This is a genomic window from Secundilactobacillus paracollinoides DSM 15502 = JCM 11969, from assembly GCF_001311135.1.
Taxonomy (GTDB): Bacteria; Bacillota; Bacilli; order Lactobacillales; family Lactobacillaceae; genus Secundilactobacillus; species Secundilactobacillus paracollinoides.
Map to the genome: position 1 here is coordinate 54,800 of NZ_BBAG01000005.1, position 47,620 is coordinate 102,419.

General features: G+C 46.2%; 39 protein-coding genes, 9 pseudogenes and 1 riboswitch (1 of these 49 only partly in view). Of the genes and pseudogenes, 19 read left to right on the forward strand and 29 right to left on the reverse strand.

The annotated features are described in order from the left end of the window. Positions 1 to 194: the final stretch of an FAD synthetase family protein gene (locus JCM11969_RS03525; protein WP_054708314.1), read on the forward strand. It extends 679 nt beyond the left edge of the window; the window shows 194 of its 873 coding nt (coding positions 680–873); its start codon lies beyond the left edge, outside the window; it ends in the stop codon at positions 192 to 194. Positions 195 to 257: 63 nt separating this feature from the next. Here JCM11969_RS03525 and JCM11969_RS03530 read toward each other — a convergent pair whose 3' ends face one another. Further along, positions 258 to 698 carry a nuclear transport factor 2 family protein gene (locus JCM11969_RS03530; protein WP_054708316.1) on the reverse strand — a complete coding sequence of 147 codons (441 nt, stop codon included), beginning with the start codon at positions 696 to 698 and terminating at the stop codon, positions 258 to 260. Between the two features lie 121 nt (positions 699 to 819). Here JCM11969_RS03530 and JCM11969_RS03535 point away from each other — a divergent pair, with 121 nt between their 5' ends. Next, on the forward strand, positions 820 to 1,485 hold the full coding sequence (locus JCM11969_RS03535) for a TetR/AcrR family transcriptional regulator (protein WP_054708318.1): 666 nt from the start codon (positions 820 to 822) through the stop codon (positions 1,483 to 1,485). A 736-nt stretch (positions 1,486 to 2,221) separates the two neighbouring features. Continuing rightward, positions 2,222 to 4,181: pseudogene (gene asnB / locus JCM11969_RS03540) on the forward strand (asparagine synthase (glutamine-hydrolyzing)). A gap of 399 nt (positions 4,182 to 4,580) precedes the next feature. Here the strand turns inward: asnB and JCM11969_RS03545 are convergent. After that, positions 4,581 to 5,684: a TcaA second domain-containing protein gene (locus JCM11969_RS03545; protein WP_054708321.1), complete on the reverse strand. Its 1,104-nt coding sequence runs from the start codon at positions 5,682 to 5,684 to the stop codon at positions 4,581 to 4,583. Positions 5,685 to 5,707: 23 nt separating this feature from the next. Further along, positions 5,708 to 6,688 (reverse strand): alpha/beta hydrolase, encoded by a 981-nt coding sequence (locus JCM11969_RS03550; RefSeq protein WP_054708324.1) that lies wholly within the window; start codon positions 6,686 to 6,688, stop codon positions 5,708 to 5,710. A gap of 670 nt (positions 6,689 to 7,358) precedes the next feature. Between JCM11969_RS03550 and JCM11969_RS03555 the strand changes: the two genes are divergently transcribed. The 4 genes from JCM11969_RS03555 (at position 7,359) to JCM11969_RS03565 (ending at position 9,483) form a co-directional block, all read left to right on the forward strand. After that, positions 7,359 to 7,790, forward strand: a complete 432-nt coding sequence (locus tag JCM11969_RS03555) for a KxYKxGKxW signal peptide domain-containing protein (RefSeq protein WP_054708327.1) — start codon at positions 7,359 to 7,361, stop codon at positions 7,788 to 7,790. 142 nt (positions 7,791 to 7,932) lie between these two features. Next, positions 7,933 to 8,457, forward strand: coding sequence for a hypothetical protein (locus tag JCM11969_RS03560; RefSeq protein WP_054708330.1), 525 nt, complete (start codon positions 7,933 to 7,935; stop codon positions 8,455 to 8,457). Positions 8,458 to 8,480: 23 nt separating this feature from the next. Continuing rightward, entirely contained in the window at positions 8,481 to 8,963 is a 483-nt protein-coding gene (locus JCM11969_RS17550; protein WP_156319243.1) for a hypothetical protein, read from the forward strand. Continuing rightward, complete coding sequence (locus JCM11969_RS03565; protein WP_056986996.1) at positions 8,917 to 9,483, forward strand: LPXTG cell wall anchor domain-containing protein; 567 nt, start codon at positions 8,917 to 8,919, stop codon at positions 9,481 to 9,483. Before JCM11969_RS17550 ends, JCM11969_RS03565 begins: the two co-directional genes overlap by 47 nt. Positions 9,484 to 9,589: 106 nt before the next feature. Here the strand turns inward: JCM11969_RS03565 and JCM11969_RS03570 are convergent, their stop codons facing one another. From JCM11969_RS03570 to JCM11969_RS03580, 3 genes are all read right to left on the reverse strand, one after another. Continuing rightward, positions 9,590 to 10,393 (reverse strand): putative ABC transporter permease, encoded by an 804-nt coding sequence (locus JCM11969_RS03570; protein WP_054708337.1) that lies wholly within the window; start codon positions 10,391 to 10,393, stop codon positions 9,590 to 9,592. A gap of 167 nt (positions 10,394 to 10,560) precedes the next feature. Further along, on the reverse strand, positions 10,561 to 10,992 hold the full coding sequence (locus tag JCM11969_RS03575) for an MFS transporter (RefSeq protein WP_156319244.1): 432 nt from the start codon (positions 10,990 to 10,992) through the stop codon (positions 10,561 to 10,563). Continuing rightward, complete coding sequence (locus JCM11969_RS03580) at positions 10,917 to 11,630, reverse strand: MFS transporter (RefSeq protein ID WP_054708342.1); 714 nt, start codon at positions 11,628 to 11,630, stop codon at positions 10,917 to 10,919. Before JCM11969_RS03580 ends, JCM11969_RS03575 begins: the two co-directional genes overlap by 76 nt. A gap of 354 nt (positions 11,631 to 11,984) precedes the next feature. On the opposite strand from JCM11969_RS03580, the gene JCM11969_RS03585 reads away from it, so the two are divergent. After that, positions 11,985 to 13,109, forward strand: a complete 1,125-nt coding sequence (locus JCM11969_RS03585) for a GGDEF domain-containing protein (RefSeq protein ID WP_054708345.1) — start codon at positions 11,985 to 11,987, stop codon at positions 13,107 to 13,109. 524 nt (positions 13,110 to 13,633) lie between these two features. Beyond that, positions 13,634 to 14,416, forward strand: a complete 783-nt coding sequence (gene murI, locus JCM11969_RS03590) for a glutamate racemase (RefSeq protein WP_054708354.1) — start codon at positions 13,634 to 13,636, stop codon at positions 14,414 to 14,416. 54 nt (positions 14,417 to 14,470) lie between these two features. On the opposite strand, the gene JCM11969_RS03595 is transcribed toward murI, so the two are convergent. The 16 genes and pseudogenes from JCM11969_RS03595 to JCM11969_RS03660 form a co-directional block, all read right to left on the reverse strand. Next, positions 14,471 to 16,402, reverse strand: a complete 1,932-nt coding sequence (locus tag JCM11969_RS03595; protein WP_054708359.1) for a copper-translocating P-type ATPase — start codon at positions 16,400 to 16,402, stop codon at positions 14,471 to 14,473. Continuing rightward, positions 16,399 to 16,674 (reverse strand): cupredoxin domain-containing protein, encoded by a 276-nt coding sequence (locus JCM11969_RS03600; protein WP_054708362.1) that lies wholly within the window; start codon positions 16,672 to 16,674, stop codon positions 16,399 to 16,401. The genes JCM11969_RS03595 and JCM11969_RS03600 overlap by 4 nt, the downstream gene beginning before the upstream one ends. Positions 16,675 to 16,689: 15 nt before the next feature. Further along, positions 16,690 to 17,061, reverse strand: coding sequence for a cupredoxin domain-containing protein (locus JCM11969_RS03605; protein WP_054708365.1), 372 nt, complete (start codon positions 17,059 to 17,061; stop codon positions 16,690 to 16,692). Between the two features lie 361 nt (positions 17,062 to 17,422). Then, a pseudogene (phnW, locus tag JCM11969_RS03610) lies at positions 17,423 to 18,564 on the reverse strand (2-aminoethylphosphonate--pyruvate transaminase). 195 nt (positions 18,565 to 18,759) lie between these two features. After that, positions 18,760 to 18,834: pseudogene (locus JCM11969_RS19630) on the reverse strand (hypothetical protein); the annotation flags it as partial. Beyond that, positions 18,812 to 19,315, reverse strand: a complete 504-nt coding sequence (locus JCM11969_RS03615) for a hypothetical protein (protein WP_054708368.1) — start codon at positions 19,313 to 19,315, stop codon at positions 18,812 to 18,814. The gene JCM11969_RS03615 and the pseudogene JCM11969_RS19630, both read right to left, overlap by 23 nt. A 26-nt stretch (positions 19,316 to 19,341) precedes the next feature. Continuing rightward, positions 19,342 to 20,202, reverse strand: coding sequence for a PhnE/PtxC family ABC transporter permease (locus JCM11969_RS03620; protein ID WP_054708371.1), 861 nt, complete (start codon positions 20,200 to 20,202; stop codon positions 19,342 to 19,344). Between the two features lie 61 nt (positions 20,203 to 20,263). After that, positions 20,264 to 20,848 (reverse strand): ABC transporter permease subunit, encoded by a 585-nt coding sequence (locus JCM11969_RS03625; protein ID WP_225353113.1) that lies wholly within the window; start codon positions 20,846 to 20,848, stop codon positions 20,264 to 20,266. Continuing rightward, entirely contained in the window at positions 20,845 to 20,997 is a 153-nt protein-coding gene (locus JCM11969_RS18635; RefSeq protein ID WP_225353114.1) for a hypothetical protein, read from the reverse strand. The genes JCM11969_RS03625 and JCM11969_RS18635 overlap by 4 nt, the downstream gene beginning before the upstream one ends. Continuing rightward, positions 20,994 to 21,758 (reverse strand): phosphonate ABC transporter ATP-binding protein, encoded by a 765-nt coding sequence (phnC, locus tag JCM11969_RS03630; RefSeq protein WP_082409162.1) that lies wholly within the window; start codon positions 21,756 to 21,758, stop codon positions 20,994 to 20,996. Before phnC ends, JCM11969_RS18635 begins: the two co-directional genes overlap by 4 nt. 27 nt (positions 21,759 to 21,785) lie before the next feature. Continuing rightward, positions 21,786 to 22,813, reverse strand: a pseudogene (locus JCM11969_RS03635) (phosphate/phosphite/phosphonate ABC transporter substrate-binding protein). Positions 22,814 to 23,120: 307 nt separating this feature from the next. Then, positions 23,121 to 23,567: pseudogene (ribH, locus tag JCM11969_RS03640) on the reverse strand (6,7-dimethyl-8-ribityllumazine synthase); the annotation flags it as partial. 2 nt (positions 23,568 to 23,569) lie between these two features. Continuing rightward, positions 23,570 to 24,792: pseudogene (ribA, locus tag JCM11969_RS03645) on the reverse strand (GTP cyclohydrolase II). Then, the gene (locus JCM11969_RS03650) at positions 24,785 to 25,387 is read right to left on the reverse strand and encodes a riboflavin synthase (protein WP_054708374.1); all 603 of its coding nucleotides are present in this window, start codon (positions 25,385 to 25,387) and stop codon (positions 24,785 to 24,787) included. Before JCM11969_RS03650 ends, ribA begins: the two are co-directional and overlap by 8 nt. Before the next feature lies 1 nt (position 25,388). Further along, on the reverse strand, positions 25,389 to 26,444 hold the full coding sequence (gene ribD, locus JCM11969_RS03655; protein WP_369523187.1) for a bifunctional diaminohydroxyphosphoribosylaminopyrimidine deaminase/5-amino-6-(5-phosphoribosylamino)uracil reductase RibD: 1,056 nt from the start codon (positions 26,442 to 26,444) through the stop codon (positions 25,389 to 25,391). 121 nt (positions 26,445 to 26,565) lie between these two features. Then, positions 26,566 to 26,711: riboswitch (FMN riboswitch) on the reverse strand. A 269-nt stretch (positions 26,712 to 26,980) separates the two neighbouring features. Further along, positions 26,981 to 27,355 carry a winged helix-turn-helix transcriptional regulator gene (locus JCM11969_RS03660; RefSeq protein ID WP_054708381.1) on the reverse strand — a complete coding sequence of 125 codons (375 nt, stop codon included), beginning with the start codon at positions 27,353 to 27,355 and terminating at the stop codon, positions 26,981 to 26,983. Positions 27,356 to 27,482: 127 nt separating this feature from the next. On the opposite strand from JCM11969_RS03660, the gene JCM11969_RS03665 reads away from it, so the two are divergent. Together JCM11969_RS03665 and JCM11969_RS03670 are read left to right on the forward strand one after the other, a co-directional pair. After that, positions 27,483 to 28,058, forward strand: coding sequence for an NAD(P)H-dependent oxidoreductase (locus JCM11969_RS03665; RefSeq protein ID WP_054708384.1), 576 nt, complete (start codon positions 27,483 to 27,485; stop codon positions 28,056 to 28,058). A 135-nt stretch (positions 28,059 to 28,193) separates the two neighbouring features. Next, on the forward strand, positions 28,194 to 29,000 hold the full coding sequence (locus JCM11969_RS03670) for an HAD family hydrolase (RefSeq protein ID WP_054708387.1): 807 nt from the start codon (positions 28,194 to 28,196) through the stop codon (positions 28,998 to 29,000). Between the two features lie 108 nt (positions 29,001 to 29,108). Here the strand turns inward: JCM11969_RS03670 and JCM11969_RS03675 are convergent. Then, positions 29,109 to 30,732 (reverse strand): annotated as a pseudogene (locus JCM11969_RS03675) (ABC-F family ATP-binding cassette domain-containing protein). Between the two features lie 803 nt (positions 30,733 to 31,535). Here JCM11969_RS03675 and JCM11969_RS03680 point away from each other — a divergent pair. Beyond that, entirely contained in the window at positions 31,536 to 32,933 is a 1,398-nt protein-coding gene (locus JCM11969_RS03680; RefSeq protein WP_082409164.1) for a sugar porter family MFS transporter, read from the forward strand. A 231-nt stretch (positions 32,934 to 33,164) separates the two neighbouring features. Here the strand turns inward: JCM11969_RS03680 and JCM11969_RS03685 are convergent. Continuing rightward, a pseudogene (locus JCM11969_RS03685) lies at positions 33,165 to 35,473 on the reverse strand (glycoside hydrolase family 31 protein). A gap of 245 nt (positions 35,474 to 35,718) precedes the next feature. On the opposite strand from JCM11969_RS03685, the gene JCM11969_RS16975 reads away from it, so the two are divergent. Together JCM11969_RS16975 and JCM11969_RS03695 are read left to right on the forward strand one after the other, a co-directional pair. Further along, positions 35,719 to 36,396 (forward strand): helix-turn-helix domain-containing protein, encoded by a 678-nt coding sequence (locus JCM11969_RS16975; RefSeq protein ID WP_082409165.1) that lies wholly within the window; start codon positions 35,719 to 35,721, stop codon positions 36,394 to 36,396. Then, positions 36,377 to 37,222, forward strand: coding sequence for a hypothetical protein (locus tag JCM11969_RS03695; protein ID WP_083215468.1), 846 nt, complete (start codon positions 36,377 to 36,379; stop codon positions 37,220 to 37,222). Before JCM11969_RS16975 ends, JCM11969_RS03695 begins: the two co-directional genes overlap by 20 nt. Before the next feature lie 65 nt (positions 37,223 to 37,287). Here the strand turns inward: JCM11969_RS03695 and JCM11969_RS03700 are convergent, their stop codons facing one another. Further along, positions 37,288 to 38,064: an acetoin reductase gene (locus tag JCM11969_RS03700; RefSeq protein WP_054708393.1), complete on the reverse strand. Its 777-nt coding sequence runs from the start codon at positions 38,062 to 38,064 to the stop codon at positions 37,288 to 37,290. Between the two features lie 370 nt (positions 38,065 to 38,434). Here JCM11969_RS03700 and JCM11969_RS03705 point away from each other — a divergent pair. Beyond that, positions 38,435 to 39,423, forward strand: a pseudogene (locus JCM11969_RS03705) (glycoside hydrolase family 3 N-terminal domain-containing protein). A gap of 226 nt (positions 39,424 to 39,649) precedes the next feature. On the opposite strand, the gene JCM11969_RS03710 reads toward JCM11969_RS03705, so the two are convergent. Then, entirely contained in the window at positions 39,650 to 40,675 is a 1,026-nt protein-coding gene (locus JCM11969_RS03710; RefSeq protein ID WP_054708396.1) for an SDR family oxidoreductase, read from the reverse strand. Positions 40,676 to 40,788: 113 nt separating this feature from the next. Here JCM11969_RS03710 and JCM11969_RS03715 point away from each other — a divergent pair, with 113 nt between their 5' ends. Next, positions 40,789 to 41,241, forward strand: a complete 453-nt coding sequence (locus tag JCM11969_RS03715) for a MerR family transcriptional regulator (protein WP_054708398.1) — start codon at positions 40,789 to 40,791, stop codon at positions 41,239 to 41,241. Between the two features lie 195 nt (positions 41,242 to 41,436). Here JCM11969_RS03715 and JCM11969_RS03720 read toward each other — a convergent pair whose 3' ends face one another. Further along, positions 41,437 to 41,772, reverse strand: a complete 336-nt coding sequence (locus tag JCM11969_RS03720) for a winged helix-turn-helix transcriptional regulator (RefSeq protein WP_225353115.1) — start codon at positions 41,770 to 41,772, stop codon at positions 41,437 to 41,439. 191 nt (positions 41,773 to 41,963) lie between these two features. On the opposite strand from JCM11969_RS03720, the gene JCM11969_RS03725 reads away from it, so the two are divergent. From JCM11969_RS03725 to JCM11969_RS03735, 3 genes are all read left to right on the forward strand, one after another. After that, complete coding sequence (locus JCM11969_RS03725) at positions 41,964 to 43,130, forward strand: NADH-dependent flavin oxidoreductase (protein ID WP_054708404.1); 1,167 nt, start codon at positions 41,964 to 41,966, stop codon at positions 43,128 to 43,130. Between the two features lie 210 nt (positions 43,131 to 43,340). After that, positions 43,341 to 44,669, forward strand: a complete 1,329-nt coding sequence (locus JCM11969_RS03730) for an MFS transporter (RefSeq protein WP_225353116.1) — start codon at positions 43,341 to 43,343, stop codon at positions 44,667 to 44,669. Positions 44,670 to 44,684: 15 nt separating this feature from the next. Beyond that, positions 44,685 to 44,990 (forward strand): MarR family winged helix-turn-helix transcriptional regulator, encoded by a 306-nt coding sequence (locus JCM11969_RS03735; protein WP_054708409.1) that lies wholly within the window; start codon positions 44,685 to 44,687, stop codon positions 44,988 to 44,990. A gap of 219 nt (positions 44,991 to 45,209) precedes the next feature. On the opposite strand, the gene JCM11969_RS20265 is transcribed toward JCM11969_RS03735, so the two are convergent. Both JCM11969_RS20265 and JCM11969_RS20270 read right to left on the reverse strand, forming a co-directional pair. Further along, entirely contained in the window at positions 45,210 to 46,004 is a 795-nt protein-coding gene (locus JCM11969_RS20265) for a hypothetical protein (RefSeq protein ID WP_369523184.1), read from the reverse strand. Further along, entirely contained in the window at positions 45,989 to 47,335 is a 1,347-nt protein-coding gene (locus tag JCM11969_RS20270; RefSeq protein ID WP_369523185.1) for a DNA topoisomerase, read from the reverse strand. Before JCM11969_RS20270 ends, JCM11969_RS20265 begins: the two co-directional genes overlap by 16 nt. Between the last annotated feature and the right edge of the window lie 285 nt (positions 47,336 to 47,620).

The window sequence follows — 47,620 nt, forward strand, 5'->3', positions numbered from 1 at the left end:
AATTGCGGGAACCGGCAGTGGTGACGGTTGAGGAAAATGGCCGGCTCACCGTGATGTTATCCGGCATTGAGCCACAGCAAAACGCGCCAGTTGCAGTGACCATCACTTGGACGCAGCAACTTAGCGTGGATACTGCTGAGTTGGTATTACCTGGTCAGTCTTTTAAAAACGAATCATTGTCCTCATGTTTATAATAAAAATGACATCACGCGCAGTCCTAAACTTGCGCGTGATGTCATTTTATATATAGTAGAAAATTAGGCAATTGTTGCTAAATTAAGCGTTAAACCAGCAATCTTCCAGCCATCCTCAGTTCGTTGGTAACTGACATCTTCACTTTGGTAGACAACGTTGGTATTGTCGTCGGATTTTACGAGCACCCAAAGCAGCCATTCACCAGTTGCTGTATCACCGTCGATCTTGAATTGGGGACTCGTGAAATTATGCATGTTAATGGTGTCCGGCGTCCCCATTTGTGATTGCAGCATGTTGACGATGTTGTCCCGGCCAGTCATGTCAACGTTCATCATGGCGCTCTTCCAGTAGGCGTCCGCCGTGAAAACGTCGCTGAACTGGTCAAGGTCGGTTTGCTTACCGTTCCAGCCGGTATTCACTAAGTCAGCGTAGTGGGCTTGCAGGGCGCGTAGGGCTTCTAAATCTTCGAGGTGTTGTAACCGTGCTTCGATTGTTTGTGTCATTTGTTAAGCTCCTCCAGTTATATTTACTTTTTTGCTGTTAAAAGTTAATATAAAAGAAGATAGCACAGTTAAATTAACTTTTCAACTAAAAATAGTTAACTTTTAGAAAGAAGGAGCTTAAATGCCAATTGCAAAGAGTAAGGCGTATCATCGCGAACAGATGGTCCACCGGCTATTGCCAGTCATTCGCGTGACCGGCTTTCACGACATGACGTTACAAAAAATCGTAACCCGCGCGCACGTCAGCAAGGTGACCTTCTATAAATACTTTGAGTCTTTTGATGACCTCGTCGCGCAAATTGTGTCTGATTTGGTCGACTATTTACAGGAAGAGGAATTTCCAACTCAGGTCACTCAGGAGAATTATTTGAGCGCGTTTCAACATATCAGTCTCAAGACGTTTGAACTATCAGCGTTTATCTCATTGCGGTTTCAAACCGACCTGGCTGCGGACTATCCTGAACTAGCCAACCAACTGGAGCGGGCAATTTTGACGCGTGAACAGGCGCTGACGGCGTTCTATGAGCAGGGTCGCACATTAGGTATTGTTGCCGATGTCGATATTGCGATGGTTGTTTACCGTGACCGACAAATGGTACCTGCGCTTGTAGACCGGCATATTGGCGATACTGCGGATCAGGTTGCAGAAATGATGCGAGATTATATGGTTTTGACGGCACGGGAATTGTTGGCAACTAAATATTTGGAGCAGTTTCCGTTGACAGATTTTGAAACGCAGGTGGCGGCATTGAGTGAGAAGATTCAAGATAGTTATCAAGCGCTTTAGATGGTCAAGTCCGTTGCATTCCGCAATTTGGCACGGCATCGAAGTGGCTCACGATGAAGCTAATTCGATTTCTGCTGCGCAGCTCTCGAATGGATCTTCATCGACTCGCACATCAGTAACCGACCCAAGAACGGTCGCTAACTGATGTCGACACCACGATGCCGTGCCAAATTGCTGCATTCCACTGACATTGAGCTTACTTTTACCACTGGTTAAGCTTCACAATGGCATTAAATCGAGTTCGCAGAGAATCCGCCCTCGACTGCCAGTAAGCCTATTGACAGCAATGCTTCTTAAAATGTACGAATCATTGGTAACGTTCAATTAGCAGGTTTCATTGCACCGCTTATGCAGTCTTTCCATCTATGATGACGACTACAAGTATCGTAACGAAGCGGCATGTCAGTGCTATTTTACTCAATCAACAATGAAAAGACACATACATGGTCGTACTGAACACCGTGTTTCACGCTCTTTCTTAAGGAACTCTTACGCCAAAGTAAGTTACTGGACTTTCAGTGATGAAATCGAGTACAGTATCACTGTTTAGAAACGTTCGGCCATTAATGAGGGGAACGTTGGGTTAAGACCTGTCTAAATGGTGTGATTTAGAGTATAATGGAGTCTTAATTTGATTGATACGAAGCGTTGGCTGTAGGAAGTAGCGAGTACCGGAAGAGAGTTTCCAGAACTCGCATTGCGCAACGCAAGATAAGTTACAGGGAGGAACAACAGTATGTGTGGCATTATTGCTTTAGTGATCCGCAAGTAGAAGACAAACCAGCCGTTCTTGATTCGATGCTTAAGATGATTCAACATCGTGGCCCCAACGTGAGCGGTGGGGGGAAGTATACGAATGATAAGGTGGCCATGGGCTTTGTTCGCCTGAGTATTATTGACCTGAAGTCTGGGGCGCAACCCATCTATAATGAAGATGGCTCGATTCTTGTGACCTTTAATGGTGAAATTTACAACTACCAGTCACTGCGTAAGGAACTGATCGAAAAGGGGCATACCTTTAAGACAAAGTCCGATACAGAAGTGTTACTGCATGGTTACGAAGAATGGGGCATGGCGGGCACACTTAAACGTGTTCGCGGGATGTTTGCCTACCTGATCTATGATATGAATAAGAAGACCATGTACGGTGCCCGTGACTTCTTTGGTATCAAGCCGCTGTACTACTATCAAAACGGCGATACATTCATTGTGGGCTCAGAAATTAAGTCCTTCATGAAGCACCCGAACTTCAAGCTGGAACTCAACAAGAAGGCTGTGAAGCCATACTTGATGAACCAGTATAACGATTTGAAGGAAACCTTCTTCAAGGGTGTCTATCGTTTTCCAGCTGGTCACTGGTTTGAATATTCAGACGACGGCCAGTTAGACATTCATGAATACTGGGATGCCAAGTACAACATTGAAAACGATCGCAGCGTTGACCAAGTTGTTGACGAGATCGATGACGTGGTCACTGATTCGATCGACCGTCACGATAACGCTGATGTGCCGGTTGGGAGCTTTCTTTCCGAAGGGGTCGATTCCTCATACGTGACGACGGTGTTGAAGCCGCAGGAAGTTTTCAGTGTGAACTTCAACGATGGCCCATTTGATGAAGCCAGCGTTGCCAAGGAGTTAGCCGACGAAAATGGATTTAACTTCAACGTTGAAACGGTGAACCCACGTGAAGCCTTTGAGGACTTCCCAGAGATGCAGTATCATTTGGACGAACCAGACGCTAACCCTTCTGTAATGCCGTTGTGGTACCTCTGTCGGTTAGCTCGGCGGAAGGTTACCGTTGCGTTGTCAGGTGAAGGTGCCGATGAGCTGTTTGCCGGCTATGTCAACTACGGCGAGCATTCAACCAATGGCACGGTCAAGGCAGTGGCGAACGGTATTCGTCATTTACCAAAGGGCCTGCGCTACCGGATCGGTCACAGCATCAAGAAGATGAAGAACTTTCCAGGCAAAACGCAATTGTACACCTGGGCCGCTAAGCCAGCTGACTACTACGTTGGTGAGTCGCTCATCTATGACCCAGACCAACCAACGATCTTCACTGCAAACCAAGCCAACGGGGTCTTAACCGATGACTACAAGAATGATTTGACGGTCAACGGCATCTACCAAGAGGACTTTGCGAAGGTTAAGGATACCGAAGAGATCAAGCAGATGCAGTACATCGACCTGCATCACTTCATGCTAAACGATATCCTGCAAAAAGCCGATAAGATCTCAATGGCGCACTCTCTTGAATTGCGGGTGCCATTCTTGGATAAGGACGTTGCAGAATTTGCTAACAACGTGCCATCTAAGATGCTCTTGAACAGTAAGGACTCCAAGTGGGCCTTCCGGAAAGCCGCAGGTAAGCATTTGCCAGCCGACTTTGCCAACCGGCCAAAGCTTGGGTTCCCAGTGCCAATCAAGACCTGGTTACGTGAAGAGGACTACTGTGATGTTGTTCGCAGCCTCTTCAAGGAAGATTGGGTATCTGACATCTTCGACCAGGACAAGATCTTGCAATTGCTGCAGGATAACTTCGATGGTAAGACGGATGCCCGGCGCAGATCTGGACGGTTTACACGTTCTTGGTATGGTACAAGATGTTCTTTATCGACTTTGATGGCACCGTTAAGAAATACGGCCACGTTCAGCCTGAGGTTAAGGCGTTGATGGATAGTGGGAAGCTAGTGTAGAGTGTGGAAGAAGGCGGTTAGAGGGCGGAGCGTAAGCAACTCTGGCAGAAATGCCTGAACTTGGCATTTTTGCCAGAGTTGCTTACGCAGGAGCCTCTGCCTTCTGGAACACGTTTCGGCAATGAGGCCCGACCCCACGTCACCCAATCCAACATAAAAAAATCAAAAATCGAAAAAAAGCGAGTCCAAACCGGACCCGCTTTTTTGATGTCTCCAATCTGCAAAAACTAAAGCAACGCAATGTTACATCACCCATTCAGCACTTAACCAACAAATAAAACGAATATGACGTTATATTAACGACCAAACAAATATAACGTCATAAAAGAGCGAAATCCCGCAATACAACAGGACCTCGCTCTTTTACGATAGCTAATACTAAAACGTTAAATATACCCACTAATCACCAGTTTCGAACTTTCCAGTATCTTCATCTAATTCACTGGCAATATCATGAATTTGGTCGTACCGATAAGTGCCGTCATAATCGTGTGAATCCTTATCGTAGGCTTCGACCTGCAACACATCGGTGTGCGGCCAGCTGAGTTTGTAAGTATAGTCATCGTAATCAAACCCGTACTGGAAAGAAACAGCATCGATGCCGGCTTGTTCGTCACCCTTGTACTCTTCTTCAAATAAACCGTAATCGCTGGTGTCACCACTATTGTTATGATTGCCATCGTTTGGTTCCGGAGCAGTTGTTGTGTCGGATGAGTCGGAGGTATTTGCTGTAGCGGTAGTGCCGTCATCGGTAGTCGCATCGTCTTCTACTGAAAGATCGACCTTCGCGTTTTTAACCTGCGTCGAAACAAGGTTTGCGACAACGGAGCGTTTGTTTTCGTCGTCCTTCATTTTAAAGGTGTAACGACCTGGAAAGAGCGGGCCAGCCTTATAGGTGTAATCGTCATTTTTAGCAGTCGCAACGTTAACGCCGTTCAGACTGATCGAGGCACCATCCTCATTGGTTGAAACAGTGGGGTACATGGCGGTGACTTCTAGCTTGTAGCGTGGGAAGAACAGCAGGTGATGGCCGTCCTTTACCAGTTTGAAAGTACCATCATTCGTTTGGTCGTTTTTATTGAGCGCCGATTTCATTTGAGCTAAATAGGACTTGTTCTGGGTAATATAAGTTATAAACGGCTTAAGCGCTGAGGCATTAATGTCCAGACTCGGATCCTTGGTCGTCATGAATTTAGCGGCTGACCCGCCATTATGTGATTCTAGCGTTGAGACCATGCTGTCGACTTGTTTGGTTTTGCTATAGGCTGAGGTGCCGTAGAAGTAAAAGACCGCAACCGCCGCAAGGACGATGATAGCGCTGATCCATCGCAGTTTTCGGTGCGGATGTCTTTTGCGAACGGTGCGCGTTGCTGCACTTGTAGTCGTTGGTGTAACTGGTTGTGGCTGTGTAGACGTTGTTGCCTGGGTTAATTTGTAGCCGCAGTTTTGACAGAAGGTGTCAGATGGCTTAACGGCGGCACCGCAATTTGGACAAGTGTTCATGAAAATCCCCCCAATAAATGAACTTAGTTTTTGAGATGTTGAAAGATGAAACGATAAGCAAGCGGTAATGCGTGGTTCCAGTACGTCCAGTTGTGATTGCCAAAATGGTCGATCTGGTATGTAACTGGGATGTGTTGGCGCTTTAAAGCGTTGGTAAACTGGTTGACGGCGGCGATTGGCACAGTGGTGTCCTGCGATGTTGATTCAATATAGAAGGCAGCGGGTTGGCGGCCCTTTTTGAGATAGGTGCCAAGATACCGCGTCGGCTGATTTTGATCGTACAGTGCTTGAGAGAACGCACCGTTGTGCTTGAAGGCCGATATCTGGGTGTTCGCCTGCACCGTTTGCGGGACTTGTTGCCAGACAGCTGGTGAAATGAGTGCCGCGGTATGAAAGGCGTTGGGGTGCCGAAACGTTAAATTAGCAGCGCCGTAACCACCCATGGAGATGCCACCAACGGCGCGATGTTTTGCCCCGGCTAACTGGTAGGTCGTTGTCATTTTTGGAATGAGTTCCGTCATGATAGCGGATGCCATTTTCTGCGTTTCTGTATCAAGGTAAAACGAGTTGCTGCCGTCAGGAAAAATCACTACAACTGGCAAGTGTTGGCTGTTAACGAGTTGATCTAAAACCTGTTTAGAGTGCGCTTGGGTCGTTAGGTTTGTTTCATCACCGTACAGGCCGTGAAGCATGTAGATTGAGGCGAAGTGCTGGCCGTCAGTCTTTAAGCGCGCGTAGTTTTTAGGCAGATACACGCGGTAGTGCCAATTCTGTTGTAACGCTTTTGAATATATGACGTGTGACGTGACAGAACTTGGTGTTGTCGGTATTTTTGATGCGTGATGCGGTTTTAAAACGACCTGATGTGCTTGTGCTCGGCGGCTAGTGCCTGATACTGGCTGTTTTTGTGCAACCGGTTTTGCGATGAGCCGGATAATGCCCGCACTACCCGCTACTAGGCAAATCAGCAAAATTAGCATAGCCGTGATGACACGTTTAGACATAAATGAGCAGTCCTCCCCTTAGAAAGCTAACTATCTATTAATAATAATATTATCTTTAAGTTAAGAGTACCATATGATGTTTAACAAAATAATTGGCATAAGTTATGGCTGTTCTAAGTGATTATAAGCATTTATTTACCAGCAATAATTATTTATAGTGTATTTTTTCACTCGAAATCAGTTTAAAAATTGCACAACTGTGCATTTTTTAACCAAGAGAATGAGAAAGTAGCACGTCCGAGAAGTGTTGCGTAAAATGCAATTATTCTTGCATGTAACGAAAATGTAATATATAAAAATAAGTTTTTAAGATAAGCATTTTCAAATAGTTTACTCGTCAACTGACGCTGAAATCCCCCGTGTCTCGCAACTTGTGATTCCTTGAATTAGCAATTAATTATTAGTTGATAGTTAAAACAGTTTATTCGATATGTAAAAATAACAACAGAATCAAAAAAATGTGTATAAACCAACACAAAAGTGATAATATGTATCTGAAAGCGGTATCGGGACCGCTTATACTTATTAGTCATTCAGGGAGGAAGGACTATTAAGGTGATGGGGTTGTTTGTCTTGCCAATAGGGTGGCAGGCAACCGTCAGATATTATTTTAGGGGGATACACATCATGACGAAGAACAATCATCAACAACTGATGCAAGCAACAACTGATGCAAGCAACAACGGAACGTAAGCACCACGTTAAACTATATAAGGCAGGTAAGCTTTGGCTTGCTGCCGGCATCACGACAGCTGCAATGGGAATTGCGGCTATTTCTGGTGGCGTTGTGGCGAACGCTGATAGTACTGGGGAGCCAGCTAGTGGTGAGACAACTTCGGTGACCAACGACAGCGATTTGACTGTTACAAAGTCACTTACCTTGAATTCAGCGTCATCACCCGAGGATTCTCAGGCTGATCCTGTTTCTAACGGAAATGAGACTCCTGATCCAGATGGTAATGCTGCGCAAGAAGGCACCGGTAGCGAACAGTCTCAGTCTGAACAGCTAGAACAAGGAAATACTGACACCGGCCAGTCCGATCCGGACGAACCGGGGACGCCGGGACAAGGCGATAAAGCAGAATCAACAAGAAAGCAATGAGGGTTCATCTGTATCATCGTCATTCACGTCGACAACGCCAGCGGATAATCCTAACGAGTCTAAAACAATCGTCAGTGTCACAATAGATCAATCTAATGGTGCAAGGGTTAATACGTATTCAGACGGAAGCACTAAAGAAATAATGGGTGTTGCTGACAACGTGCCTGATGAAGGACAAATTGCAGATACCAGCGTTGACCTCACAAATGACGATCCGGCAAGTATTAGTCCAGTCACGGAAGAAGATCAGGACCTTGATGCAACACCAACAACTATTCACTTTACGCTTGTGGATCCAGATAATCCGAATGACACACAAGTAGTAGATTTAAATACTGGCGAAAATATTGATGATATTACGGGTCGTTTTAACAGTGCCGAGGTTAGTGATGAACTTGCATCGGAACTGACTACTCTCGAAGGAGATGGTTATATACTTGCGGATAATGGTTACGAAGATGCTTTGAAAAAGGCAGGGCTGACCGAAACAACTCCTAATATAACGCTGGGAGAGGCTGTAAATACGGTAACTGCATTGGTGCAAAAATCAATTGATGATTATAACGCTGCTAATCCGGGTGCGAATTTAAAGCTCATTGGGGTTGTTGATGGTAAAACAGAAGGTCTCTATACTGATGAGGGTGATGGTACATTCCAGCAAAATTAATATATGAGGTTTATTCACCTCAATTGCTCACAGATGATAGTACGCCATCTTTAGGCGATGTTTCAAGAACTGTTACGGATGGTGCAACACTTGCGCCGACATTTGGAGCAGTTAATTATGTGCTCAATGCATATAATTACATGACTTTTGTTTCTATAGGGAGTAATGATACAACGACTTATACGCCAGCTGATGGGAGTGGCGCAATTCTGGTCGGAACTTTTTCAAAATTGCATGAATATGCTGGTGATAAATCGATTTCGGGGCAGTTTAACTATGAGCCTTCTACTTATAACATTACGTTGTCAATTCAAAGAGAAATACCTGAGGATCCAGCAGGTACACCAGATGACCCGTCCGCAATGCAGGTATTTACTAAAGTTCTCGTTCCGGCACCAGTAACTGCAACTGGGAAAACACCGGAAGATAGTGATGATGGTGTACCAGGGACAACCCCCATTGCACGTCTACACAAAGGCGAACGTACCGGGTTCAGTAACTGCTAAAGGTAAAACACCAAAGGATGAAGACGGCGTTCCAGGTATTGGCACCCCACTACACGTCTACACCAAGACGGACGTGCCAACGCCAACTACGCCAAACGACACCACGCCATCAACTCCTACGCCGGACACAGTCACCAACGTGCCAACTGCACCAACAACACCAAGTGACGTGGTCCCATCAACGCCAGAAGGTGATACGCTAACTGAAACACCAACGACACCTGACAACAACGATGTGACACCGGCTGGACCGTCTGCTGACACGCTCACACCAACAGCTGCCAACGGTAACCAAACGACCACCACAACTGCCGGCGACACGACACCAACAATCTTAACCACCAGCAGTAACGTCCAGGTTGAAACACCAAACAGTGCTGCAACACCAACCAAGACTGCAGCCAAGGCTGAATCGTTGCCGCAAACGAGCGAACAACATACCAATAGCCTTGCGATTCTTGGGCTCGCACTGCTTGGCGGGTTACTGAGACTCGTTGCGCCAAGACGTCGTCATAACTAATGTGTCTGATCAATTAAATAGACAACTCAATGTTTCACATGAAACATTTTTAGACTAAAATAACGTGTTCAGGGTCAATCGGCCTTGAACACGTTATTTTTATGACTTATTTGTCGTTCTGTTTGCGACGGCGTTTCATCACGTCGGCCAGGGCAGTAATTTCTTTAGCAGACGTATCAGTTCCGTGAACTTGCAGGTTCGGGAACCCGTGAAGAAGACGGCGTTGCACGTAATTCAACCGTGGCACCTTATCGCCAGTATCCTGACCAGAACGGTAAGTGTCCAACCGGTTTTTGGCATTCTCCAAGGTGGCATCGCTTCGGTCACGCAACTCTTTCTTCTTATCTTCAATGACGTCACCGATCCGTTTGGTAGCTGCGCCAAAGGCAAGAACGTTCGCAAGGGTGAAGCCAAAGTCGAAGGCGAATAGAATTAATAACACGATAGCACCAAAAATTCCATGGATCGCAGCCAGATGAAGCACCGCCTTAGCGACCAGCGGGTGGATCACCTTGACGATAACCACCACACCGAGTCCCCAAAAGGCAGAGATGGGGAGTGCGACTCGGCCGTTTAGATTTAACGGCACTTTACTGTAATCCCACCACCGCGCGTGAAAGAGGACTTCCATCAGCCAGCTGGTGATGTATTCGATAACCGTGATGAGAATGGCGCTGACGAAATAGACGGCGATGAGGTTGTGCTCGAACGGATGAATGGCGGCCAGAACCGCAATCATGCTGAAACCGTAGACGGGAATTGCTGGGCCGTTTAGGAAACCTGAGTTCGTCCATTTTTTCTTGCGGACACTGACGTAGCCACTTTCCCAGACCCAGCCGACGAAGGCGTAGGCGAAGAAGTAGAGTACCCAGATCGTGAAATTGTATTCCAGTGTTAAGTTGTAGGCCATGTTGTTTCCCCCAATGGCCAGCGTTTTCTTAAGTATACCAAACCAACACTAGGCACGTTTGAAATGATTGCGATTTAGGACAAAACCGATGGTAATGTTGATGACCGCGAGAATCATGAGGACGATCACAATGTCGGACCAGGAATGCGTGTGACTTTGCAGAACGCCTAACAATACGGGCTGATGCTGGCAATGAGGTAGCCGCCTGATTGGGCAGTACCGCCAATTTGACCCGCTTCATCAGGGGTGTTGGCCAGAATTGTAATGAAACTCATTGCTAGCGAAAAGATGGCCGCGGTGGTGGCACCGAGAATCATTGTGGCAATCGTCAAAACGACGGTGCCGCTGTTGAAGAGAAACGGTGTCAGGCCGATGAGGTAGCCTAGCAGGATCAGTGTGAGGCCAATGCGAAGCTGTTTATAGCCGGTGAGAAAGCGCGGTGCCCAGTAGGAAAAGGGCACGCCGATAATTTGGAAAACACCGAAAATGAGGTTGCTGGTGGTGGCAGAAAGGCCGTGACTCGTCAGCAGACTGGGAAGCCAGGCAACCGCGCATAGTAAATCGCAGATTGGACGCCCATGAAGACCATGAGAAGCCACACAGCACTGTTTTGGTAAACGGAATGGTGGGGTGTCGCTGCTGTCTCAGTGGTTGCAGCAGATGAGGGTGCCGGCTGCGCAACTTGTTTGGGCGTGCGTAATAGGAAAATGCCCAGATAGATAACGGCGAGGAGTGCGGGGATGGAAATGAGCTGAACAGTATGCTGCCAGCCAAGGTGTTGCGCGGTAGTGGCGGTTCCACCGGCAACAATGGCCGCAAAGAGGTTCAACGATGCAGTATATAAGCCGTTCAATCGAATCTGATCCCCGGGGAACCAGGAGAGGACGAGAATCGGAATCCCAATATTCAATACGGCGATGGCGAGACCCACAAATAGCGTTCCGATAAAAAGTAGCGTTGGCGAATAGACCCGGACAAAGTTTGCGATCGTCAGGACAATCAATCCCGTTATCAGTGTGGTGTGCAGGCCGACTTTCTTAATAATGAGACTGCCGATGGCAGAAAAAAGCCCAAAGCACAGCAGGGGAATCGATGTCAGTGAGCCAATCTGGGATGTTGAAAGTCCCAGACTGTGTTGCAACATCGTGGTCAACGGCGGAATGACAATAATGGCGATCCGCATGTTGGCGGCAATTAAAATAAGAAGCAGGGCGAAGCTGGTAAATCGTTTATGCATCGTAAAACCTCCAAAAAGGGCGCAGTTCAGTAGGCGATTCTCGCCTAGCAAACTGCGCCAGTATCATGACGGGATGTGATTCCCGCTATCAGAACTTGTTTTGTATCGTTGTTCAATTTTAAAAAAGTGTAGCATAGTTTAGTGGGTCAATCAAGGTGATGAGAGACGTCTAGTGTATTTTATGCTGATTAGTGATAGTGAAATAGCCCATTTCTATATCTAATAATATGAAAACAGACAGTTTATTAATAATTGTTCGGTTATCACGTGACAAAGTGCTACTATTGACTTAACAAGCATGTCTAGGCGATGGTTCTAGACATCAGCAAACGCGTAGGTAGGGTGGTGATCACCATGTTTTGGCGAAATCTATTTAGCAGCATGGCCTTTTTAACGTTTGGATTGGTTGGCTTTGCGGCGATATTTGGCAATATTGAGACGGTCAGCGAACGACTGGCGACTAAGCGACATTGGTTAAGCGTGTTTCGGCAGGAACTCGCGCTTGTAGGCTATGTGTGCGTTGCGCTCGTTGGCCTCTATTTTCTGGCACAATCATGGTGGCATCAGTCAAACGATGGAACGCTGTACTGGATCTTTATTAACGCTCAATTTTTAGTGTTGATCTACAGTAATCTCATGTTGAAATCCGTGTGGAGTTTTTTGATCGTTCAGTCGATGGGCGCCGTCATTCTTGGCGGAACCGGGTCGATGTCAGTATATACTTGGGCGGTATTCATGATTGCGGGTGCCATCATCTTTACTGAACGCCTGTATAACAGCTTTTTTGATCGGCGGCCGGTATTATACGCGATACCGCCACTACTGGTTGGCATGGGGTCGTGGTATGCCGTTTCGGTGAGCTACTATATTACCCACGCGCAGTTGCTAGTCCAGATTGTGGCTTTTCTGGTCAGCGGTTTTGGCGTGTACACCTTTAATCGACAGTTGCATAATGATCAGCGCGTTTTAGTCAAGCTGACGCAGGAAGTGCAGTACGATGCCCTGACTGGCGCTAGAAATTGGATGATGTTTCGAGATGACCTGGAACGAGCCTTTAGTAAGGTGCACCATAATCGGCAAACGTCCCTGATCGTGTTTGACGTGGATCACTTTAAAAGTGTGAATGACACGTTTGGCCATTTAGCGGGTAATCAGGTGCTGATGGCAACGTGCAGCACCGTTCAACAGGTACTGAGTGAAGTTGGCGCTGCTGATACCTTGTATCGAACGGGTGGCGAGGAATTCGCCATTGTGCTGGTGGACAGGACACCGGAAATGGCTAGACAAATTACTGAACTGTGTCAAATAAGGTTGCGAAGACTGATCGTCCGTGACCAGGGCGAGCAAATTCGCATCACAGCCTCGTTTGGTGTGACAACAATGACCCGCCATGACCGTAACGCGACAGAAGCCTTTCGAAGAGCGGATAAGAATTTGTATCAATCGAAGAGAATGGGGCGGGATAGGATTACGGTGTAGAGAGTGGAAGCAAGCGGTTAAGGGGCGGTGTATAAGGCACTCTGGCCTAAAAGTCCGGTTCTGACTTTTAGGCCAGAGTGCCTTATACATTAGCCCCTTGCTTGCTGGAACTCGTTTCGGCACAGCTGCCTAGAAAGGAGTCCGGGCCTGACTTTTTGGTCAGAGTCCGTTACACGTTAGCCCCGTGCCTTGTGGAACTCGTTTCGGCACAGCTGCCGAGAAAGGCTTGCAAGCCCTAACGTTTAGACCAGAGTGCCACATACGGTCCTCCTCGCCTACCAACGAACTTGTTCCAACACGACGCTCAAGAAAGCAACTCACCAAACACCACAAACCCACAACAAAGCGAACCCAGCCAACCAAAAAATCAACACCCAAATGCCATTTAACAGCCTTTAACCCCGCGACTTTGTATTGCGCCAAAAGGTGTACTATACTAGAGTTTCAGCATCATTACGTTTAAAAGCTAGAACAACTTACGGATGGTTATCCTAGACTCTATTTCTCAAAAAGAGGTTTATATCATGGTCAATCAACAATCACCAATTGGCGTTTTAGACTCTGGTGTGGGTGGTATCAGTACGTTACAGACGCTGACAAAACTACTGCCGGACGAAGATTTTATTTTTTATGGCGATTCCGCGAACGCACCATATGGCGAAAAGGATGCGACGACGGTACAGACATTGGCGAATAATGTCATCGAGACGTTACGCAATCAGGGTGTTAAGGCAATCGTGATTGCTTGCAATACGGCAACGAGCGCTGCTAAGCCGCAACTGATGACGGCCTATCCAGATATGCCCATTCTTGGTATTGAACCAGCGTTAAAAGAGGCAGTTGATGCTGGCAAACAGCATATTTTGGTGATGGGGACGCCGCTCACGATCAGTTTACCAAAGTATCGCGCTCAGGTGGCACGGTTTGCGGATCAGGCCGATATCCATTCGTTACCGTGTCCAGGATTAGCCGACCGCATTGAGCAGGGACATGCTGGACTTCTAGAAATCACCGCCCATTTAACTGAGTTAATGGCGCCGGTGGTCAACGAACCCATTGATGGCGTTGTGTTGGGGTGCACACATTATCCGTTTATCGGAAAACTCATTCAGGCCCAGTTTGACCACCACGTTGACCTTTATACAGGGTACGAGGGGTTGACCAATTATTTGAAACGACAACTGGCTGACCATGATCTATTACGGTCGGGGCATACCAAACAGTCGGTGACCTTTATGAGCAGTCGTGACACACCAGCTGAACTGGCATTGTACCAGCAATTGTTTGCAAATGGGATTGGCCTTTAACTATCAAAAAAGACGTTTTCGCAGTGTTAAATCGCGAACGCCTTTTTTGTTGGCTTAATCAAGCTGGACGTGATGCTTTGGCTTGATTTTAGCTTTGTTTAGTAGGACTGAACTGGTAACAACGGAAAGTGAGCTGAATGCCATAGCCAACCCAGCAAGTTCGGGGCTCAGACTGATACCGATGAAGTAGAAGAGACCGGCAGCAACCGGAATGCCAAGCACGTTATAAACGAATGCCCAAAAGAGATTGAGTTTGATCCGGTTAAACGTTTTTTTACTCAGTGCCAAAGCCCGGTCGACATCACGCAGATCGTTTTTAACAAGAACGATGCCGCCTGAATCAATGGCAATATCAGTTCCGGAACCCATGACGATCCCAACATCGGCAGTTGTCAGCGCGGGGGCGTCGTTGATGCCATCCCCTACGAAGGCGACTTTGCCGCTCTTTTGCAGTTCGGCGATGTGGTCGGCCTTATCGCCAGGAAGCACATCGGCGATAACGTCATCAATACCAACTTCATTAGCAACTGCTTGTGCGACCCGCTGATTATCGCCGGTGAGCATCACAGTTTTAAGTCCCCGTGCCTTGAGGTCGGCAACGGCTTCTTGTGACGTTGCCTTTGGGACATCCTGAATGGCAATCAAGCCGATCACTGTTTGATCAAGGCCAACCAGAACCACTGTCTTGGCCTCATTTTGTAAGGTGACCATTTGCGCTCTCAAGTCATCGCTAAAGGTGAGGTCCTGTGCGAGTTTATCGTTACCAACAACGCCGCTTTGACCGTTGAGTTGCGCTTCAACACCCTTACCTTCGATGGCTTTAAAATTGTTGGTGGCGCTGAGGGTGATGTTATCCGCCTTAGCACGATCCAGGATAGCGGCAGCAAGCGGATGTTCGGAGTCTTCTTCCAAACTTGCGGCGATGCTCAGCACTTGTTTGGTGTCGCCAACGATGTCAGTCACTTGAGGTTTGCCAACTGTGATGGTTCCTGTTTTATCAAACACGACAGTTTGAATATCATTGACGGCTTCCAAAACGGTGCCGTCTTTAATGAGGATCCCCATTTTAGCACCGCGACCGGTGCCAACCATGAGTGCGGTGGGGGTTGCTAACCCAAGCGCACATGGGCAGGCGATGACAACCACAGAAACAGCGAAGATCAACGCATTCGCAACACTTGCACCTAAGAAGACGTACCAAACGAGAAACGTTAGAATTGCCAGAATCAAGACAATCGGAACAAAAATATCGGAGACTTTATCCGTTAAATTTTGAATGGGTGCGTGGCTATTTTGTGCTTTTTTGACCAGTTCAACGATTTGTGACAGCATGGTGTCTTCACCGATTTTGCTGGCTTTGAAGGTGAACGTCCCGTTACCGTTGATGGTGGCACCGATAACGGCGTCGTCCGTCTTCTTTTCAACGGGCATACTTTCACCAGTGACCATTGATTCATCCACACTTGACACACCTTCAGTGATCACACCATCAACGGGAATCTTTTGTCCTGGCTTAACCCGAATAAAGTCGCCGACCACAACCTCAGAAAGCGGGATCTTGGTAAATTGACCGTTACGCAGGACTTCGGCATCCTTAGCTTGAAGGTTGGCAAGTTTTTCAACAGCGTTCGAGGCATTGTTTCGCATGCGCTCTTCAAAGACTTGTCCCAGTAAAACGAAAGTTGTGACGAAGGCGGCACTTTCAAAGAACACGTCTTGATGGGTAATCATGGCATAAATGCTGTAGACGTAGGCCGTTACTGTCCCAATCGCAACGAGCGTATCCATGTTGGAGTGGTGTTTTGTAAAAGAGGCCCAAGCACTTTCCCAAAACGGTCGAGCGGAAATTAACATAATCAACGTTGTGAGCACCAACTCGGTCCATGCACCACCCGGTAAATTCCAGCCAAATGGCATTAGGATCATGTTGGCCAACATTGGTAGTGAGAGGATCAGTGAGATCCAAAAACGTTGGCTGATACTCATGGTTCAATGACCATCTTTCCGTGAAACATGTCCATGCCGCAACTAAAGTCAAATTCGCCAGTTTTACTGGTATCGATAGTGACCGTTTTGGTTTCATTGAGTGGCAATTCTTCTTCAAAGTTCAACGCCTTAGAATGGACAACGTCTAAACAGCCCTGATCATTCGTCCGGGTAAAGCTGAGTTCTGCAGGAATCCCTTGGTGCAGGGTAATCGTTTCTGGTTTGTAGCCGCCTGCGACTTCGACTGTTGCTTGTTGTTTGTTTTCGCTCATCATAATGTCCTCCAATTATTTAATGATCAATTTGCCATGAAACATATCCATGCCGCAAGCCCACTGGTATTCACCCGGCTTGGTAGTGTCGATGGTGATGGCTTCTTTTTGGTTCCGCGGCAGTTCCTGGTTGATGCCAAAGTCGCTGAAGACAACTCGGTCTAAACAACTTGATGCATCTTTTCTGGTGAAGTTCAGGATGGCCGGCACGCCTTGTTTTAAGACGACCGTTTCCGGTGAGTAGCCACCGTTGACTTCAATATCAATTTCTTGTTGCTGATCTTGAACATCAGCAGCGACCTCTTCAGTGGTATGTTTACCGAAAAACCACCAGACGATAAAGCCGATAACTGCTAGACCAACGATTAAAACACTTATTTTAAGCATGGTGTTTCCTCCTTTTTACATGGACTACATATGTAAACTATGAACATAGCATAATCCCGAAGTTTACAAATGTCAACAGTAAAGATATAAACAACTGTCATTATTGTTCCGACGGGGACTTGTTCTAAATTAACTTCCATTATCGCGTCATTGTGGTGACCTGCCAATTGGGGAATTGCCCAATTTATTTAAAGGTGGCAAGTAACGGAATAGGATTGTGGCTGCTAGCACGTCTCTGTGCGGATAAAGTAAAGCACCCACTTGGCTGAGGGGGATGCTCAGTCCAAGTGGGTGCTGGGAGGGTTATAGGGGTGGTGATCATCCTTAATACAGTGGGGGACTGTGGATGAGGGGATGGGTACTATTGTGCGACAGTGAGGTGTAATTCTTGTGTCGTATAGTCAGTGATAATTTGTAGAAGTCGAGTCACATCGGCTTTACTAATGTCACCAATGTTGCCGATTCGGAAACTGTCTGCCTTAGAGACCTTACCTGGGTAGATAAGGAAGCCGCGGTCTTTAAGGTAGTTGTAAAAGGCCCGAAAATCGAAGTCGTCTGTAGGATAGAGGAATGAGGTAATGATTGGTGATTGAACGGCCTCGGCAATCACGACCTGATAGCCCAGAGCAAGGAGTCCCTCACGGATGAGTTGTTCATTTTTTTGGTAGCGCCGGAAACGAACGGTGATGCCACCTTCGTCGGCCAATTCGCGCAGGGCTTGAGCAAAGGCATAAACCACGTGGTTGGTGACGTAAAGCGCCACTTACCGTCATGTTCTTCAAACGTCTTGTACTGATCATAGAGGTCCAGTGAGAGTGACCGTGCTTGGTATTGCGTCGTTTCTAAAGTTGCTCGTTTAGCAAGGACGATACTAAAGCCTGGGACACCCTGAATACACTTGTTAGAACTCGTAATGAGGTAATCTGCTTGTAGCGCAGTGAGATCGATTGGCACGCCACCAAAGCTCGACATAGCATCCACGATGGTCACAATGTGCCGCTCTTGCAATTCTGGAAGAATGGTCTCGATCGGGTTTAAGATGCCAGTCGTTGTCTCGCAATGCACCATTGCAAAATGGGTGATTTCTGGGTGGGCATTTAACATCGTTGCAACCAAGTCATGGGTAATCGGTTCAGTTTCAGACACCTTCAGATCAACATGTGCGATGTTCAGGTAATCGGCCATTTGCATCATTCGTTCGCCGTATGCACCATTTGCAGCAATCAGTAGGGTGGCATTTTGTTTCGGAATGGCGGTTCCCAGAGTGGCCTCAACGCCAAACGATCAGCTTCCTTGCATCAGAACGGCTGTGTAGTCTTTTTGGCGGGCGTTTGCGATGGCGACCAATTCATGACGAACCCATTGTGTGAGTTCTTTGTAATCGTCATCCCAGGTGCCGTGGTCGGCTTGCATACTAGCCTTCACCGTTGCTGTTGTTGTGAGCGGACCTGGTGTCAGGAGCAACGGGGTTGCTTGTTGATGATCGTTGAGGGATTCAATCATTGGAATCAGGTCGGCAATGTTGTTGATCACAGCATCGGCACCTGCTTCTTTGAGAATGGCAGCTGCTTGCATCCGGCGCATATCCTGGTCCTGAATTGGTAGTTGGGTAAATTGTGTTTCAGACAGGTCGATGAGACTGCTGCCTTCAGTTACGCCAACAGAAATGGCGCCAGCATTCTTTCCTTCTAAAATATCGCTAACAGAGTCGCCGATCTTGATGATCTTTGATGGATCAGATAAGCCTAATTTAGTCATGGCGAGTTGCAACATATCGGGAGCTGGACGGCGACATGGTCGGTCTGTTCAGATGTGATGTTGTAAGCCGGGCGGTAGCTTGACGCGCTGCTTCAGGTAAGACTTGATCCAGCATTGCCTGCGTGTATCCCGTAGTGGTCGCAAGCTTGATGTTGTGGTCTTCCGCAAAGGCAATTAAGTCGTTCATCCCAGGCTTTAACGTTGCCGTTTCTGCCAGAACAGCCTTGACTTCAGTTTGAAACTGACTGTAAATGCGTTTGCCTGCCTCGGTTAAGGGGACATCAGCTTGATGCTCCTGCCAACTTGCCTGAATGTCAGGGTCGTTCAGCATTTTTTGAATATGAGTCTGCTTATCAAGGCCCATGTCCTGTCGGATGAGCGGTTCACTGATCGTGATACCAAAGTGCGCAAACGCCTTTTTAAAGGATGATACTGGTGCCAGACAACCATAGTCGATGGTGGTGCCGGCCCAGTCTAAAACAAGTGCTTCGATCATGAGAGATCCTCCTATTGGTGAGTGAGTTATTGGTTGCCCATTACGCGCTTACGCAGTTGGTAAGAGGCAATTTCAAGCAGGATGGCGAAGACGAGAATCAGGTAGACAATAACGCCCACTTCGTGAAAATTAAAGTAGAAGCTGCTGGACATGAAGAGCTGGTAGCCAATGCCGCCAGCACCGGCGGCTGCCCCTACAGCGACCGCGTCCGCAAAGTTAATTTCAAAGCGGATAAACGTCCAACTTAGAAAACTTGGGATGAAGTTAGGAATCAACGCTTGGCGAATAATCGGCCCATTTTTGAGCCCCATTGCGCGCATGGTCTCAATGGCGTCTGGTGCGAGTTCGTCCATACTGTCGGTGTAGACCTTAGTGAGATAGGCAACACTGAGAAATGTGAGGCCGATAACTGCGGCGTTGGCACCAAGACCAAAAACGACACTGTAGATCAGTACCCACAAAACGTTAGGAATCGCCCGGATCAACGCCATAAAACTTTGAATGCCTAATCCGATCCAAGCTGGAACAAATTGGCGAAAGCTGATCACAGCCAAGCCAAAAGCGATAATCGCACCAAGCATTGTTGTTAAAAGGGCGAGCAGCACACTTTCTAACAGTGCTTGTAACAACTGGACAAACGTTGTGTTACTTAGCGCGGGATGGAAAAACATAATCTGAATGTTTTGAAGGAACGTTTGACTTGCTGCAAGCAGGTCAAGCTGTTCGGGTACCATGGTGGGTAAGGTTGTTAGTGTGAGGTACGCGAGTGCGAGAAGGGTGAGGTAAATGGTCACGCGGCGGCGATCTCTAAACCGTAATGGCACTTTAAATTGCGGTCCCTGAGCCATTGGGGTGGGCATTGTGAGTTGCTTTTCTGGTTTGATCATGCAATTAACCTCCCGATGAGATTAGAAATAACTTCAACAGCGACAACGAGAATGATAACGGCTAGGACAACCAGACCGGCTGCACCATAACGCATGCCCTTGAAATAGAGGTCAAAGATGAACCAATTCCCGTACCTGTCAGCAGACCAACGAGGGTGGCGTCGCGAATGTTATTTTCAATCATGTAGAGTACCCATGAGAGTAAGGCAGCCGCAATTTCAGGGAGCAGTCCCTGGAAAATGACCTGAAGATAGTTGGCACCCGTTGCTTGCAGTGCTTCGATCTTATCAGTGCCAAAGTCCTCAATCGTTTCCATGAATGCCCGTGTTAGAAACCCCATGGTCATAAAAAATAACGCTAAGAAGCCAGTGAGGTCATTTTGCTTGAACGAAAACAGCAGGATCATTGCCCAAGCAACAATGGGAATGTTACGCATTAGTGAAGAAAAGCTACGGATGACCCAAGTGACAGCATTGTTGATACTAAGGGTGTTAGCACCGAGAGCCGCTAGGAACAGCGAGATGATTGCTGCGCAGGTCGTTGACGATACAGCGATCAGGAAGGTTCGAATCAGCTGGTGAAGGATGTCCTGCCAATACTGGGTTGATTCCGCATTCGGGATGAAGTTGTGAATTAACCAGATCACGCCATCTTGAGCATGGAATAGCGCACTTGTTTGAAATCCAAGACCAACGGATGCCACGCCGTAAGCAAGTCCAAAATTAGGACTAGCATGGTTAGGTGAAGGCGTTTTTTGAAGAAAAAACGGCTGATTGTCAAAGCCTTTGGTGTCATGCGAGTGCCTCCTCACTAGGAACCAGATCCTTGCGATAGATCTGAGCGGCAGCTGTATCCGTTAGTGCCTCAGCGGTATCGTCAAAGACCACTTGACCACTATTGATTCCGATAATGTGATCAGTGTAATCCCGTGCGATATCGACCTGATGCAAGTTGACTAAGACTGAAATATGATCATCTATGGCCAACTGACGTAACGTTTCCATAACAAGAATTGAGGACTTTGGGTCCAGTGACGCAATTGGTTCATCACACAGAATCATTTTTGGATGTTGCATGAGTGCCCGCGCAATGCCAACCCGTTGCTTCTGACCACCACTTAGATGACGACATTGTTGATAGGCAAAGTTGCCAAGACCAACCTTATTTAAGAGCTGAAGGGCCTCTTCTTTTTCAGATTGACGATAGAGTGAAAAAATACCGGCAAGGGTTGATTTACTGCCTAAACAGCCGTGAAGAACATTTTCAATTGCGGTCAACGGTTCGATCAAATTATAGTTTTGAAAGATCATCCCGATATTGCGCCGTGCTTGACGTAATTGTGACCGGTTGAGTTGTCTGAGATCCAAGTCGTTTAGCAGGACCTGACCCTCATCATCGGTGATCAACTGGTTAATACTGCGTAAAATGGTGGTTTTACCAGCACCAGAGGGACCGATAATAGCTGCCACCTCTCCCGTTGCAACGCTGAATGAGACGTCGGTGAGCGACCGTTTTTGACCATCGTAGCTTTTCATCAAATGTTTGACTTCTAACACGGGAATTCCTTCCTTCTCAGTTAATCTTTATTCCCCTAAGATCTTGTGGGTTGGGGCATACCACTTATCGCTGATTGCAATAAAACGGGTGTCGCCGTCCTTCGTGAACATACCTCGAACCTTGGCGTCTGCGGGTGCGAAGAACTTCTTGTCGTTAGTGACTTGTTTACTGGTAAAGACCTTGACGATCTTATTGATTTCTTTTTGCGTCACACCCTTTTTGTTCACGACCACTGGTTCGTTTTGAACGGGGTAAACTGCAAGCGCAATGCTTTCTTTTCCACGAACAGCGTCAAACGGAGCGGCAGCGTCCTTGTTGATCTTAAAGTCAGCACCAACCTTTGAGGCGTCATTGGTGAACTTACCGTATTGAACCAAGTCGGTATCATCAAAGGCAGCCACGTCAGCGTCACCCTTTAATAGATTGACCGCTGATCCTTGGTGAGACCCGCCAAACAGCACCTTTGAGAAGAACTTGCCGTTTTGAGACAGGTCGTCCTTACTCTTTAGCTTAAAGGTTTGTTGCAGGGCACCAGCTGGAATGGCGAAACCAGAAGTCGAGGTGTTAGAGACAAATGACATTCGCTTGCCCTTGATCTTATGAATATCGTACTTACCGTTTACCTTGTAGGAAGCGGCTTTGTCCTTTGGCACCATAATGTAGCTTCGGTATTGCGCGTAAGAGAGGGTCCCCGACTTGCCGGAGTGGGTCATGATCGGCACCACGTCCTTGCTTTGTTTGTGGGCTTGGATGTAGCTTCAGCGCCCATCATCGCAATCTGTGCTTTACCGGAAGCGATGGCTTGCACGGCGACGTTATAGTCGGTCGTCGTCTTGACGGTCACTTTCTTGCCGGTTGCCTTGCTTAGCGCTTTTGCGACGGATGTTCGCGCTGCAGTTGCCTCCTTAGCAGAATCACTTGGCAAGAAAACAACTGAGAGGGACTTGTTGCTTGCAGATTCACCGGTTGAATCTGCTGATTGGCACCCTGCGGCAGAGAGGGCAACACCGACCATGCCGGCAGCGAGTAACGAACGTTTGAAAATTTTCATCATGTAAGCTCCTTGTGGGGTTAGTTTTGGATATGAGTACAGCTTACATGAGCTATGTAAAGATAGAGTTAGTCTTATGTAAAGGTTTTGACACCCAGTGTAAAGGTTTGGTAAAGACCAATTTCAAAATGAATTTGATTAGCCGTGTACTGGGATTTAACGTGCGACAGGCTGCGGATTTAACCCTTTTTAAATCAGACGATCATCCAGATAGTGTTGGCTAGATGGATCGCTGGCCAACAAAAAAGAGTCGGCGGTCGCCAACTCTTCTGTGCAACGGGCAGTGCAATTGTTGTGCGATCCAGTCCCCTAGGTGGATCATTTCGAGGACACCACTCGCACACTCGCTACCCTTATTACCGGCTTTACCACCAGCTCGATTCATGGCCTGGTCCATGGTGTCAGTTGTAAGCACGCCGAACATGACCGGCACGCTACCGTTTAACGAGACGTCTGCTAATCCTGAAGCTGTGTTGGCACAGACATAGTCATAGTGGGAGGTTTCACCCCGGACGACTGCACCAAGGGCAATGATGCCATCGACCTTGCCGGATGCGGCCATCAGTTTTGCGGCTCTTGGCAGTTCCAAAGCACCCGGAACCCAGGTGACTGTGATATCGGTATCGGCAACGCCAAACTGTTTGAGGGCGGTTAAAGCGCCGTTTAAAAGGCGAGTTGTGACGAGATCATTGAACTGGACGACCACAATACCGATGCGTTGATGTGCGCCGCTAATTTTTCCTGTATACGTGTTCATGATTACTGAACCTCCTTAAGTAGGTGGTGCATTTTGTGTTTTTTCGTTTCAAGATAATGGCGGCTTTCCGGTTGAACGGGCGTTTCAATCGGTAAACGGTCATCTAATGTGATGCCCAGCGCTTCAAGTTGGGTCATCTTATCCGGATTATTCGTCATGAGTGTGACGTCGTGAACCTGCTTTTTGTGCAGCAGAGCAGCGACTAATCCGTAGTCGCGCTCATCTGGTTCAAAGCCTAAATGAACGTTTGCTTCGACGGTATCAAGGCCTTCTTCCTGCAACTTATAGGCGCGTAGTTTATTGGCTAAGCCGATGCCGCGGCCTTCTTGCCGCAGATAAATGACAGCGCCATGGCCAGCTTTTTCAATGGCTCTTAACGCAGTCGCAAGCTGTTCGCCGCAGTCGCAGCGCTTGGAACCAAGAATGTCGCCAGTCAGGCATTCGGAATGCAGCCTGAGGAGCAGTGGCTCGTTTGGCTGAATCTGACCCTTTGAAATGAGCAGCGTTGGTTCGTGCCCATCTTGTGTATCGTAGGCTTCTAGCTGAAAATCGCCGTACTTTGTGGGCAGTTTAACACTGGTGATCAATTCGGCAATGCCGCGGTCTTTCATGTACCGGTATTGCTTGATGTCTTGAATTGAAATCAGAGGCATTTGAATACCCTCTGCAAATGGTTTTAGCTCACGGCGTCGCGCCATGTGGCCATCTTTTTGCAGGATCTCACAGATGTAGGCAACCGGGGTGGCGCCTGCTAGTTTGGCCAGGTCGACAGCTGCTTCGGTGTGCCCACCGCGGGCCATGACGCCCCGCTCTTTAGCAATCAACGGGAAAATGTGCCCGGGATGGTAGAAGGCGCCAGGTTGTGATGCTGGGTCGGCGAGTTGGCGGATGGTGTCGGCACGATCAAACGCTGAAATGCCAGTCGATGTCGTTTTGGCATCGGTACTGATCGTAAAGGCGGTGCCATATGCATCTGATGCATTAGCGACCATCGGCGTCAGACCAAGCGTTCGCCAATTTCTTGGGTCATCGGTACGCACAACAGCCCGCGTGCATTAGTCACCATGGTTCGTACGGTGTCACCGGACGCATACTGCGCTAATCCCACCATGTCGCCTTCAGCTTCACGATGGTCGTCGTCGGTAACGATGATCAACTGACCATTTTTTAAAGTTTCAAGGGCGGTTTCCACCCGGTTAATAATCGATTCTGAAGTACTACTCATGAGCAAGGACCTCCTGTTGGTTGATCAGATATTTACCAAGAATATCGGTTTCGAGATTGATGAAGTCGCCGGTCTCAAGATCGCCTAGCATGGTCTCTGCCATGGTATGGGGAATAAGACTGACGCTGAACTGTTGTTTTGAAACAGCCGTAATGGTTAAACTGACGCCGTTGATAGCGACTGATCCCTTTTCAATCAAGTATGTTTGGTAGCGTGCTGGAAATTCAAATGAGAGCGTGACGGCAGTCTGATCTTGCACTTTTTGGACGAGTTTTGCTGTTGTATCTACGTGTCCGAGAACGAAATGTCCGTCGAGGCGATCTGTGACGAGTAGCGCCGGTTCAAGGTTGACGTGGCCACCGACCGTGAGCGTGGCCAAGTTTGTCCGGCGTACAGTCTCTGGCATGACGTCCGCGCTAAACTGACTGGGCGTCAGGTCGGTAATGGTCAAGCAGATACCGTCAACGGCAATACTGTCACCAATTTTGCTGTGAATTTTTTCCGTCAGTGGTGTTTCAATCGTGAGTTGTGCATGCTCTGCCTGCCAGTGCAGGCTTGTGATGGTGCCTACGTCTTGAATAATGCCTGTAAACATGTCATTGCCTCCTGAGGTCAAACCGAGTGTCGTTACCAAGTTGCGTCGTTGCTGTAAGGTCGAAGGGGAGTGGTTGTTTGCAACCTGTGCCCCAAATGGCTGGCAGGTCAGAACCACCCAGAATTAGCGGTGCCACGTAAACGACAAGGCGGTCCACTAATCCGGCAGTGCTAAAGGCAGCCTGAGTGTGTGCGCCACCTTCGATCAGCAGGGATTGAACGCCCTGTTCGTACAATAATTGCATGATCGTTTGCGGTGCCCGGGTAGGATCTGTGAAAACTGAAACGAAATCGGGCCATTTCTGCTGCTCAGTTGATTGGCGACACAAAATCCAAAGTGGGGCATCTGATTGAAACACTGTAGCATTGCGGTTTAAATCAGCGGCATTATTAACCAGAATGATACGAATCGGCGGAAAGTCGGGTGTTGTGTCACGCACGGTTAGTTGCGGATCATCAACAGTCAGTGTTGTCTCGCCAATGAGAATGGCTTGCTGATGTAACCGTAATGTTTGGCTGTCATGGTACGCGGGTTTTCCAGTCAACAGCGTGCGCGTCTTAGACCCATCGTTGAGTTTGCCGTCCATACTCGTGGCATACTTGAGCGTGACCAGCGGCCGGTGATGCTGATAAAAAAAGGTATAGGCGACGTTCAGGTCAGCCGTTTTGTTTAGAACTGTTACGGCGATACCGGCAGCCTTGAGAATCGCGATGCCGTGACCGCTGACTAGCGGATTGGGGTCTTGCTGGCCGATAACGACGCGTTTAATACCAACTTCGACGAGTCGTTTTGCACATGGTGGTGTTTTACCGTAGTGACTACAAGGCTCGAGGGTAACGTACATGGTGGCACCACGAGCATCGTTGATATCTTGAAGATGGCTGAGCGCATTGATCTCCGCGTGCATGTCACCGAAGCGATGATGATAACCAGTTGCCAGGAGCTGATTATTTTTCACTATAACGGCGCCAACAACGGGATTCGTCCATGTATGGGTAATACCGTTACGTGCTGCTGCAATGGCTTTTGCCATTAATTGTTGATCGTTGATCTTGATTCACCTCACAAAAAAAGGCCCCGCAGTTAAGCGAGGCCGAAGTTTGAAAGCTAAATGAGATCTCATCCGAGTTAGTGCGTGCACAAAATAAGCACGTCAAAAACGATGCGAAATTAAATCCATTTTTCTTCTCCCATCCAGACTATCACTGTCGGTCCCAGACTTGCACTGGGTCCACCGCTAAAACGCGGGTCACGGACTTCAACTCGAGAGGTACACTCGGTTGTTACCGTCGGTCGGGAATTTCACCCTGCCCCGAAGAAATCTATTCAGTTGTCACAGGTCATGTTACAGCATGCACTTTCAAATTTCAACTGGAAGCTATTGCTGCTTTAGAAATTGAGCACTGGTCGAAAAACCACGCTGAAGCGCATTAAACCAATGGATGGCGTGTTTAAGATGAAGTTTGTTGGAATGGCTTTCAAAGAGGCGAGTAACAGTTGATAGGTCGCTGGTTCAGCGTGCTTTTTTAATAAAACAAAAAATTGTGAAAATAGTGCGAAACATGGAGCTGATAAAAGATAACGCTCTGTTACCTAATCAATCTTGCACTTGACACCGTTTACTTGTGAAGAATCATGGGTTTCACCCCAAACACAGAGGGCATCCATGACTGGAATCAAAGACGTTCCCAGTCCAGTTAACTGATATTCAACTTTAGGCGGGACTTGATCAAAAATTTCCCGGGAAATAAGACCATCACGTTCTAATTCACGCAAGGAATTTGTTAGACTCTTAAACGATACGGTACCTAACGTGCGCTTAATAGCATTGTAGCGCATAGGACCGTTGTTTAAGGAAAGACAGTAAAGAATCGGCATCTTGAATTTACCGCCGATGAGTCCCAGAGTGTATCCAAAGCCAGTTTCGGGGATGTTAATGTTGCGTACGTACTCGAGTTGATCTGCCATAAAATAATCCTTTCTAAAATCAGATGAAATGGGCAATCTGCCACACTCTCCTTCATTACCGTACTTGTTTAATCCGTACACCCACCATACAATTTGGGTATTCGATAAGCAAGCAGGAGGGACTAACATGAAGACAATTATCTACGCACATCCATGGGAGAAAAGTTTCAACCACGCAATTTTAACGACACTAACTCAGAAGTTTCAACAAAACGGTGATGCCTATCAGGTTATTGACCTGTACGCGGATCACTTTGATCCTGTATACAGTCAAGCAGAACTAAAGGCTTTCAGTAAGGGTGATACCCCTTATCAACTGGTGAAAGACTATCAGCAACAGTTGCAGAACACCGATGATCTGTATTTGATTGCCCCAATCTGGTGGTCGAATTTACCTGGTATCGTCAAGGGATTCTTTGACAAGGTCATGCTTAAAGGCTTTGCGTATTCCAGTGAGAATGAGGACTGGCACGGATTAATGACGTGGTTGGATCACGTCACTGTTATCACGACTTCTGAAGTGAGTCAGCAGGCGCTGGAACAGGACTACGGTGACCCCATTCGGCAGTCATTGATCAACACCGTCTTTCGTGATTTAGGAATTTCATCTCAAAAAATCAGCTGGCATCATTTGGGAAATATTAACACAATAACGCCTGAGGACCGGCAGCAATTTCTGAAGAATATCGCATTACAAAATTGATTCTTATTTTCACAAGACCATGGTTTTAGAAAATAACGTTGCGTTGTTTTTAACCAAGGTGTACCGCCCAGTCAAAATTTGCTACAATTGTGAAGACTGACAAGAGAGATTACGAGAATTGAGAGGATCTACTTCATGATTAAGCATATATTTTCTGATATGGATGGGACCTTGTTAAACGACAAGGGCGATTTATCGGCCACAAACCAGGCGCTGATTCAGGACGCTAACATTCCCATTACACTGGTTTCCGCTCGCTCGCCCAGACAGATGGCAGCAGCGATTGACGCTCTGCAGTTAACCGCACCACAGGTGGGTTTCAATGGTGGACTAATCTACCGAATGGTTGACGGTCAGCCAGAGGTCATTGAAGACCGCCCGATTGCCGACGATGTCGTTCGTAAGATATTGACGCTTGTGACAGCACAGTTTCCGCAAGTCGGCATTAGTCTGTACGACCTCAATAATTGGTATGTTACGCAGGTAGACGATGGCGTTGAACACCTTGGCAAGATCATGCCACACGCCCCAATCGTCAGACCGACAGCCGAACTGATTGCGGATACACCAACGATTTATAAAATCACATTCACAATTTTAGATTATCGTGTCATGCAGGGCGTTATGACGTTGTTAAACGAAGCTGACCTCCCGGGTGCAGCGGTTCAAGCATCTAGTCACGTCTTCTTAGATATTACAAATGAGACCGCAAAAAAATCACGTGGTGTCCTATTTATTGCGAAGCACGAACAGCTGGATCTGAAGGACACGGCAGCGTTTGGCGATGGCCCAAATGATTTGCCAATGCTGAAATTAGTGGGCATGCCGATCGTTATGGGTAACGGTCTTGATGAAGTTAAGGCCGGGGCTGAGCGCATTACCGATGATAACGAACATGACGGGGTCGGAAATGGGATTCATAGGTTTATCCTCGATAACTAAAGTGTTCAACTATGGTGCAGGGAAAGATAGTAACGTCATTGCAAGAATCAAAAAAGGAACCCGACTAACTTGCCGGATTCCTTTTTCTTTTTTAGCATAGTCAAACGATTAGTAAATCGCTTCAACCTGTTTTTGGGCAACTTCATGGTTAATAAAATCATCGTAGGTCGTGTCAGCCTTATCGACAACGCCCTTTGGTCCCACTTCAATAATGTGGTTAGCAATCGTTTCAATAAACTGGTGGTCATGACTGGTGAAGACCATTGAGCCTGGAAAACCGATCAGCGCGTCGTTTAGACTGGTGATACTTTCAAGATCCAAATGGTTAGTCGGGTCATCCAGTAATAGGACGTTCGCCTTAGTTAACATAAGTTTAGAGAGGTAACTGCGGACTTTTTCGCCCCCAGAAAGGACCGTGACCTGCTTCAAAACATCATCGCCACGGAACAGCATTTGCCCTAAGAAACCGCGTAAGAAGGTGTTGTCACTTTCTTCCTTGCTGGCATACTGTCGCAGCCATTCTAAAATGTTGAGGCTTTCGTCGCTGAATTCGGGATTCAGATCCTTAGGCATTGATGCACGTTCAGTCGTGACACCCCAAGTCACAGTACCGGTGTCGGGTGCCATGGTACCAGCAATGATCTGCATGAGCGTGCTGGTTGCAACGTCCGAGCGTGAAATAATCGCCGCTTTATCACCGGGACGCAGGATGAAACTGACGTTGGATAGGACCTGTACGCCGTCGATTGTTTTACTGATATTTTCAACGCGCACGAAGTCGTTTCCTAATTCGCGTTCTGGTGTGAATTTAATGAACGGGTATTTCCGTGAACTTGGCTTAATATCATCCAGCGTGATCTTGTCGAGTTGTTTCTTTCGAGAAGTGGCCTGCTTGGACTTTGAAGCGTTCGCAGAGAATCGTGCGATAAATTCTTGCAGTTGCTTGATCTGTTCTTCTTTTTTCGCGTTTTGCTTGTGACTTCAACTTTAGAGCCAATTGAGAAGACTGCAGCCAGAAGTCGTAGTTGCCGACGAAGAGTTCGATCTTACCGAAATCAACGTCACACATGTGCGTGCAGACGGCGTTCAAGAAATGACGGTCATGGGAAACGACTAAGACGGTGTTATCGTAATCAGCTAGGAAATTTTCCAGCCAGTTAATGGTCAGCGGATCCAACCCGTTTGTTGGTTCGTCTAACAGTAAAACGTCAGGCTTGCCAAATAGCGCCTGGGCTAATAAGACCTTGATCTTGTCGTTTTCGGAGAGATCCTTCATCAAACTTTGGTGTCGATCTTCAAGAATACCCATGGATTGCAACAGCTGGCTGGCATCACTTTCAGCGTTCCAACCGTCCATCTCGGCAAATTCGCCTTCCAGTTCGGCGGCTTTAATCCCGTCTGCATCTGAGAAATCGGGTTTCGCGTAGAGCGCATCCTTTTCTGTCATCACTTCGTAGAGGTGTTCATGTCCCTGCAATACGGTGTTCATGACAGTTTGATCATCAAAGGCAAAATGGTCTTGTTTGAGACTGCTCATCCGCTCATTAGGCCCCATTGAAACGGTCCCAGTGGTGGGCGTCAATTGCCCCTCTAAAATATGCAGAAAGGTTGATTTACCGGCACCATTGGCACCGATAATGCCATAACAGTTGCCTGGCGTGAATTTTAAGTTAACGTCATCGTACAATTTATGGTCGGAAAAGGTCATGGACACATTATTTACAGTTAGCAATGATATACCTCACTTTTTGGTGTTTTTTAAACGTCACATTTAGTATTTGTTTTTGACAATTCTTACATATTATCAGATAAGCTTCTGTGTCACAAGTCAGGCGAAAGGAAAAACGAACTTTTTTAGAATAAAAAGGGGTACTGTTCAGAAACTGTAAACAGTACTCCTTTTTGAAATAAGGTTTTATTAGTAGCGCAAAGATTGGCAGGGTAAACGATCCTCGTTTTTTGACGTCCGTCGAGGTGTCCGGATAAGTATAGTGTTAAACATTAAAATCAGGCCAGTATTAGAATTATCTTCATTGTCGTCCACGTTGTAGACACCACTATGCGCAGAATGTGTTGATTGGGACCAATTTATTGAACAAGTGTGCATTAAGCTGAAAAATAATTCAAAAAAGATTGAGGTATGGACCAATTAATTATGTTACAAAGTAGTGACAATCCATAATCATTGATGGACGTTTTAATAATTATTGACAAATTATTTTCAAATTATGAAAGCGGATACATAAATTTCATTTTTAATCATGGCGGAAATGGTGTCCGCCTAAACCTAAGCTATACTTTGTGAATGGTTAATGTATTACTGGCATGCCGGAGTTTGGCACTATAAAATTTAAAACGATTTACGATATTGTGAAATAGCACACTTTTTATAAGCAAAAATTATTAGGTATCCCAAAACCAACATTTCTGCCTTTTAGCTAATTTAGTAAATGAAATCGCTTGCAAATTACATGTAAGGGATTACAATTGGAAACGTTGAAAGCTATCATTTACTTTTGGTTAGGAGAGATTTTTATGCGAGCTAGACACTTAAGCACATTTTTCATTTTTGTTTTCGGTGCTCTAGGCGGCCTGTTATTTGGGTTTGATACTGGTATTATTTCTGGGGCGTCTTCGCTTATCGAAAGCAACTTCCATTTGAACATTGAGCAAACGGGGTTCATTACCTCGTCAGTGTTGATTGGATCTTCAATTGGGGCCCTATCGATTGGTCCTTATCCGATCGCTTTGGTCGGAAACGGTTATTGTTATTATTCTTCTATTCTGTTCTTGATTGGTTCAGGTCTATCAATGGTATCTGTTGGATTCATTTCAATGATTACCGCCCGGATCATCTTGGGTTTCGCCGTTGGGTCCGCTTCAGCTTTAACACCCGCATACCTTGCAGAATTAGCTGATGCGCCGCACCGTGGTTCCCTTGGGACAATGTTCCAACTGATGATTACGTTAGGGATTCTGTTAGCTTACGTTTCAAACTTAGGCTTCTTGGGTCATAACCTGTTAGGCATCCGTGATTGGCGTTGGATGCTCGGGTCAGCTTTGATTCCTGCCGCCTTACTCTTTATCGGGTCGTTGATCTTGCCTGAATCACCACGTTACTTAGTTGAAAAGGGTCAGATCGATGAAGCACGCGACGTGTTGCACGATCTGCGTAAAAACACCGATGAAGATCCAGACAAGGAATTGTCTGACATTCAAAAAGTTGCTAACCAGCCAAAGGGTGGGATTCATGAACTCTTCACGTTTGCCCGTCCAGCCGTTATTGTTGCGATTGGTTTAATGCTTCTGCAACAATTAGTTGGGATTAACTCTGTCATTTACTTCTTGCCACAAGTGTTCATTAAAGGATTCGGCTTTGCTGAGGGCAGCGCCATCTGGATCTCTGTTGGGATCGGGATCGTGAACTTCGTCTGCACGTTGTTGGCTTACCAGATCATGGACAAGTTCAATCGTCGGACCATCCTGTTATTTGGATCGATCGTTATGACGATTTCAATCGGGATCTTAGCTGTTTTGAACTTCACGTTAAGTGTTAAAGCAGCGGCCGTTCCAACCATGATTCTGATTGCCTTTTACATCTTCGGTTTCGCCGTTTCATGGGGTCCAATTTGCTGGTTAATGATTGGTGAAATCTTCCCATTGAACGTTCGTGGGATCGGGAACTCAATCGGGTCAGCTGCTAACTGGATCGGGAACTTTATCGTTTCTCAATTCTTCTTGGTATTGTTGAGCATGTTCCATAACAACGTTGGTGGCCCATTCGCCGTCTTCGGTTTCTTCTCAATCGTTTCAATCTTCTTTGTCATCTACATGGTGCCAGAAACCCGTGGGAAGACGCTTGAAGAAATTGAAATGGAAATGCGTCGTAAGGATGCTTCCAAGCAAGAAGCTACTGTGAATTCTGCTAAATAACTGTTAGAGTGCGGAATGGGGCGGTTAAGGGGCAGAATGTAAGGGACTCTGGCAGAAAATCCTGGGCCTGGATTTTTTGCCAGAGTCCCTTACATGGCCGCCCCTTGCCCCATGGAGCACGTTTCGGCTATGTAAAAGAGAAATAAGTAAAAAGAGAAATTAGTAGCCAAAAAAATAGTAAAAGGCGCCGATACTCTATTCAAGAGCATCGGCGCCTTTTGCTATCCAAAATCACGCAACAACATAACCGTCATTGCCATCAAAAGAAAACGCAACAACGCGGTCAGCCAACGCAACATAAACATGTTGATAAACAGCATTAAACCCATGATGCACTAGCGTCACAGCAGGCACACCATCCGTCACCGAAACAGCATACTGGTTAAATTCACCATCCTGGTACTTAAAGTCAGTCCCGTTATCTTGATAGTGGGTGTATGTCCCAGAATCGCCAAATAGGTTAAACGTCATTTCTGTATCGGATGCGTCGCTGATATGGGTAACGACTTTTCCCCAAGGTAATAACGTATTCTTCTTAATGAACAGGGGAAGTGTGTCCAACGGTGCATCAGCCACGATCTCCTGGTTTCCGGCGTATTCACGATTGTTCCAAAAGTTGATCCAGTTACCGGCAGGCAGGTAGACCAGCCGCTTATCCTTAGCCTTTTCAACAATTGGGGCAACTAAGACGCTGTCACCGACCATGTATTCATCGTCTAGATTTCGCACTTTGGCGTCATTTGGGTACTCGAGCACTAGTGGCCGCATGATTGGTAACCCATTTTGCGCTTCCTGAGCGAACAAATCGTACAGATACGGAATGAAATGGTAACGTAATTGCAAATATTTCCGATAAATTGACAGGGTCGGTTCCCCGAAGATCCAAGGCTCTTGATGGCGCGTTCCCATTGCACTATGGTTCCGCAATAGTGGGCTGAAAATGGCGGCTTCGATCCAGCGGGTCAATAGTTCTGGCTGGGCGTCAGACCCAAAGCCGCCGATGTCTGTACCAGCAAACGAGAAGCCGCTAAGCCTAAATTGCAAAGCTGCGGGATCATGAGCTGCAGGTGCGGCCAGATACTGTGGTTGTCGCCGGTCCAAACGGTAGCGTACTTTTGTGTTCCGGCATAAGCAGCCCGGGTAATGACGTACGGTCGTTTGCCCTGCAGTTGTTTTAACCCAGTATAGGTTGCTTGATCCATGTTATGACCATAAACGTTATGCATCTTCTTGTGCGTTGACGGTTCATCATGGTCGCTAAACACAACATCTTCAGGAATTTCACCGGCAAACGACGCCGGTTCGTTCATATCGTTCCAGACACCGGCTGCACCTAGTTTAACTAAGAAGTGCTGATTATTCGCCCACCAGTCACGGACAGCTTGACGACCAAAGTCGGGGAAAACGGCATCGCCGGGCCAGACTTTATTCACGTAGACGTCGCCTTCAGGTGTTTTAACGAAGTAGTTATGTTTGATGCCGTCATCGTATATGGTGTAGCCAGGATCCTTTTTTACGCCGGGATCGATAATTGGAACGACCTTAATGCCTCGTTTCCGCAAGCTAGCAACGAAATTCTGCGGTCCTGAGGGGTATTTTGCCTGATCCCAGGTAAATACCCGGTAGCCTTCCATGTAGTCGACATCGAAGTGTATGGCGTCACAGGGAAGGTCGTATTTTTCAAAATTATCGGCCAGCTCTTGAACTTCAGCTTCGGATTCACTATAGCCCCAGCGCGATTGCTGATACCCAAGTGTCCATTTCTGTGGTAACGGGACGCGTCCAGTGAGGTAGGTGTAATTGGTGACAACTTGTTTCAACGAGTGACCGCCAATGATGTAGTAGTCTAAATTGCCATCGACTGCAGAGTAGAAGTAGTAGTTAGGATCTTCCTTGCCAAGGTCGAAATGGCTGCGGTAGGGGTTGTCAAAGAACAGGCCAAACGGATGTCCTGCGTTTAATCCATAAAGGATTGGAATGGACTTATAGAGTCGGGTAAAGTTCTCCAGGTGTGGTTCGGGATTGTCCGTATTCCAGTTATCGTATTCGAATCCGCGTTTGTTCAGATAGCCGGTCTTATCGCCTAAACCGTAAAACTGTTCATCAGCATTTAGCGTTTTAACAACTTCGTAATAGGCAGTATTGCTCGTTGCAGTTGCGTCAGTAACGTTATGTCCTTCAGCTTCAACCAATTTTTGATGGACCTTATCGATACCTTTATCAAGCAGGTGACGGTCGCCGCGATAATCGAGAACGAGCGGGTTGTCATGGGCATCGTAGGCGTCTAAATGGCCGGCAGTATCAATTTTTAGCGTTAGTGCTGCTGTTTTGAGAATGTACTGATTATTCACTGTGTTAAACGTGAAGTCAGTTGGCTGTTGCTTTTCACCTTCAATCGCATAGGACGAAGACTTATCGCCACGGAATTCAAAAACGCGAATTATTTCCTGGGTAATAATAGTGAGTTGTAATTTTTGGTCAAGGAAGGACAGAGTTATTGTTTGACCGTCCTGATCATAGTTGGGTAATGGTTGCGTCATCATAATCGTCTCGCTTTTACATTAGATTTGTGAGTTGGTGGACCTTTCATGGTTCATCGTAGCATTTAATGCAAACGGTTGCAATGACCGATAAGGCGCCGATTCCAAGTTTATTTTGAGGACTTGAAGTTGAAAATAATGCTTCCAAACGTTGATATACCGGCATGCTTAGAATCTTGGCTAGGTAAATGGTATCCTAGGGAGTATATTAAGCTCATCCATATGGGGAAAGGCAGATTTTAATCATGCAAGTTGGCGAACAATTAAAGCGTGCACGCACAGAAAAACAATTAACACAGCAGACCGTTGCAGAGACACTGAGTGTTTCACGGCAAACGATATCCAGTTGGGAAACGGGGCATAGTTATCCCGATATCGATAGTCTGGTCGCATTAAGCGACTACTACGGGATTTCACTGGATACCCTTATCAAGGAGGATAATGATATGAAAGCTTATTTAAAAAAAGAAGACGTTTTAAAGCGATTGAGTCCTGTTACGACACTATTGCTGGTAATTGATGTTTTGTTCTTGATTGCGCTGATGTTTAATATCAGTGCACTGTATGACCGCGGTATCATGCTTCTGATGGGATTTATTAACATTGGGGCATTGCTCAGACTAGAATCATTTATTTCAGATGTGAAGACGCCGGAAGAGCGGTGGACACGGTGGACTAAACGGCGTCCTGTACTCTACGGACTCAGTGTCGTTGCAATTGCCCTAGGTGGCGTTTCGCTTTGGCTGCACTGGATGGCTTTAGATAGTGCATTAATTCTGATGATCCTCCAATTGCAATCGTCATCTATCGCGAAATTCGCTATGCGCGGTACAATCGTCAAAATTCATAAACACCCGACTGGTTATTTTGTCACGCATCAACTATGCTGGAGTCGAACCATTTTTGACAAAAGAGGGCGATGACGTGAAAATAATCGAACAGTTTCTACGTGGTAAAATCAATGATACGTTATGCGAAGACACCATTGTTGCTAATGATAACTTCGTGGCTATCGTTGACGGAGTCACATCTAAGTCAGATTTTAGCTACCAACGAAAAACAACGGGGAAGTGGGCGTCAACACTTGTTGCTCAGGTGTTAGCCGAATGTCCGGAAGAAACAACATTACCGGAAATTATTTCCCGGGTTAACCAGAAGTTTGCCGATTTCTATGAGGACGTCACGTTTACTGATGACATTGTTAGTCAGGGGCTTCAAGCCGTCAGTGTGATTTACTCAAACCACTTCAACGAACTGTGGTTTATTGGAGATTGCCAGGCATATGTTAACGGGCAAGTGCTTGTAACGCCCAAAAAGAGCGATGTTGTTTTGTCGCAAATGCGCAGTCTCATCCTCACGACAAACTTTCAGACAACTAAAGCGATACCACAAGATTACATGACGGGGGAGGACCCAAGCAGAACTGAGATTCTGCCTTGGATCCTAAAGGCAACAAACTTTGCAAATGAAGCTGGCACCGACTTTGGGTATGCCATTTTTAACGGGACACCGATTCCAGATAGTTTGATTCAGGTCGTCAAGCTTGAAGATAACCCTCAGGAAATTGCACTGGCCAGTGATGGGTACCCACAAATTCAAAAGGATCTGGATACGACTGAAGTTGGACTGGCAGACGTGATTCAAAATGATCCGCTGTGTTACCAACAATTCCCCTCCACCAAGGGATTGCGAGCTGGAAACAACTCATTTGATGATCGCAGTTACATCCGGTTTACCACAGAAAACTAGCACAAAAAAGCGATGTCACATGGCATCGCTTTTTTATGCTAGTTTGATTATCGGTTGAAGCGTGTTTACAGGATACCGCCACCATCCACAGCGTACGTTTGCCCCGTAATAAATTCAGAAGTAGGGCCAGCCAAGAATGACACCATGTTTGCAATATCATTTGGTTCAACGGTCCGGCCTAGTGGGATAGTACCGACATAGTCCTTCTTATTTTGACCCAGTGGCTTGCCGTTGATCTCAGACATCTTCTTGTCAATGTCATCCCACATACCAGTGGTGCCAACAACACCTGGTGCATAGGCGTTGACGTTAATGTGGTCAGCCGCAAATTCTAAGGCAGCGGCTTGGGTAATACTAATGACAGCGGCCTTCGTTGAGGAGTAGGTTGCCCAAACAGGAAAAGCGCGCATGCCCGCAATGGATGAAGCGTTGATGATACGGCCGGCAACGCCCAGTTCCTTGAACTTCTTGGCAGCAGCTTGGATGCCGTAGATAACACCAAACACGTTGATCTTGTAACTGAATTCCAAGTCAGCAGGTTTGATATCTTCAAGCTTATCCACTTTTGCAACCCCGGCATTGTTGACCATAACGTCAAAGCCACCCAGTTTATCAGCAGCTTCGTTGACAGCATCAGCAACCGCTTGCTGGTCAGTCACGTCAACGGGCACGAAAATCGCCTTTTGACCGGCTGCCTCGACGCCAGCAATCACCGTTTTGGCTTTTTCAGCTTGGGCGGGCAGATCAGCTAACGCAATGTCATAACCGTCTTTTGCCAAATGACGACTCACTTCAGCACCAATTCCCTGTGCACTCCCTGTAACCATTGCAACCTTTGTCATTACTCCTTACCTCCAGTAAGTGAAATATTTATTATGGGGTTAACTTTACACTTTTTGTAAGCGCTTTACAAGTCAAAATATCCTGACGAGAAAATAAACTGGCGAATGACACACTATTCCTGTATTGACACGTGTTTGCTGATTTTTTGAAACTAGTGATTGATTTGTCTAACAATTTGATATAATTAAAACGTTAATTATAGATTAGTAAAAGAAGGGTTTCTTTATGATTAAACGTTCTAATAGTAGAAGGATAGTTGATGTTTGCCTAGCAACGATTGCAGAGGTGGCTTTTCTAATTGGTTCGACAGTGCCGAATGCAATGGCTAAAACCACAGCTGAGCAGAAGATTGCCAGTAGAGTTGCCCACATGACCACGAAGCAAAAAGTGGGGCAATTATTTGTGACGGGTGTCTCGAATGATGCTAGTGCGACCAAACATGCAATCAAACAGTATGATCTTGGTGGCATCATTTTGATGGGGAATAATTTTGTCGGTAGTCGCAGCAGTTTTAAGAACCGACTGAAAGGCTATCAAAGAAGTGCTAAGATTCCGCTCACCATCGCAACTGATCAGGAGGGCGGCACAGTTTCTCGGTTAAGTTCTAATAGCGCAATCTCTGGGCATAGTGCGTATCTGTCCCCACGACAAGCATACGCAAAGGGTGGTATGAAGCAAGTACTGAAAGAATATAAGAGTGAAGCCAAAACGCTGCATACCCTTGGCATCAATTGGAACTATGCCCTGATGCAGATGTTTCTGAAAGAACCGGCAGCTTTATTTATCCGCGCGCGTTTTCCAAATCTTATGCGAAGACAGCCATCTATATTAAAGACGTTGTGCCCGCGATTCAACAGTACAATGTTGCCGCAACCTTAAAACATTTTCCGGGATACGGGGCCGCAGCGGACACGCACACCGGAGCGGCGGCGGTCAATCGTTCCTTGAAGAGCTTTGAGAGTAAGGATTTTTTGCCATTTAAAGCAGGCATTAAAGCTGGCGTGGATTCTATTATGGTGACCCATATCATTTTAAGCAAGATTGATCCGGGGAGGCCGGCATCGCTCTCAAGAAAGGATATTACCCTTCTTCGAAAGACCCTTGGCTTTAAGGGCGTCATCGTTTCCGACAGTCTCCAAATGGGGGCCGTTACAGCTTATGCGAATAAGCACCATGTGTACCGTGATGTCGCGGCCATCAAAGCTGGCAATGACGTGATTCTCAGCAGTGATTATCGAACAGGCATTCCGAAGGTTGAACATGCACTTGCTAAGAAACAGATTTCGACTAAGCAGTTAAATGCTTCGGTTGCGCGTATTCTGTTGATGAAACACAAGCTTGGGTTGAAGGTCTATTAAACGCAAACGGCGTCAACTGTATCCCCCAATTTGGGAATTAGTTGGCGCCGTTTTTGTTATGGACATTAAAACGTTAGGGTGATCTTTCGCCTCAACGGAATTTTTTCAGTCTTTCTAGCATCGCGGCCGAAACGCGTTTCGGAAAACAGAAAACTGCATGTAAGCCAACTCTGGCAAAAATGCCAAGTTCAGGCATTTTCTCCAGAGTTGGCTTACATTTCGCTTCCTACCGTTTTCCTTCACGCTCTATGGCATCCACCGTATCCAAAATCGTCTGCTCATTATCACTGATCGGCGTCCACCCTAACACATCGCGTGCTTTTTGGTTGCTGACGTTTCGGTTAACGGCCATCATCAGCTTGCCCTCAGTGGCAGACTTATTAAACGGCGCTCCCAGCGTGATGATCCAGCTTGGTAACTTCTTATCGGCAACCTGACTGGCTAATTCTGGCCGTTTCGCCTTGATCAACTGTGCGATTTCCAGTAGTGAGATCTGGCCGTCTTCCGTCGCAATAAAGCGCTCCCCGTTAGCTTCTGGCGTAACCATAGCGCGAATATGCAGGTCGGCAACGTCGCGAACATCCACAACGTTCAGGGGCAAGTCCGGGACGCGTTTCGTAGACCCATCCAACAAGCCCTTAACTAGGCCGAAACTGCCAGACAGGTGATTATCCAGTGCCTTGCCAAGAATTGCGACTGGATTAATTGTCGCAAATTCTAGATGTACGTCTGGTTGTTTAATATAATCCCAAGCTGCCATTTCAGCTAACAGCTTTGATTTTTCGTATAAAGAAATGCCTTTTTCGCTGGGATCAGTCCAGTTCTTTTCAGTTGTCACGCTGTTCATATCATGGTTACTGAAACCTACGGCCCCAAAATTAGCCGTCATGACCACTCGCTTAACTTTAGCTCGGTTAGCAGCCTTTAAGATTCGTAAAATGCCGACTTTAGCTGCTCGACTGACTTCTTCTGGATCATCGGGAGTCGTCATGAAGACAGGGGAGGCAACACTTAACACAAAATCGATACCCGCCATTGCTTCCGACCATCCAGCATCCTGACTTAAATCGGCCTGAACAAAACCAAGCTGATCTGTGTTCTCACCATGCGCCTGCAACGTTGCAATCACTTGGCCTTGCTTATTCAAAGTGCGCAGTGTTGTCCGAACCTGATACCCCTGATCGAGGAGCTGTAAAATAATGTGTTGGCCTAAGAAACCATTCCCACCAGTAACGAGCACGTGTTGTGTCATATAAAGATCTCCTTTTTAGTTGCGTTTAACGTAACGATTGTTTATGATATGGCTATCCTAAACCCTAGAGGGCACTCTATGGCAACTCTAATGAAAAAAATCGAGGTCTATTGATGACGTACACAATTAAAGAAGTTTCAGAGAAGGTTGGTTTATCCATTTACACACTGCGTTACTACGATAAGGAAGGGTTATTACCATTTGTCGCTCGAAACGATGCTGGCTATCGTGAATTTACGGATGGCGATCTCAATATCATCCACACGATCTGTTGTTTGAATAATACGGGGATGAAAATTAGCGCGATCCGGCAGTACATTGCGGACGTGATGGCTGGCCCAGCAAGTATTGACGACCGAAAACGCCTATTTCACGACCATCGAGAAAAGATCTTGGAGCAGCAACGCATCATTGCGGAAAACTTGAAAGAGATCGACTACAAGCTTGATATTTATGATGCGCCCAACGCCGAAGACATTGTCAGTCGCGAACTTCAATTTGCGGAAGCTGAAAAGACGGCTAATGCACTTGAGAATCCTTACGTTAAAACACTTATTAGCCACTGATTGTTTTGTTTTAAAATGACTAACTATTTCATGGATAAGTACTTCTCTTTATTATCAACTTACGCACAATCAATTTGAGCCAAATTTTAAACATTGATAACTTTGCGGAATAACAAATTAGGAAGCGAAATAACGCGAACTGGACAGAAATAATAGTTAATTAGTTTTAGACGAGAACTGTTGTCACAATAACAATTAATTGGTTGTATGAATTTCTCTTAGCATGTCTTGGGCGGAATAATCTAACTCAATATCGTCATCAGAAGATTCAGCTAATTGTTCACCAAATTTCGACATGGATACTAAAATTTTTTTAAGTTTTGCGCCTTCAGGAGTCAGAGAATATACTACTTTAGGAGGAATGGTTGGAAAACTATCTCGATGAACAATTTGATCATGAACCAATTGATTTAACTGTTCTGATAGCACCTTATCAGTTACATCGTGGCTATAGATGGCTTCGATGTATTTTTTAATTGACCATATCTTTTTTCTTCTAGTCCGAGGGAGCAAATTATTGAAGGCTTCCACTTTCCACTAATTATACTTAAGACGTAATTACAGCCTAGATGATATTTTTTAATTGCCAAAATCACAACTCCCTTCAATAAAACTAACTTGCTGGTAAGTAACTTACAATTAAGTCAGTACTTAAAACTTTCTTTTCTGACAACTATACTACACTTGTAAGTTAATTCACTAACTAAGTTGGAGGTCTAACTATGAGTGACTACAAGTTTTTACAACCATATACTTTTAAAAATGGCGTTAAAGTCAAGAATCGAGTTGTTATTCCACCTATGACTATTGCTTCAAGTCTAGAGGAAGGCTCTGTATCTCGCGACGATCTGTTCTATGCTGGTTTACGTTCTGGCGGTGTTGGCATGTTTATTTCTCCGGTAGCGAATGTTACTAATGATGGAAAAGGGTTCGAAGGCGAGCTTTCAGTTGCAGATGATAAGTATATTCCGGGCTTATCAAAATTAGCAGATGCCATGAAGAAAGGTGGCACGAAAGCAATTATACAGATTTTTCATGCTGGCCGAATGAGCGACAGTACCATCCTTAGGGGGATTCAACCGGTTAGCGCTAGCGCCGTTGCAGCTCCTCGAGATGGGATGGAAACTCCTCGCGAACTTTCTTCGAATGAGGTAGAAGCGATTGTTCAGGCCTTCGCCGATGCTACTCGTAGAGCGATTGTTGCTGGCTTTGATGGGGTTGAAATTCATGGGGCCAATACTTACCTGATTCAGCAGTTTTTCTCTCCCCACTCCAATAAACGAACAGATAAGTGGGGTGGCGACGTCGAAAAGAGAATGACATTTGCATTAGAAATAATTAGAGCTGTACACGACGCTATTGAAGAGTATGGAAATGATGACTTTATTCTGGGTTATCGGATATCTCCAGAAGAAATTGAGTCACCAGGCATCCGAATAGACGATACTCTAAAGTTCATCGATAAATTATCTGGCCAGCCACTGAACTATCTGCATATTTCAATGGGGAATGCCTGGCGTAAGTCATTGAATAATCCAGATGATGATCGGTATACGATTCAACGTATTAAGGATCAAGTTAAAGGACGGTTACCCTTGATCTCAGTTGGCTCTATTGAAACACCTGAAGATGCTGAAAAAATAATGGACGCGGGAATTGACTTTGTAGCAATTGGACGTGAATATCTACGCGAACCTAAATGGATTGATAAAGTGATTAGTGGTCATGAAGAAACAATCAGATATAGCATTAATCGGGATGCACTTGATGAAATAGGTCTTAATCCATCCATTATAGAGTTCCTCAAGGGACTTGGAACCGAATTAGGATATGAAGGTGAACAAAAGGGTGATGGAAAATCTGAGTATGGTGTTGTACTTGACTCATAGAATTCTAGCGATAAATAAGTCTAATTAATTTATCTTGGTACATGTAAGGCGCTCTGAAGCTTACATGTTTTTTATACTGTGCTTAACATAGCTACTTTTTAGTATAAGGTATCGAGGAAGTTAGGATTTTAAGCAATAAATCTTGATTTTACATTCGAATGAATGTATTATATAAAACATTCATTTGAATGTAAATATGGAGGTATATTTTTGGTCACTAAAAATCGAACTTTAATAGCAACAATTCTGTTAGTTACAGCCTTTGTAATGCTTTTAAATCAGACTGTAATGATAACGGCTTTACCAGTTATTTCAAAAGATTTTCATCTTTCGTTGAACGTTGCTCAATGGTTGACATCGGGCTATGTACTCATGCTTGGATTAGCAACTCCAATTTCGGCTAATTTAATTGACAAATATACTAGTCGACAAGTATTTATCGGCGTTGTTACCGTCTTTTTGGTCGGGACAATATTAGAACCCATGACAAGTAATTTTTATGTGCTATTATTAGCTCGATTGCTGCAAGCAGTTGCAGGTGGAATTATGATTACTTACGTTCAAATTAGCCTGATAGCATTATATCCCGCTGATAGACGGGGAACCATCATGGGACTAATATCGTTGGTAGTTTCAGCGGGGCCTGCGGTTGGTCCAAGCTTTTCAGGACTGATGTTGGAATTTTTCTCATGGAAGTCTTTATTTTATGTCATCATGCCTATAATAGTAATTGTTTTGATAATTGCTATTTTTATGTTGCCTAACTTTTCAAAGTCTCGAAAAGTGGTAATAGACATTAAGTCTGTCACAAGTTCAATGGTTGGTTTAGGAAGCGTTTTGGCAAGCATTAGCTTGTTCTCAAGTGATTTTATGTTAGCTGTGGTCATGCTAGTTGCCGGAAGCTTGATTACATGGTATTTTGTGCATCGTCAGGGTAAGTTAGAAACACCATTATTGAACATGTCCGTCTTTAAGAAGCATAGTTTTACGACCATGTTAATTGTAACTATGCTGGTGTTCGGCATAATGATGGGAACTGAGGCAATCTTACCTATCTTCTTTGAAGATACAAGAGGAATGTCTAGCTTGTCAGCAGGTCTTATTTTACTTCCTGGAGCAATTGCAAGTGCACTTACATCGCCGATTATCGGAAGATATTATGACAGTCATGGCGCGAGACTTCCTATCTATTTGGGGAGCCTAATTGTACTAGTTGCTAGTATCTCTCTAGTAATGATGACAACAACGACAAGCGTATGGGTAACAATCCTGGCTTATATGTTACGCATGATTGGAATTTCAATGATTATGTCAGTTGCTATTACCGAAGGGTTAAAAGACCTGAAAGCAGATGAAATTTCACACGGAACCACACTAAATAATGCGTTGCGGCAGATTTCAGGTTCTGCATTTAATACCATAATGGTTTTAATTGCTACGATACCTTCAAATCTTGTTGTTGGAACTCATCTTGCAATTTGGATGTCCATTTTATGCACAGGACTGTTATTATTGGTTAGTAGAGCATATTTAAATTAAAGGAGAGACATCGCGATGACACTTCAGATGGAAAAACTCATTTCGATGTATAACCGAGCAATTCGGGAGTACCTCAACACACGGCTGAAGGGTTGGTCATTAAATGAAAGTAATTTTTATTATGTTTTGATTATATGTGAGCAGCCTGGCATAGCACAAAAGGATCTGATGAGCGGAATTTATCGGCAACAAAGTATTGTCACTAAAGTAGTTAACACTTTAGTTGCTAACGGATGGGCAGACATGCGTGTTGATCTGGATGATAAACGACGCCGTAATGTCTTTCCTACTGAAAAGGCCACGGAGCTTATAAAGAACTAAAGAAGATCCAAATGGACACGAATTCTTTCGCCTTGACGAGCTTAACTAAAAACGAAGAAAAACAACTGGGAACTTTACTGACTAAAGTCATACAACAGATAGTTCCGGATGTGTATCTGGATAAGGACGACAACGCATAAAAGCACCGACTTCTCAATGGGTGAGAAGTCGGTGCTTTTATAACGTCATATTTAAATGTGACGTCTTTTAATTTCCCTATTATTTGGATTTGTTTTTAATGCTTTTTTTATTAGTCTTCGTAAACACATCATCAGCGGCCTTAAAGCCCCAGAACTTGTGGCCACGATAGGTCTGCTGTGCCAGCGTCCCGTGCACGTCCATGTCCTTGCCGCGTTTGGTTTTAATGCTAAACGAAATATCCTTACCGGCCAGCAAATCAGCCACTTCGCTATCCGTGAAGTGGTGGCCGCCCCAGACCTGGTTGAATTTGACTTCTTTGCCAGCGCTGGTGGTGCCAGACGACTTTGGTTTTTGTGGATACTTCTTGACTAACTTTTCTGGATCGCCCAAACGGTCGTGCAGTTTGCCAGCATTTTCGACCATGATCGGCATGCCGTGGGTGACTGTCTGCGTAGCGGTTGTTAGAAGCTGGTCAGGTGGCAGCTCAAATTTGCCAACCTGGTCCATGAGGTCAAATAACCGTTTCGTGGCATTTGTACTACTGATAATGGTCCCTTCAGTCAGAACAGCTGAGACGATTCCGGTGTTCGTCATGGAAAATGTTCCGCGGCGTTCGTGCAGCAGGGCGGTTCGGCCAGCTGTGATCTGCGAGACCGTGGATACTCGCGTTGCCCCAGTCCCGATGTTGTGTTTTTGCAGGTAGTTCATGAGCCACTTCATGGTTGGCTTAACCGGCTTCGGGTTAGCCCCTTCAAAGACAAACGGGTCGGCGGTTGGACCGACAACGCTTGATTGATTGCCTTCCGTGCTGTCATCATCTTTGATCTGACGCGCGCTGTCAAAAATAAGTTTATAGTTCAGTGCAACGGGCACGTTAAAGGCCGTCTTAAGTCTGGGTAGTCCGCTAACTCGGCAGTGGTGTGGTCAAACACGTAATCCTCACCAAACATAGCCAGAAAGTTCTTTGCCACAACTTCGTAGATGGCCGGACCCGATTTACCGAAGCGAGAAAGGGCACCCAGCGATGCTGGCACCTTATTCCCAGGACGGTTGGCCCCATGGTCCACGCTGCCCTTAGTGACGTGCGTAAATCGAGGTGCTGTGTGCGTCAAAAGTTTCTGGTCCACATCAACCACCTTGGCGATTGACGGTACCAGTGGATAGAGCTGCTTAAACTGTTCCAGCGAAATCTTGGAATCATCCGTCCGTGGGTAGCTGACGATCTTTGCTTCGTACATTTTTTGATACGTGCCCAAAACTTCCTTAGCGTTGTAGCCCTTAGGCGCCAAAATTGACGCGAGGTTAGAAAGGTCCAACAGTTTTGGTGGTCCCGAGTGCCGGCGTGTTGTTTTAATATTGGCTACCGCACTTGGATGATAGGCGGCTGCGTCCTTTTCGCCAGCAGTCTTCGATGCAAAACGGAATTTAGCAGCAGCCTCATCATCCTTAAATTTCCGTGCGAAAACGTGGTCCTGCGGGTCCTTGAATTTGACCTCATAGAACGGCTTACGTTTGTAATTGCGCAGGGCTTCCAGTTGTTCATAGACGTGGCGGACGATCAGTGATTTTAGCCGACCTTCACGCACGACCATGACGGGATAGCCAGCCTGTTTAGACACAGTTGTGGCGATTCGGGTCAGCTGCATCGACAGGAAATCCCATTTGCTGCGGGCGTCGGACTTGAGAAAGTCGCCGTCTTCTTGTTGACTCGGAATGTCCTTGATCTCACGAAAACCAGTCTGAACCGACCGCTTTTCTTCATCGGCAAAGTACAACCGCTTGACGGGTCCCTGCCACTTGATCGCGTTAATAATTTCCCAGGCTAACAGCTCGCCTTCTCCAGACGGGTCAACATCGGTTGCGATAACGATGGCATCGCAACCTTTGACTGCGGTCTTAAGTTCTGTGAGTGATTTGCGGGCCGTCGTTTGGTGACTGCCACGTCGGGGTGCAGCTGCGATGGGCTTCTTTTCCCAACTAAAATCGTTGACGTTCCATGGCAAGTGTTCCAGCTTCCAGGAACGATACTGGGTCACTTTGTCGTCTGGTACCTGATCCTTTGGGTCGACCAGCTCTAACAGGTGACCGTGCGAGTGGACGATGGTGTATGACTTGCCAGCAAAACTGCCGCTGGTGCCGCCCAGGGCGCTGGCAAAGTTTTTCGCCGCACTAGCTTTTTCACATAAAATGGCATAATCAGTCATAATGGTTTCCTCTTTACAAACAAAATCTGGTTAAGTGATGGATATTATTTTGAACGATAAAACGCTACCCCACTAGTTTACTAAACTCTTCGCGAAAAAGAAACGAAAATATGTTCGCGTGGGTGGACTGCTAAAGGATTTCCTAAGACGTGGCGGATAGCTCGCATTCCACACCCGAGGCATGGTAGGGTGGTTGAAAAGATAAGGAGATCAAACAGATGTTAACGACAGAATTAGTTTCTCGCAACTCACAGGTCCTACCGGAAATTAAACAGTTATTTAAAA

What these genes read in the sequence shown, in the direction of transcription:
- JCM11969_RS03530 (WP_054708316.1), bottom strand. Translation starts at nt 698, where the DNA reads ATGACACAAACAATCGAAGCACGGTTACAACACCTCGAAGATTTAGAA.
- JCM11969_RS03535 (WP_054708318.1), top strand. Translation starts at nt 820, where the DNA reads ATGCCAATTGCAAAGAGTAAGGCGTATCATCGCGAACAGATGGTCCAC.
- JCM11969_RS03545 (WP_054708321.1), bottom strand. Translation starts at nt 5,684, where the DNA reads ATGAACACTTGTCCAAATTGCGGTGCCGCCGTTAAGCCATCTGACACC.
- JCM11969_RS03550 (WP_054708324.1), bottom strand. Translation starts at nt 6,688, where the DNA reads ATGTCTAAACGTGTCATCACGGCTATGCTAATTTTGCTGATTTGCCTA.
- JCM11969_RS03555 (WP_054708327.1), top strand. Translation starts at nt 7,359, where the DNA reads ATGCAAGCAACAACGGAACGTAAGCACCACGTTAAACTATATAAGGCA.
- JCM11969_RS03560 (WP_054708330.1), top strand. Translation starts at nt 7,933, where the DNA reads ATGGGTGTTGCTGACAACGTGCCTGATGAAGGACAAATTGCAGATACC.
- JCM11969_RS03570 (WP_054708337.1), bottom strand. Translation starts at nt 10,393, where the DNA reads ATGGCCTACAACTTAACACTGGAATACAATTTCACGATCTGGGTACTC.
- JCM11969_RS03580 (WP_054708342.1), bottom strand. Translation starts at nt 11,630, where the DNA reads ATGCATAAACGATTTACCAGCTTCGCCCTGCTTCTTATTTTAATTGCC.
- JCM11969_RS03585 (WP_054708345.1), top strand. Translation starts at nt 11,985, where the DNA reads ATGTTTTGGCGAAATCTATTTAGCAGCATGGCCTTTTTAACGTTTGGA.
- murI (WP_054708354.1), top strand. Translation starts at nt 13,634, where the DNA reads ATGGTCAATCAACAATCACCAATTGGCGTTTTAGACTCTGGTGTGGGT.
- JCM11969_RS03595 (WP_054708359.1), bottom strand. Translation starts at nt 16,402, where the DNA reads ATGAGTATCAGCCAACGTTTTTGGATCTCACTGATCCTCTCACTACCA.
- JCM11969_RS03600 (WP_054708362.1), bottom strand. Translation starts at nt 16,674, where the DNA reads ATGAGCGAAAACAAACAACAAGCAACAGTCGAAGTCGCAGGCGGCTAC.
- JCM11969_RS03605 (WP_054708365.1), bottom strand. Translation starts at nt 17,061, where the DNA reads ATGCTTAAAATAAGTGTTTTAATCGTTGGTCTAGCAGTTATCGGCTTT.
- JCM11969_RS03615 (WP_054708368.1), bottom strand. Translation starts at nt 19,315, where the DNA reads ATGATCGAAGCACTTGTTTTAGACTGGGCCGGCACCACCATCGACTAT.
- JCM11969_RS03620 (WP_054708371.1), bottom strand. Translation starts at nt 20,202, where the DNA reads ATGATCAAACCAGAAAAGCAACTCACAATGCCCACCCCAATGGCTCAG.
- JCM11969_RS18635 (WP_225353114.1), bottom strand. Translation starts at nt 20,997, where the DNA reads ATGACACCAAAGGCTTTGACAATCAGCCGTTTTTTCTTCAAAAAACGC.
- JCM11969_RS03650 (WP_054708374.1), bottom strand. Translation starts at nt 25,387, where the DNA reads ATGTTTACAGGCATTATTCAAGACGTAGGCACCATCACAAGCCTGCAC.
- JCM11969_RS03660 (WP_054708381.1), bottom strand. Translation starts at nt 27,355, where the DNA reads ATGGCAGATCAACTCGAGTACGTACGCAACATTAACATCCCCGAAACT.
- JCM11969_RS03665 (WP_054708384.1), top strand. Translation starts at nt 27,483, where the DNA reads ATGAAGACAATTATCTACGCACATCCATGGGAGAAAAGTTTCAACCAC.
- JCM11969_RS03670 (WP_054708387.1), top strand. Translation starts at nt 28,194, where the DNA reads ATGATTAAGCATATATTTTCTGATATGGATGGGACCTTGTTAAACGAC.
- JCM11969_RS03680 (WP_082409164.1), top strand. Translation starts at nt 31,536, where the DNA reads ATGCGAGCTAGACACTTAAGCACATTTTTCATTTTTGTTTTCGGTGCT.
- JCM11969_RS16975 (WP_082409165.1), top strand. Translation starts at nt 35,719, where the DNA reads ATGCAAGTTGGCGAACAATTAAAGCGTGCACGCACAGAAAAACAATTA.
- JCM11969_RS03700 (WP_054708393.1), bottom strand. Translation starts at nt 38,064, where the DNA reads ATGACAAAGGTTGCAATGGTTACAGGGAGTGCACAGGGAATTGGTGCT.
- JCM11969_RS03710 (WP_054708396.1), bottom strand. Translation starts at nt 40,675, where the DNA reads ATGACACAACACGTGCTCGTTACTGGTGGGAATGGTTTCTTAGGCCAA.
- JCM11969_RS03715 (WP_054708398.1), top strand. Translation starts at nt 40,789, where the DNA reads ATGACGTACACAATTAAAGAAGTTTCAGAGAAGGTTGGTTTATCCATT.
- JCM11969_RS03725 (WP_054708404.1), top strand. Translation starts at nt 41,964, where the DNA reads ATGAGTGACTACAAGTTTTTACAACCATATACTTTTAAAAATGGCGTT.
- JCM11969_RS03735 (WP_054708409.1), top strand. Translation starts at nt 44,685, where the DNA reads ATGACACTTCAGATGGAAAAACTCATTTCGATGTATAACCGAGCAATT.
- JCM11969_RS20270 (WP_369523185.1), bottom strand. Translation starts at nt 47,335, where the DNA reads ATGACTGATTATGCCATTTTATGTGAAAAAGCTAGTGCGGCGAAAAAC.